Below are 57,671 nucleotides of genomic sequence, written 5' to 3'. Positions count from 1 at the left end.
TTGGCGGCAGCAAAGACTGCGGCGGCACCGGTATTGGTGATCGTGTTCGCGTTCGACGTGACGTTGTAACCGATGACGGTGCCCGTGTTGTTCATCGTGACGCTGTTGGTCACGACCGTATCGCCTTCGATGCGTCCCGCGTTGTTGATCGTGCCGCCGTTGGCATTGACCGTCGTCGTAGCGGAATTCAGATCCGCACCGGTCTGGTTGTCGACGTTGGCCGCGTTCACGGTCAATGCGCCGTTGGCGTCGATGGTGCCTTGGTTCGTCAGCTTTCCGGACGTAGTGAACGCCAAATCACCGTTCGCATGCAGCTTATTCGCCGCCGTCTGCGTGTAGTCGCTCGCGAGCGTGATTGAACCGTTACGGCCCGCGACGATGGAGCCGTCGCCAGTCAGCGAGGTCGCGGTCAATGAGAGGTCTTGATCGCTACCGATCGCGCCGCCCTGATTCGACAACGCACCGGTCTGGATCAATACGCTACCGCCGCTGTATAAGTCGTTGCCAATCTTGCCCGACGCGTTGTCGATGGACATCGTTTGCAGTGACAGCACACCGTTTGCGCGTACCGAGCCGCCCTGATTCGCAAGAGCCGCATTCGCGCCATTCAGCGTCAGATTGTTCGCAGCCGACAGCACGCCGCCGTTGTTGTTCGCGTTGCTACCGACATTCAGCGTGAGGTCATGGCCCGCGACGGTTTGACCGCCTTGGGCGTTCGTGAGGGTCTGCGCCGTGAGCGTAACATCGCCGTTCCCGCCAATCGTCCCCGCGCCGGATTTGCCGGACGCATTGGTGTTCGTGATCGACGCGCCACCGTTGATCGTCGTCGCACCCGTGCCGATATTGGCAATGCGACCGTCACTGTTATCGATGCTTGCGCCGGACAGCGTGAGCTTCGAAGCGGTGCCGTTCGCCTCGATCTGACCGCCGCTATTGCTGACCGCGCCTTGCGCGGCGATTGTCAGATCGCCGTTCGATTGAATCAGACCGGCCGCGTTCGTGAGCGCGCCATTCGATTGCACGGAAAGCGACTGCGCAGCGAGCAGCGACCCGTTCGAATTGTCGATACTGCCGCCAGATACCGAAACTGCACCGTTACCGCCGATCGTGCCGCCTGCGGTGTTGGTCAGGGCGTTCGCGGTCTGTACCGACAGCGCGCCCGCGCCGATCTCCTTCACAGAACCGCCATCGTTCGCCAAGCTGTCGCCCGTGATCGTCAAGCCGTTGCTCGCTTCGATCGTGCCCGAACGGTTGTTGATCGCACCTTGGGCATTCAGCGTAACACTGTCGGCTGCGATCGAACCGCCCGCGCTGTTGTCGAGCGATTGAACACCAAGCTTGGCCTGTCGCTGCGCGGAAATTGCACCGGCTTGATTGGACACCGCAGCAGCGGTCAGCGCGAGCGCGCCGTTGGTCGCAATCGACCCGCCTTGGTTCGAAAACGCACCGGTCCCGATCGTCAGCGTTCCGTTACCAGCGTGCGCAATCTTGCCGTGATCATTGATCAATGTGGCAGGCGTGAGGCTCAGATCGACGGAATTCGTTTGCAGGATGCCCGACGTGTTATCGAGCGTGCCGCTAACAGCGATCGTGGTCGGGTTCGTTCCGGTCTGCGTGATCGTGCCCGACCGGTTCGAAAGATCGGTTGCCGACAACGACACTTGGCTTGCCTGAATCGAGCCCGCGCTGTTGTCCAAATTGGAGGCATGGACGTTTGCCACCGCGCCCGCGGAGATGCTGCCCGACGCGTTAGCCAGGTGCGAGCCTGCGTCGATCGTAACGTTCTGGGCCGCCGACAGCGTGCCGCTTCCATTATCGAGCGATTGCGTAGCGACCTTCAAATCGGTTTGCGCGCTGATCGAGCCGTGATTGGCGACGCTACCAGCTTGAACCGTGACGCCACCATTGCCACCGATCACACCGCCTTGCGCGCCGTTAGCAGTGGTGCCCGATGCATTCGTCAGGGCTCCGGTTGTCGTGATCGATACACCATCGGTGTTGAGCGACGTCACCCGCCCCGCCGAGTTGTCGAGCGAGGCCCCGCCAACAGTGAGGCCTGTTGTACTCTGGATAGTCCCTTGATTGTTGGCAATCGCGCCGCCGTGCAGGTCAATCGTGCTCTGCGACACCAGCGTGCCGCCCTGATTCGACACTGGACCTGCCGACTGCACCGACAGCGGCCCCTGCGACGACACCTTGCCACCTTGGTTCGAAACGCTTCCCGCCGTCAGCGTGGCGCCGCCCTGGCTCGACAGATTGCCGTGATCGTTGATGAGTGCCCCGGCCGCCTGCGCATTGAGCCCGCCCTGCGCGCTCGTCGTCGCATTGGACAGGTTCACATCGCCAGCAGTCGCGGTCAGGGTAAGGCCACCGTTCGCGCCGGTATTGCTGCCAGCCAGATTGACGCCGTAGCCCTGGAGCGTTGCATTGCCGCCCGCGATGTTCTGACCGGTCGCGTTCAATTGACCGGTCGTCGTGATTTGCAGGTCACCGCTTTGCGTGACAGCACCGTTGCTATCCACGCCTGCGCCGATTGCACCGCTCGAATTCAGCGAACCCGCATTCACGCCCACGTTGTGCTGCGCGGCGAGGGTGCCGGTGTTCGTCAGGTCCGCGCCGGTATTCATCGATACCGATTGCTGGCTGTATGTGGTCCCGCTGTTCTCGATACCACCGGCCGCCGTTGCATCAATGTTACCGGTCGCCGTCGTCTTGCCCGACAGGACGAGTCGACCGGCCGTTGTGAGCGTCAGGCCCGCCGCGTCCGCTGCGATGGTGCCGGCGTTGCGCACACCTACGCCCCCCTCAGTCCCAACCAACAGAATTCGATTGCTGTACATTCCGCCCAATTGCGCGACATCAATTGCGACGGCAGGAGCGGCACCTTCGCCTTGAATCGGAGTAGCGGCAAGCGTGTCGTGGTTGACCTGATTCGCGCCAGCGATTACGCTCAGGTTGTTCGCATAAATGGCGGCGTTCGCCTGTACTGCTCTTGCAATCAGATCAACACTATCGACATTCGATGCGTTCAGGCCCGCGCCTTGTACCGTGATGAGGCCGCGCGTCACACTGAAACCTGCCAGCGAACCGTCTGCATTCAGGTTCGGCGTGCCGGTCGTGAGAATTGCACGCGAGGTGTTGATAAAGCCCCCGCCATCGACCACCAACCCAGCAGGATTGGAGATAATCATTTCGGCACGTTGGCCGGCAATCTCGACGTAACCTTTCAGTTGTGAAGGGTTCGAGCTGTTGACCTGATTAATGATGATCTTGGCCGAACCGTTCGGACTGAGGTTCGGGTTACCGTTCACGTACCCCGCTTGCTGTGTGCTCGTTAGCGTGGGTGAGTTGTTGACGATAACGCCTTGTTTCGGTACGTCGAACTGCGAATAGTTATTCAGCGACACGCCCGCGCCGGACGGCTTGGTGATGTTGACCTGTTGGAGCCCGTTTTGCGTCTGGATCACGGAGGGTGCGTTCGCGCCGGCGCCCACGACTTGGGCGGTCGCCCACATCGGTGCAACGCCGGCCGCAATCAGTACCGCGAAGGCGGCATGGCGCAAAGCGAAGCTCGCCAACGCACTCGACACGCGATTGGCAACGGCACGCGGTGCCTCGCCCTTGCTGACTTTCCCCGTTGCGTGAGCGGTCTCCTCGACCGCCACCAGCATGCCGCGCACGCGGCTGAATACCAGACGATATTGGTTCTTATTCATGGATACGGCAAACGCTTCTTAGACGTCAAGCAAATGGATCGGAACGCCTTGCACAAGTACAGAGACGCTCTCTAACGTCGAAAGCAACGCTGCCGAAGATTCTCGGTACTTCAACACTTGTGATTGCGGCGGAATGGCGGCCCCTCACGCCGCAATCTACCGAAAGGTTCGCCCTCACAATGTCAGAAATTGCCAAGACCGAGTCCATCCGGGCCGTTCAGCGCCCACGCCCCGGCTCGAGAACGAGCCCGCTCTCAAATTAAAGTTTTAATCGCCAATCAAATCAATTTGACAATTAAAAACATTCCCATAAAAACTGCCACGCCTAGCCGATATTTCGATAATAAATCGCACGCTGCTACATCGACGAATTTCCAGCATCGAACCACCCTAGTTCTACAAGGGTTTTTCACAATCCGGTGCCGCACGACCCAACCCATCCATATTTTTCTCCCAGGGTCCTCAATTCGCGAAATTAATATATCCAGACGAGCAACCGGGACGCGCTTCATTGACATTTCGATGCATGCTGTTGCACGTGCCGAACCAACTCTCAGCGCAGTGATCGCGCCCATCTTCGATGTGTCAGATATGCAACAGTCTCGCGACGCGAATCGCGCTAGCGACGCTGGGCGGCATCGCACAGAAGCCGAGCGACGCCTGTACGACAAAGTCACGGATGCACTAGCCAGCAAAAAGGCATCGTCAGCTTGCATCTGGTAACGATCCGATCGCTGCATTCGCGCAAGTCAGCGGAAGGCCCAGTTCAGCGCAGCCCGGCAAAGTAACAGCCGCCCACTTCGTATCTGGCGGACCTATTTTGGATGCGAGCGGTCGCTTAATTTTCCACAAGCGCCCAGTATGCGCGGCATAATTCCTGGATTCATGGTCGCCCTCCGGCCAGGGCTCGGTGTTGGTCTCCAGCCTGTCGCCCTACTACCAGCCGCTGACCAATGCTTGAGGCTAGATTGAATCGATTGAGCAGCGGCTCAGGCAGAATCACAACCAACAACGACTACATGAACTACGGGATTCGTCCATTGCATCGTCATCTGGTCTACCTTTTCTGCACGCTATCAGCCGTGCTCTCACTGTCGAACAACGCAAACGCCGTACTGATGCCCGGCGGCATCTCGGCCGATCCATTTGCTGGACACGACAGCGAGGTGCGAAACGCACTGTCGGCAATGTCGGGGGAAGCCGGTTTCGCACAACTTCCCGCTGTCGAGAAAGCGAATATGCTCCTGCGTCTAGGTCTACGACGCCAGCAACAACGCGACTACGAAGGCGCACTACGTCTCTATGACGCGGGTCTGCTATATCTACCCAATTCAGATTCCCTCCTCGTAGCCAGAGGAAACGCCCTGCTGCTCTTGAAGCGCCCCAGTGAAGCGCTCGCCGCTGCGGATCACGCCATCGGATCTAATTCAGGAAACGTCGAGGCATACGAAGTACGCGGCCTGGCTCACGAGAAGATGCTGCAGTTCGCGCCCGCGCGCGACGCCTATAGTCAAGCGCTGTCCATTGCCCCTACACGAGTGCGTACGTTACGAGCTCGAGCACGTGCCAAGCTGGAACTTAAAGCGTATCGAGAAGCGATCGCTGACTGCGACGCAGCGCTAGATCTCGGCGATCATTCCGCATGGGTCTATTTTTATCGTGCCGTCGGTCACTCTCAATTGGATGAAAATGAAGCGACGATTGCCGATCTCACTTCCGCCATCGGTCGCGATTCTGCGTTTGCCCTCGCTTACTATAGCCGCGGAGCAACCTATCTTCGGCTTGGGAACGCGGAGTCCGCTCGCCAGGATTTCTCAACCGTGCTGGGCTTCTGGCCCCACCACGCGCAGACGTACGTGATGCGTGGGCGTAGCGAGGTAAGCAGCGATCAACTGGACCTCGCGCTACACGACTTCTCCGCCGCAATTCGCGAAAATGCACAGTATGCCGACGCTTGGTACTGGCGCGCGAAGGTTCAGTATCGGAAGCAGCAATACGGCAAGGCGATCGAAGACGATAGCGTTGCGATCAACCTCGATCCGAAACTGGCAAGTCCTCTAATCGATCGGGGTAACGCGTATGCAGCGACGGATCGGTACAGCGAAGCCATAGCCGACTATTCGATGGCCAAGCAGCTTGATACGGAGAACTTCGCTGCTTACACCAATCGTGCAATTGCCTATCGAAAGACACGCGAATATATCAACGCATTGGCCGATTACACAGCGGCGCTTCGGTTCCCGTCGACGCCGAAAAGGCAGGCATACGCATACTCGGGACGAGCATCAGTAGACGAGTCTCTGGGCCGAATGGAGAAAGCAGTGGCCGATCTGAGCAAGGCTATCGATCTTCAGCCCGACGATCCCGACCTCTACCGCTCACGCGCGTTGGACTACGAGCAGCTCGATGATTGGCTGAAGGCAATCGCGGACTTGACGAAGGAAATTGACCTCAGTCCCGACAATGCAACCGCCTACCGGATTCGAGGGGACGATCTAGTCTGGATCGACGCAGACACACAAGCCTTCGCCGACTATGCACAAGCGCTCAAGCTGCGCCCGAATCATGTCGGCGCGGTACTAAGCCTTGCTCAATTGCACTTCTTTCGCGCCGAGTTTTCCAAATCCATTGAGGCATTTACGGAATACGAGCAAATCAAGGGCGACAACGAATGGTACCCGTATGCCATCATCTGGCGGCACCTTGCCGCCACACGAATCAATGTAGATGATTCGAAACAACTGGACGAGGTAACCCGAGCGTTGACAAGCCGCGATTGGCCATATCCGATCGTAGAGTACGTTCTCGGCCGTATGGACGAAGCTACGCTTCTTCAGCATGCCCAAACCGGAGATGCACCGACGATACGGAATCAGACATGCGAAGCGAACGTCTATATCGGCGAGCGATTGTTGGGAAACAATGAAACAGGCGCGGCCCAGCCGTGGTTCACCAAAGCCGAGAATGAGTGTCCCAAAAACTTTCTCGAGCGGCAGATGGCGAGAAGAGAATTACGCCGACTACAAGCTCAACCCAAATGAGCTTGGTGGAATGAGAACACGATGCGCGACCCGACTCGAAGTTGACGACACGGCGACGAAGTTGTCACTTCTCCTCTGCATGTCCCGAAGCAGACGCGCGAGCTGCTGCCTGCCCTCGATGTTCAGTTCGCTTTTCCCATCGCACCGGTACGACCGCACGATTTCGATCTCGTGCGCCTTCGCGAATTCGGCGACGAACTGGTCCCGATCTTCAGTCGAGTAACGCCGATGGTCGGTCGACATGCGCGTGTACTGCACAACCGGATTCGTCGCGTCAGTTGTTGCTTGATCACCGGTGATTGAGTTCCGCATGATCGCGCTCCAACGAGCGACATTGACTGCCCATCGTTCGACGAATCAATGACAGTTTGATGTCCGCTCCAGGCGTCTTCGGGCAATCAATCGTTCAGTAAAACGAATAAAATGGAGGGGCGAATCTAGAAATTTTTAAATACATATCACTTCCCTGAGCCTGGCCGGTTGAGGCCGCTTCGCCGCTGCACTCCCGCATCGGCGCACCTCGCTCAGGAAACCTCGTGAACCCTACCCTCTACACTGCCGTGCTGATCGCACTGGCACTTGTTCTTGTCTCGATGTTTGGCTTCGGCTTCTATTGGCTCGCCACCAAGGACAGACGATCCGCCCCCGAAACACCGCCCCCACCCTCGCGCTCCTTCGCAACCGTCGATGGTGAACTTGACGAATGGGAAGCACATGCGCCGTATCCCGACCATGCGCTTGATGCCCTTCATGATTTCGCTCCGGCATCGTCGAGTTCTGTCGGGCCGTCTCGCACATCGTTTACTTCACCAGAGTACGACGAACACTATTTCCGATCTGTACCGCCCTCCCCCGAGACGCCGCGCGCGCCGCCAACGTCATCGACCGCCTCCGACTACTTCTCTTACGCGCCCCAGCAGCAGACGCCGGAACCTTCTTCGTCCGGCGATTCACTCAGATGCCCTCATTGCGGCTCCTCGCACATCGACACGCTCAATGTCGGTCGCAGGGCTGGTAGCGCGATCGGCAGCGTAGCCGGTGCGACCAGCGGTTTTGCCATGGCGTTGTCCGGTGCCGAAGCTGGTGCAGCAGTTGGCGCGATCGGCGGACCGGTTGGCGCTGTGTTCGGCGGACTGGCAGGTGCTGTCGTGGCCGGCCTGCTCGGCAGCGCAGCCGGTTCCGTCGCCGGCTCCGCTGTCGGCGGCGTACTGGACGACAACGTGCTCGACAACTATCGGTGCCAGTCGTGCGGCCACTGCTTCGGCTCCACACTTCGTTGAACGGCATCGTGCCATCTCTTCCGCTCAACGTAGCGCGACCGCCGATTAGCCGGATGTCCAACAAGCGTCGACGCGCAGTCGGCGCAGTAACGTCCCGACGCGTTCGCCCATTCTCAGGAAATCAACCATGCCCTCTCCCCTCGATTACCTCGCCGCCTTTGCACTCGCATTCGTGGGCGGCGCACTCGTGGCCGCGTGCCACTGCAAATACATCCGAAAGATCCGCAAGGAGGTCCCGGCCCATGCATGATCATTCCCCGTTCGACGACGAGGAATTCGGCACTACCCACTCGTCACGATCGGACGCCACTGCATCCGCGCACTACCGCCCGGGCGCAGGGCCAATCTATCCGTGTCCGACATGCCAGTCACCCCGAACGGAGCCTCGCCATGTCGCCCGTCGAATCGGTGGGACTATCGGTGCAGCGGCCGGCGCAACCGGCGCCGTCGCTATCGCCTTGTCTGGCGCGGAAGCCGGTGCAACGGCTGGATTGATCGCAGGTCCGATCGGCTCGGCATGCGGTGGTGTGGCCGGTGCGATCCTCGCCGGCCTGATCGCCGGCGCGGCTGGTTGTGCAACCGGGGCCGCCTTTGGCGAAGCCGTCGACCAAAAGATCCTCGACAACTGGCGATGCCTCGCCTGCGGGCGCACCTTCAGCATCCAGCCCCGCTAATTCTCCGTTCGCGTCATTCCCCTCACTGATTTCGTTCCGCTCGGCCTCGGCCGGGCTTTATGCACTGTGATTTTTGAATAGGAGTTTCTCATGCATCTCGTCCAATCGATGGCCTATGTCGGCGCCGAACCCTGGCACGGCCTTGGCAACAAGCTCGCCCCCAAACAACCGCTCGAAGTCTGGGCGAAAGCCGCCGGCATGGACTGGCGAATCGAAGAAGCCGAAGTGCGTTTCGTCGCTGCGGGCAATCGTAGTCTCGGTTCGATCCACGCATTTCCCGAACAGAAGGTGCTGTACCGATCCGACAACAAGGCACCGTTGTCCGTCGTGTCGGCGCGCTATCAGGTCGTGCAGCCTGAAGAGATTCTGGAGTTCTATCGCGATCTGACGGAGATCGGCGGGTTCCACCTCGAGACGGCTGGTGTGTTGAAAGAAGGTCGCAAGCTCTGGGCGCTCGCACGCACGGGTCAGTCCGCCAGCCTCAAGGGCAAGGATGAGGTCAACGGCTACCTCCTGCTCGCGACGGCCTGCGACGGCACGCTCGCCACCACGGCGCAATTCACGTCAGTTCGTGTGGTGTGCAATAACACCTTGCAAATCGCCCTGGGGAACAGTGCCGGCGCGATCAAGGTGTCGCACCGCTCTCAGTTTGACGCCACCGCCGTGAAGCGCCAGCTCGGCATCGCCGTCTCCACCTGGGATGCTTTCATGGTTCGCACCAAGGCGCTCTCCGAACGCAAGGTGGCAGACGCTGCGGCCGAAGCGTTTCTGCGCCGCGTGCTGACCTACTCGACCGCAAATCTCCCTGATCGCGACACGGTTGCCGTCAACGAGCGCGCGATCAAGGCAGTGGGCCAGCTTTATGCCGGACGAGGAAAAGGCTCGGATCTGGCGTCTGCGTCGGGTACGGCGTGGGGATTGCTCAACGCAGTCACCGAGTACGTGGATCATCATCGCCGCGCACGTAGCGATGATCACCGCCTCGATGCAGCCTGGTTCGGCGCGGGTGCGACGCTCAAGGAACGTGCCTGGGACGAGGCGATGAAGCTTGTCGCATGACCAAGCCGACCTCGCCTCTGGCCGTCGACATGCGCATTCAGATTCCGCGTGGAACCGGGTTACGGTTCGGTGGACGCTACGCCACGATCCTGCAAATCAAGCCCCAAGGTACGACTGTCCACCTCGGAAACGGCAAGCTCGTAACCTTCGCAGGCGACGCGTTGCAAGACGCATTCCGACGTACCCGTTCGACATAGTTTCCGCCCCTCCCATATTTCCCTACCTTTGGCCCGGTCAGATTCGTCTGCCGGGCCTTCTTATTTTGCGAGGTTCCATGAACACCCCTCACCCCGAGCCACCACGTACACCTAGGCCCGCGCTGAAGCTCGTCAAGACGCAGGACCTGAGCCGCGACGATTGGCTTGCCGTTCGTCGTACCGGCATCGGTGGCTCCGACGCCGCCGCCGCTGTCGGGCTCAATCCGTACATGAGCGCGCTGGAATTGTGGCTCGACAAAACCGGGCGCGCAGATGGTCTCCCCCGCCCTGATCCCGCCGATACAACGTCCCCGACGTATTGGGGAACACTGTTGGAGCCGATCGTCGCGGCCGTCTACACCCAGCAGACCGGCAACAAGGTCCGCAAGGTCAACGCGGTGCTGCGTCATCCGTCGATCCCCTGGATGCTCGCCAACATCGATCGCGAGGTCGTCGGTGTGCCGGACATTCAGATTCTGGAATGCAAGACGGCCGGCGAGTTCGGTGCGCGGCTCTGGCGAGAAGGCGTCCCCGAATACGTGCAGATACAGGTTCAACACCAGTTGGCTGTCACCGGCAAGTCTGCCGCACACGTCGCCGTGCTGCTCTGCGGACAGGCTCTGGAAGTCCATCGGATCGATCGTGACGACGCGTTGATCGGTCGGCTCATCGAACTGGAAGCGCGGTTCTGGCGGTTCGTGGAGACCGACACGCCGCCACCCGCCGATGGATCGGAATCAGCCGATCGTGCGCTGCGCCACCTGTATCCCGGCAATGGGGAAACGATCGACTTCAGCGACGACCACCGATTGTCGTCCGTGTTCGCAGATCTGGTCGCGGTACGGGCCGAAATCGAGACGCGTCAGCAGCTCGAGGCGCAGTTCAAACAAACGATCCAGCAAGCCATGGGTGACGCAATCCGGGCCGTATTCGAAACCGGCACCGTGTCGTTCAAGCGCAGCAAGGATTCGTCCGGAGTCGACCTGGCTCGCCTGCTGGCTGATCACCCCGAGTTTGGAACGCAGTACGCGACCTCGAAGCCGGGTTCCCGGCGATTTCTTGTTTCTACCTGACAGGAGTCCGATCGTGGCTCAACGCATGACAAATCTCGAATGCCTAACCGACATCATGGAGTTTTCGCGGTACGGCGCACTTGCGCAAGCGTTCGTGATGGATGTGCTCAGCAAACACGCTGAACACATCGCCAAGCTCCCACTCGACGAGTTGCACGAACAGCTCGGCGATCACCCACTGGTTAGCGCACGGGCCTGGCACGGCGTCGCTCAGGAGATCCACACGAAGCTCGACGCACACTTTTCCCGGTAGTCAGCGCAGCGCTCGCAGTTCGCTCCTCCCCTTTTCTATTCTGAGGACCACCATGCTCAAAGGTCTTGCCATCACGCCGCCCGTTGTCGGGCGCATCTCCATCGGGCGCATCGTCGAGAAGAACGGCAAACGTCTGCCCGAGAAAGACGACCAGTTCACGCTCACCACGCAAGTCCAGCAGCGCGGCGAATGGATGCTGCACCCGCTGAACGAAACGCTGCGCAAGGCAACGGCCGGCAAGCTGCGCGCAATTCCGATCCGTGTGCTGTTCAACGATCCGGATCTCAACCTGCGAGCCGAGTACTCGCTGTTCGATCGCGATACCGGGCGGCCCGTGTGTGTCGGCAACGGAGAACAGTGTCGACGTGTCACCGACGCCGGTATCGAATCGTTACCCTGCCCCTCGCCTGATGGCTGCACGTTCGGCCGTCAGGGCAATTGCAAGCCCTATGGACGCTTGAATGTCATTGTCGGGGACGATGACGAGATGGGTTCGTTCATCTTCCGCACCACGTCCTATAACAGTATCCGGACGCTGGCCGCGCGTCTGCATTACTTCCGGGCCGTCTCAGGAAATCTGCTTGCCTGCCTCCCACTGGAACTGAAGCTGCGCGGCAAGTCGACGACGCAGAGCTACAGATCTGCCATCTACTACGTCGACCTCGGTGTGCGTTCAGGGAGCAAGCTTGAACAGGCGTTGATCGAGGCGAAGGAACTGGACACGCGTCGCCGCGCGGCTGGCTTCGATCAAGCGGCGCTCGATGCGGCAGCGCGGCTCGGTTTCGCCAACGGTGCGTTCGAAGACAGTCCGGACGAACAGGCGGCCGTGGTCGAAGAATTCTATCCAGATACGACCAGCCCCGAAACCGGTGACGGCCACAGCGACGACACGACCGGAACGCCACCATCGACGTTGCGAGACAAACTCGAACGCAAGGCCGCGCTGCTCGGCGGCAAGGCGGCATGAACACGCGCCGCTGGGCGTTCGTTCTGGCGATCGGCGCAACCACCACCGCGCTCTGTCTGTCGGTGCTCGCCGGCTGGCAACGCGGCGGATCGCTCCCCGAGCGGCTCGTCTGGGTCGCGATTGGCCTGGTGCTTGTCGTGAGCGCGCACCTGTTACCCGCACTCCTCCGGGGCACGCCGTTCGTTGTCCGCTGTATAGGTAGCGTGTTATGGGGCACGTGTTTGGCGACGGCTTGCTTCGGTCACGCGCAGTTCTTCGTGACGGCGCAGCAGCATGCCGGGGAGCAACGCGCGGCGGCGGTGACAGTACCGACACCGACGCCGTCGCGTAGCCTGACGGCTGTCATGGCAGAGCGCGCGAGCATCTCGGCGCAACTTGCCACGGCGAACGCTCGTTACTGCGTCGGCAATTGCGCAACGCTGGACGCGCGCCGAACGACGCTCGGTGCGCGACTCGATGCGCTGAACGCCGAAGCCGATGAGTTGCGGCGCCAGCAGGCCGCTGCGGATCGCGTCACGGTACAACGTGACGCGTTACGCGTCGATCCAGTCACGTCGCGACTCGCCGCGTTACTCGGTACGACTGCCACGAGGGTCGATCTGCTGACGGGGCTCGCGTTCGCCGCTGTGCTCGAAGGCGTCGCCTGTCTGTTGTGGACCGTCGCGCTTCGGTTGCCGTTACCGAAGCCGTTACCCAACGTGACTGACATTTCGCCATCGGCAGTCACGGCGACGCCAGCCGTGACGCCGCCTGCCGTCGCGCCAGTCACGAACGCCACTGACATGACTCAGCCGGTAGTCATGCCCGTCACAGTGAGTCACGACGACGAGACCGTTAGTCGCAATTCCGTAACGCCGAGTCACGACCGGACGAGCGGCGGTCATGCGCCACGCGACGCCCCGGTCACGTCGTTACCGGCGACGGCTCCCATTGACGACCACCTGTCGCGACTCCTCCGGGATGTCGCGGCCGGTCTCGTCCGTCCCACGGTCGCGGATATACGCCGCCATTGTGGGTGTTCGCAATCGCGCGCGGCGGAATTGCGCCGCCAACTTGCAGAACTCTCCTCAACGGCATAGAGCCGGGCCTCGCGCCCGGCTTTTTCTTGTCACTCATTCCACTTCATTTCTGTCATGCGCCATGGACTCGACCACACTCGTTCCAAGTATCAGCATCTTGAACCTCGCCAACCAGCGCGTCGCCGTCGTCGAACGCGTGCGCGCCGCCCTCGATCTACTCGGCGAAGCTCAGCAACTCGCCAAGGCTGCGCATCTCGGATTCCCCCGTCTCGTGCTCGATGAAAGCTACGGTTGCCGCGGCCGGCCCACTGTTACCGGAGACTATGCGAAACGCGACGAAGCGGAAGCCGCCATGGTGCGTCTTATCGACGTGCGCGGCTGGGATTACCTGCTGTCGGAATCGGGCCTGCGCACCTTCATGGACGCCAAGGCTCGCGACCAGTGGAGCAACCAGATCGCCGAAGGCGACGTGCCCGAATTGACCGCCGCCAATATCGAAGCGACGTTCGCACAGCTCTACGGTGCACGCGGCGACATGTTCGAGCGCGGCGTGCTTCAGTGCTTCCGGCGACTATCGTGGGACTACAAGACCAATCAGCCGTTCAAGTTCGGCAAACGGATCATCGTGAAGTATCTGCTCTCGCAGGGCAGTACGAATCACCGAACCACCGATGAACTCGACGATCTCATTCGCGTGTTCAGCGTGCTCGACCGTCAACCCGAGCCAGATCACCGGCACGGCGCGTACTGCCTCATCGCGGACGCCAAGCGTGCGCGGCACACCGAGGTCGAGAACGCCTACTTCCACCTGCGCTGGTTCAAGAACGGTAACGGCCATCTCACCTTCAAGCGCGCCGATCTGGTCGACCAAATGAACAAGATCCTCGCGAAGCATTACCCGAACGCGCTCGCATCCGAGGCGCGGTAGTGCCGGGACGCGTCCTGCGTCTCGTCTTTCCCTTTTCCATTCAGCGAACTCGGTATCCGGTTCATCCGGAGGCCCGTGCTCGTCCATTACCTGGAGTCTGTTGTGAATCTGCCCTCCACCCTCCACGCCGGTCCGCGCTTCAAGCTCGGCCGGATCTTCGCGACGCCGGCTGCACTGGAAGTCCTTGGCGACGCGCGTGTCTCGATTATCGATCTGCTGATCCGTCACGTTCGTGGCGACTGGGGCGATCTGTCCGAATCCGATCGCCAGCAAAACGAGTTGTCGATCGACGCAGGGCTACGCCTGCTGTCCAGCTACGTCCTGCCCGGCGGGCAAACCGTCTGGGTCATCACCGAATGGGATCGGTCCTCAACCACGTTCCTGTTGCCGGGCGACTACTGACATGTTGATCCAGAAATTCCATCCGAACGTCCGGCTCGGCCAGCAACCCACCATCGCCGACTCGGGTAATCCGCTCTTCAGCCGACAAGGACATTGGGACGGCGGCAGTAGTCTGCATTGCGTCGCGATGGCGCTCGCATTGCTCGGCAAGCTGACCGATCCCGTGTACCTGCCGTATCACGCGAGCGGCACCGAGCGAGCCGTATGGGACCATGCATGGCGCCAGTATCTGCACGGGCTCACGCTGTCGGAACTGGCGAGCTTCGTGGCCGAACTGAACTTGGGTGTGCAGCCGACGATCCGCTCCGGACGGGATGACGACATTCTGCGCTTCGGCTCACGCGAACTGCACGCTGGTCGACCGGTCGTCGTGGGATGGCGACAACGCCATCCGGTGAAGTGGCACGCTGCGCTTGCGGTCGGCGTTGAGGGACACCAAACCAGAAAAGCTTTCGAACCATGCGCGCTATTGCTGCTCGATCCTGCCGGGGACGCGCCAGGTCTGTCGGGATTCAATGCCCGTCTCGAGCGGCATGCCACCGAACAGGTTCGCTATCGATCTCAGGCCGCCGCACGGGCGGTCACGCTCGAAGGCGCCGTATCGATCCGCCCCCTTGTCGACACAGCCACCGACGTTAGGTGATTGGCTCGGGGCGCAGCCACCCGACGGCAATGGATTCGAACTGCCGCACGTAAGAGAAGGTGCTGCAAAAAACCCCGGCGACAGCAGGACCGTGGCCGGGGTAAGCAACCGTCCGTACTCAGGCACGAGGTGGACGTAGAGGTAGTCTAGGATTCGGCCTCTACCCACCAAATAGTGGAAAACGATCATTTAAAACGACGATTAAGTCGCATTGAGAACGAATCCTATCCCGACAACGGCCATCGCCGTCAACGAAGCCGCTGGCGCTTGATCTCCGGCGGAGTCGCAGCATTCGCGCGGCGCTCGCCAGTGGGCTTCAGCGACACGCCGTCCAATGTGGCGAATAGCTCCGCCAACGTCACGTTCAGCGAATAGCAGATGTTCGCAAGCGTTTCGATCGATGGGTTCGCGATGCCCCGCTCGATGGCTGAAATGTACGTGCGATCGACGAGCGCCTCGAAGGCGAGCGTTTCCTGGGACTTTTCGGCCGCATGCCGGCATTCCTTGATCCGCTTGCCGAGGGCAATCGAGATCGGCGCCGGGCGAGCAGCGGGTGTGGTTGAGCGCTTGGCAGTCATGGCGTGCAGGATGCCCACCCGTCGACTGATTCACGACGCTGTATACACTACGTTATTGGCGGCGTTTACTCTACAATCACACCGCTATTGATCTCCGATGGGTGACGTTGTCCTCTGCCGCTACGCGGCCGAGCGAATCATCACGCCCCGATTTGTAGAGTAAACACGACAAAGCACACGGTAGCTGACAAAAACAACCATGACCAAAACCCTTTCAGCGCCGGCCACGGCGGCGGCCGGCACGCTCGTCTACCGGCCCGACATTGACGGCCTGCGCGCCGCCGCTGTGCTCGCCGTCGTACTGTTTCATGCCTTTCCGGCCGCGCTGCCCGGCGGCTTCGTCGGCGTCGACGTTTTCTTCGTCATTTCCGGCTATCTGATCACCGGCATCCTGCTATCCGACCTAGGGACAGACCGATTCTCCTTCCGCCATTTCTACGCACGCAGAATCCGCCGGATCTTCCCGGCATTGGTCGTCGTACTGCTCGCGACCTACGGGATGGGCTGGTTCAGCCTCTACGGCGACGAATATCGCGAACTGGCAAAGCACATCGTCGCAGGCGCCGGATTCGTCTCGAACTGGGCATCGTGGACCGAAGCCGGGTATTTCGACCAGGCGGCACAAGCTAAGCCGCTGCTGCATCTCTGGTCTCTCGGCGTCGAGGAACAGTTCTACATCCTCTGGCCCGTCGTCATTTGGGCTGCATATCGGGCCAGATGCGCGGGTCGGGTATGTGCCGTCATGGGGCTGGCCTCGTTCGTCGCGAACATCGCCCTCATTCCCCACCATCCGACCGCCGCTTTCTACTGGCCGGTCAGCCGCATGTGGGAACTGCTAGCCGGCGCGACGCTGGCAATCAGCGCCGCGCGTGTCCGACATGGCGGAGGCTGGCCCCATGTGCTGTCGGTGGCGGGCGCGCTGTTGTGCCTCGCGTCAGTCGTGTTCGTGAATCCCCAAGCTGCGTTTCCGGGATCGTGGGCGCTGTTGCCCGTCGCCGGCGCGGTCGGGCTCATCGCCGCCGGTCGAGACGGCTGGATCAACCGGCACGTGCTCGCGCGCCCAGTATCGGTCTGGTTCGGCAAGATCAGTTACGCGCTGTACCTGTGGCACTGGCCGCTGCTGTCGTTCGCGTTCATCGTAGCGGGTCGGACGCCCTCGTCGGCCGTGCGATGCGCGTTGCTGATCATCGCCGTCGTGCTGGCGTGGTTGACGACCGCCATCATCGAACGGCCAATCCGTTTCGGGCCTGCCAAGCGTTGGAAGCTCATCGCGCCGTGCCTGCTGATGATCGGCGTCGTCTATCTCGGCGGCATGACGTATGTGCGCGGGGGTCTCGGCTTTCGCAAGGGCTACAGTCCGGATGCCGACGTGTCCACCGCCAAGCTCGGCGCGGGTCATGAGTTCGTCAACGCCATGTGCGGCGTGTCGCCCGACGAACAGCAATTGTTTCCGTTCTGCGCGACCGACAAGCGCGTGCGCTCCCATTTCGCCGTGTGGGGCGACAGCAAAGCCGACGCGCTGTATTGGGGACTCGTGCGTGAATCGGCGCCCGGCGAAGGCTGGACGCTGATCGCGCGTCCGAGCTGCGCCCCGATGGCGGACGTCTGGCGCATGTCGTCGAACGCCGGCGACGACCCGGCGTTGTGCCGTGACGCCAACTCCGTAGCGCTTCGCATGCTGCTGGACACACCGGAACTCAAGACGGTCGTGCTCGTCATGACGGATCGCGACGTGATCGGCCAGACCTTCACCGATCGCGACCAGAACAGGCCACGCCCAACCGCTGCGCTCGCTGGGCTCGACCGGGCCGTGACGGCACTTGAGCGGGCCGGCCGGCGCGTCGCACTGGTCCTCGACAACCCGCGTCTGCGCGATCCGCGACAGTGCATGGATCGTCGGCTGCTCGCGTGGCCGTTCGTTCGGTATGCGCTCGGCGTGACCGACATGAGCGCGGCGCAACGCTGCGCGATCGGCTACCGCGAACACATCACGCGCATGACCCCGTTCATTGCGCTCGTCGACGAACTGAAGCGTCGACATCCAGCGGTACTCGTCTACGACCCGGCAAATGCGCTGTGCGACGCGAAGCGCGATGTCTGCCCGATGACGCTAGACCGGCAGTACCTCTATAGCTACGGCGATCACCTATCCGACTACGGAAATGGGCTCGTCGCCAAGCAGTTTCTGCCGCTCCTGCGCCGCTGACCGGTTGTCATTCAACTGTCCGCATGCTCGCGCGGCGTTCAGCGCCTGTGGTTCTGGCACACAGCAGCCTCGGATTGCCAGAACCCTTTCGCCGACCGGTTCGCCGGTCGGCATTTTTTATCCCGGTTCTCCAGCAGACGCCGGACGCCACAAAACGCCCACAACTTCACCACTGCTTCAACAGGAAACGAAATCATGAAGAACAGACGCCATCCGGGAATCACACACGTTGCGTTGTGCGCCGCCACGACCGCCATCCTTTCGGCGTGTGGACACAGCACGCCTTCGGAAAACGATGCGAAGCAGGCCGTCACGAACACGCTTGGGGACTGCAAGTACTTCGAGCTCACGGGCTTCCAGAAGGTAAACGGTATTCCGGGCGACACCAGCAACGACTACCGCGTCGACGTGAAGTACACGGTTCGCATGTCGCCCGACAGCGACGTTAAAGACCGGGTGAAGCAATGGAGCGCGCTTTACGATCGCTATCAATCGATAAAAGCCGACGCCGAACGGAAGTCGACGGATTTCTACAGCCGGAAGCAGGCCTATGTCGACGCCAACGCGAGCGATCTGGATGCAGGACGCACGTTCGAACAGCAGCATCAGGACGAGTACAAGCCGATGATCGACGAAGGGATCGAGGTCGGCAATCTGGCTAGCCAGGTGAATCAGATCAACCCCGCCAGCTTCTTCCAGGGTCGCATCCGGCAGACGTGTCCCAACGTCAGTTACCAGTTTTTCAGCAACTTTTTCAAGGGAAAGTGGGCGGATCTCGGCAACGACGTCGACGTGGAGTTCACTCAGACGCTCGACATGGTCAAGACCGACAACGGATGGCAAGCTGCCCGGTAACGACCGGCATTCCATCCTGCGGCGATAGGAGTTCGTTGCCGTTATCCAGGAACAACCATAAAAGACAATCTGAAACGATGGGTTCGCAACGAACCAACCTCGCCCCCACTGAACCGCTGCACGTCGCGGCAGCAGCGCTGCTTCAACTGGCCGGTGAAACGGCTCGGGCAAGCGCGACCCCGCCGTGGGGCCGCAAACATGCGCTCGAGCTGGTCGACACCTGCTCTCGCTTTCTTTGGCACACGGCTTCGCGCAGCAGGATTGGTTGCGCAAAAAGCTGATCACCGGTACCTGTACCAGGCGTACACGGCTGCTGGCTGAAGTTGCTTTCGAAGATGTTCCGGCATCAGCGTTGCTCGATGCCATCCGACGGTCGGGCTTCCATTTCAGCGAATAGCTTCGATTCCAGCTCAGGTATGTATCGAGTGCGTACCATGCGAGCCCGATCGACGAGGGGCATAGACGTGCGTGCCTCATGGCACGCACGTCGGGTCCGCGTCGGAACTGCTTCTTTTTTTGGCTGTTGGAAAAGTTTGTTGCGCAATCGAGCGACCGTCATCCAATTGACGAGCCCCAGAACCACCTCCCGGGCCGACGATCCAGGTGCATCTCTGGGCTTGCGTCGCAGCAAGCCAACCGGTATTACTGAGCGCCCAGAAACCAGCGCACCCAATCAACACTTCGCTCGATTCCGTCGACCGTCCAAACGTACGTGCCGAGTTCTGGATCGAAAAAGACATCGACCACCGATGTTCCAACCGACGCCGTAGCACCACGTATTCGTCTGGTACTACCGTCCAGATTGATGACCGTGATTCCCGTACGAGCTGTGGCCGACAGCGCCTCTACCGTTGGAGCGTTCATCGGGAACCCCTTCGATTTGGAAACGCGTTGAAATGGCGGAAGCTTTCAAGATAGTCGACGAACTGGCATTCGGCAAAGAGCCGATGACCTTCGTCTATCGATCCCGCAGTCCGCAACGCGAAGTCGCTCCACATCGGAAACACGGTGGACACGCGACCCCGGCCTCTTGCCCAGATCCATGCGCTGATAGAATCGCGTTCGCCCTCCGCCAAGCCCCGAACAATCATGGATTACCGCGTCTCGTACAAGCATAGCCTGCGACAGGCACCGGACGATTTCATCGGCCAGGTCGCCGCGCAATTGATCACCGACGTCCCCGCCAACATTCCGCGCGCCCTATTGCCTGAATACATCGCGGACGCAATCCTCGACCGGCTCGTCCATCAGGCGCACAAGCTGCCGTCGAAAGGCGAATCGATGCGAAAGACCAACGCGCAGTCCTCCGCATCCTGATCGTAATCACCTTCGCTATAATCCATTGACCGCGCAACACCACCTTCCACACTGATCACGTTCGCCGGAACGGCTGATCACCATCACCAAAATCCGCAGCATGCCAAGTGAAGGAGCCAATTTTTGACTTTGACGATTTTTGACAACGTCACACTCGGCCTCGGGGTAATGTTGGCTTATCCAGCTTGATATGATCACGTCCCCCAAACTCCTCGCAGGAACGGACGGGACGCCTCAAGGACATCGTGCAGCGATGGAATGATTGACAGTTTCCATTGCTTGCCTATATGAAAGCACAGCGAATATTCATGAACCGCCGATTCAAATCATGGTTGTTGGCTCTGGCAATCGGCGCTGCAGTTGCGGGCATTGTGGCATCACTAAATCTGGTGCTTGCGGCCCCAGAACTGCCCCAGCCAAGTTGGTTAATCGAATGTCACATAGCGTGTGCGTTCTTCGGCGCGCTTGCCGCCACTCGTTTCATTCAGGGGACCCCGTCCGCACTTCAGGGACCAACTTCCTCTACCACTACGGCACAAGGCGTTGTTATGGGGAATAGGACGGGCGTTGTAAATTTTGTCGTACCAGGGAATAGCAAATTCTTCTCACCCATCCGCTGCATCATGATTCTCTGCATCGTGCTGTGCCTCATGGCACAGTTCGTTCAGGCAGGTAAGGTGACCGACGGAGCGAGTGGCACGTCGACTGGCGGGAGCACACAAATTCGACGGTTAAGTACATGACGCCCATCGATGCTCGACGCCATGAGTCACGGGCAACAACAGACGGTCCCAAAGCAACGACCGATGTACGCAGCAGATCGATTTGCCAGACATCTGCGGTCTTCTGCCTCGTCCTGGGCGTCGCCTCGATCTGCGTAGGGCTCTACTGCCTGGTTCAAGCCCTCGACGCCTTCAATCTTCCGATGGCGTTCAAGGTGTGGCTCTCACGTGCGGTCGCCTCTATGGTAATGGGCTGGGTTCTCCTGCACATCGGCAGTAAGCGCATCGAAGCCTTTTAGCTCCGTCGAAAAATAGAAAATAAGACTTCGACCACCGGTTGTTTGGTGACTACTGTTCTCGAGTAGCCTCCTCTCACACAGGTTTCGGCGGCCGTTGTTTATCATCGCCAGATATATCGTCTGCTATGGAAAATCACTACCCTGCTGGCCCAGCAAACGTCCCTGCGGGTTTTACGCGCCCGAGCGCTTCATACAAACGCAAGGCCTGGCTAGCAGTTGCCGGGCTGATCACGTTCATCGTGTTGTACCTCGCGCTGACTGTCTGGTTTGCGTGGACTGGCATCAGTCGGCTGCTGGCGCTCAATGCGCATTCGAGTCCCCTCGACTTCCTGTTCTGCGCGTGCAGCCTGTTCCTGACAGCATTCCTCGTCAAGGCGCTGTTTTTTATCAAGAAAGGCGAGTATGCGGGCGTGCTCGAACTTAAACGCGCGGAGCAGCCGGATCTGTTCGCCTTTCTCGACAAGGTGGCGGACGACGCCGGCGCGCCACGCCCACACAAAGTATTTGCGAGCGGACGAGTCAATGCAGCGGTGTTCTACGATCTTTCGCTCATCAATCTGGTGTTTCCTTCGCGCAAGAATCTAGAGATCGGCCTGGGGCTGGTCAACATGCTCAACTTGAGCGAATTCAAGGCGGTCTGCGCGCACGAGTTTGGGCATTTTGCGCAGCGCTCGATGGCACTCGGGCGCTGGGTGTATACCACGCAGCAGATCGCGGCACATATCGTCGGCAAGCGAGACGCGCTGGACGGCTTTCTGCGACAACTGTCGCACTTTGACATTCGTGTCGCGTGGATCGGGTGGGGGCTGAGCCTCATCGTCTGGGCGCTGCGTTCGATCGTCGACACGGGATTCCGGCTGGTGATGATCGTTCAGCGTGCCCTGTCGCGAGAAATGGAGATGCAGGCCGACCTGGTAGCGGTGTCGCTCACCGGCAGCGATGCATTGATTCACGCACTGCACCAACTGCAGGTCGCCGACGACGCATGGGAGCGCGCCGTGGGCTTCGTACGTGGCGAAGTCGGCGCCGAACGTCCACCGCGCGACGTCTTTGTCGTGCAACGGGCGATTGCAACCCGGCTTGGGCAGATCTACAACGATCCGGCCTATGGCGAGCGACCGCAAGTGCCTGCCATCGACGCAGCGGCATTTCGCGTGTTTAAGGCAGAACTTGCACAGCCGCCTCGCATGTGGGCAACTCACCCCCAAAACCACGAGCGTGAAGAAAACGCCAAGCGCACGTACCTGGCTGCGCTCGAAGACACACGTAGTGCCTGGACCCTTTTTGATAACGCACCAGTCTTGCGCGAGAGCATGACTCAGGAACTGATCGGCGAGACCGAGCATGCCGTGGTCGAGCAGGACATCACATTGCAGCGGCTGGATGATCAATTCGCGATCGAGCAACTCAAGCCGCACTATCGTGGCATCTATCTGGGCTTCCCCACCACACGCCACGCTCGCCGTGCAGACGAGCTGTATGCAGAGGTGCAAGCGGACGGCACGCTCGATCCCGAAACCCTGTATCCGCCATCAATCAGCCAAGATCTGGAGGCCTTGCGTGCACTCGATCACGAGCACGCATTGCTGCGCTCGCTTCGGGACGGCGTGTATACGACCGCCGATGGTGTGATTCGACATCGAGGACGTATCCTTAAACACAGTGAGCTGCAATCAACTATCGATTCGGTTGGTGCCGAACGTGCCGAAATACGGGCTCGTTTGGCCACTCTGCTCAAGCGCATCCGTAGTCTGCACCAGGCCCATGCCGAACAACTGTCGCCGCAATGGCGGATCTATCTCATAGGGCTGTTACACGTATTGCACTATGCAAACCACGCCGAAGCCGAACTACGAGACGCACAAGCCACCCTCGCCCGCTGCTGGCAACGTGTGACTGCAACCGGGTCGATCAATGCACGAGGTGTAAAGGACGTGCTGAACGATGCCGAGGCCGTACAGCGCTCACTGAACAACCTGTTTCGCGCGGCACCCGACGTAAACCCGGGCGAACGAGTTTTGACGGAACTTGGCCAGCAAAGTTGGGCTGCTATGCTCGGCGATCTGGGCCTCGCCGGCCCGGTACGCGAGAACCTCAATGATTGGCTGCGCGTCGTAGACGGTTGGGTCAATCACACTGCGGGATGCCTCTCTCGGCTGGGCCGCGTCACGCTCGGTGAGCTTTTGTACACCGAGGCCAGCATTGCGGCAGCGACACGCGGCGCACCGCTGCCCAACGCACCGGCCACCGTCCCCGCCGCGCCTCCCGCTTACAACACGCTAGTCATCGATACCGAGCGCTCTCAACGGGTCGTGAACCCAGATTTCTGGGAACGCTTCCGTTCCGCGAACGGCCTTATTCCAGGATTCGCACGCGCCGCCGTGGCCGTAGGCATCGTCGGCGCGGTGCTGATATTTGGCTGGTCGATCGATACCGCCACGGTGTTCGTCTACAACCCGCTGGCGCGGTCGATCGTCGTCGACATTGACGGGCACCACCTCACACTTGAAGCTAATGCACATGCGAGCGTTGATGTTCATGCCGGGCGCGATATTGCCGTGTCTGCCCGGACACAGGACGGTGATCCTATTGAGGCGTTCCAAGTACCAGTCGACCGAGCCGAAAAGTCAATCGTGTACACCGTGGCAAGCGCCGCGCCATTGCATCAATGGACAGCGGTCTATGGCGTTGCCAGTGCGGCCCCGCCGCGGTTCTTGCCTCCGCAGCGTTGGCAGCCTGCCGAAACGGATGTGGTCTTCGCCGCACCGCCCGCGAGCATTAAGGGCAACGGCGGCGGTGGAATCCGGACCGTGCTCGAAGGGAGTGATGACGCCTCTCCCAACGATTTCATCGAACAATTGAAGGGAAACCCCGCTGCCGCACCCATGCTGCTTGCACACGTTCGTTTCGATGCGCCCGACAGCACACACTTGAATGACTGGCTAACCTTGGCAAGCAGCGTGCCAGGCTTTGGTGAAGCGCTGGCGGAACGCCGTGCGCGCTTCCCAATCGACGTGACAACCATGCGGTTTGAGCAGGACGCGAGTCAGGGCAAAGCCGCCCATGAAGCCGTCTGCGCACGGCAACGAGCAATGGCTGACAAGGCACCTGACCAGTCGGACCTTGCCTATCTCGTCGCTCGTTGCATACCTGACGGCCCCGATCAGGATGCCGCGTTTGAGGCGGGACGTCGACGTTGGCCTGATTCTGCGTGGTTTGCCAATGCAACTGGCTGGAATGCCAGCGCGCGAGGACACTACCGCGAAGCATTGGCTGACTACGAGGTCGCGTTGTCGGGCCCGCCGATTCTGAGGGACTCCGATGCCGTGGAATTGCTTCGCATGGCACGTCTGGTCAATTTAGAAACTGCAAAAGCTCGACAAACAATTCTTGCGCAACAATCCCCCACGGTTCGTTCCCTGTTGATGTATGAAGTGGACGAAGGAGCAGTCACCGATACGCGTGATCCGCTAGCACTGCTTGCACGTGGGAAATTGGATGAAGCTGAGTCAGCCTCCGTTGGTATGCCTACCCAAGCGCACGTGCTTCGTATGGCGGCGGCTTCATCCGGCGCGTCTTCAGTGCTGCGCTCACGAGCACAAAGCCTGGCTGCGGACGAGGGTATCGACGTGTATACGTCGATACTGGCGTTAGGCATGGGTGTTCCTTCGAACACCCATGCCGTCAAGACTATTCAAACAGCACTAGCTACACAGTACGGAATCCCGGACCTGTCGGCCCGCCTGGACCGTTTCCTCGCGCTCGCACGTCTCGGGGACGTTGCGGCGGCTACGCGCGTACTGGATGGTCTGCCCGTGGTATTGCGAGCGCAGGCGTTGGTCGCCGGTATATACGTAATGGGAGACCGCGCTCCCGACGAGTGGCGCAACTTTGCACGGCGCGCGCTTTTCGCGGTGGAGCGGCCATATTTGGGCTAAGTGACGCCGGTTGGACGGGTGTCACTTCGGTGCTATGAAAACGCGCCCTCTGAACCACTCCCGAGACACATGTATCGTCGGTGACATCCGTCGTGAGCCAGCCCCAAGTTTTACAAAGACAAGATGCCACTCCATAACAGACCAGCATTTCGTCGGCCAGCCGCCAGCCCATATGCGCGGGGGAGCTTTCGAAGTCGATTGACCGGCCTGCCTGAAAAAATTGGCAACGTACTAATCAACGGGGCAGGCTGGATCTTGCTCTTGCTATTCGTCACAGGGGGAGCCGATGGCGATCTTCCAACGTCCAAGAAGGGATGGCTCGCCCTTCTCGGTATCGTTATCGCCATTGCTGCAGTCATCGTGGTTGCCAAACACTTCGGCTGAAGGCGCGATGTCGAATCTGTATCCCAATACAAAGAAGCAATGTTGCCGCAAGCCTTGGCCGGGGACCGTCGACCAGGTGGCCAGCGAATAACGCACGTAGCCCATGACCGTCGTTGACAATGCCGTGCACAATTTCACGTAATCTTGATAGAAAGACAGATCGCCCCCACGCAGGATCGAAATGTGATTCATGAAACAGGCGATCTCAAAATTTGATATAAAATTTTTCAGTTTTCCGTTTCAATGATGGCGCTAACAAAAAATCTGTCATTTCTTCCCATGTCCTTAGCTGTTCTTCTCGTTGGATGCAGCGCCGTCGGCCAACCGATACAGGGACAAGACTTGCTATCGACCATTCCTGCCGACCCACATCAGATAGCCCCCCCCGCATTGGGTCGCTGCCGACATTGCTGAACCCAACCCCTATATTTCCAAGGAACTGGCAGGCAATATTTGGAAAATCGATACCGCCTCAGTCAAATACAAAGGGGGGTGGACATGGGTATGGGAACGATTCATCCCATCACCCAAGATGGGGACAGCCATCAATATTCAGGTTGCCGAAACATACCGGGGGATCAATTGTCAGACACGGGAGACGACCGAATGGCTCCATCGTTATCGGCGCATTGACGGGACATTTATCCGAGAAGGGGAAACGAATACGGATTGGGACTTGCACAAGATGCCGGCAATAGGAGGTCCGGATGCACGGGAAGTCGAGATCGTCTGTTCGCATATCCAAGGCGAGACCGTGCATTATCAAGCATTCAACGTTGGTAGCGGTATCCGGCTACGCGTCCCGAGCACCTGGACAGTCGTATCAGCAGCTCAGAAGGATCAAATGCACGCTGAGTTGAGGAGGTACATCGGGAACGAGGTAGATGCTGAGAACGCGGCCCCGCTTCTGTTTCAGGCGGTCAGTGGTCCTGGATGGGACGTGGAAGCCATAACGATCAACGTGAAAACTCCAGCCTCATTCAAGCCAAGTGACATCCGCCGCGTTGCCGCGCAACTTCCGCGCGCGCTGTCCGGTGAGATCGAGAAAAACATGCGGGAACTGCTGCAGCGCGTGGGCAGTCGACTGACGAGATTCGAAGGGACCAAGATTCAAGAATTCAATGGCCATCCCGCAGCGATCAGTTCATACGAGTACGCCAGGGACTCTAGCCGCAAACGCGGCCGACTGACGATTGTGTTCACGGATACGTCCGAGATTACGATTACGCAAAGTACTCCCGTCGAGCGCGGCGACGAAGCCATGGATCGCATGGATCGGATTCGCGATTCGATCTCGGTTCCATAGTCGGATCTGCTCATTCACCAAGTCGGTTGACTTGGGGACGTGGTCGAAGCTTCGTCCGAATGGGCGCTCGCGAAGAAATCGGGAGACTGCCCAGGGGGCGGGTTGCGGCCGCCTGAGACGCCGAACGCCGAAGCACCATCGTCGGTCGCTTATCGCCAACAAACAGTCTTTCGAAACCGTCACCGGAATCGTCGACTATCGACCGTGCTCTTATGACGGCAACTGCAACCAGCCCCCACTTGAGTCGGTATCAACGCACTGCGAAACCACTACAGACATGAAACGAGCTATCCTCTCCGTGATCCTCTTTATGTGTACCTCAGCTGCACACGCTGGACTCGATGTCACGGCATATAGTGGACTGGCGATTGTCGCATCCCCCGCTATGTCATCGGATGGAATACCACAAGGGAAAGATCAAGTTACATTCGATCCAGGTAATTTTCCTGGTCGCTTTCGTGGTCTCGAAGTTGGGAAGGTGTACCAGTTCACATCGTCCTTCGACTTCAGAGCCGGTTCCTATTCGGGCTACAACGCATGGAGAAACGAACTGGCAAAGCTAGCCGGATATCAGCCGAGCATGTCGGTCCGAAATAAGGCAGCTGAATTGAGATACGACGAAACGGTATGGAAACTCGACCATGGACCGTTCTGGGAGCTGATCGATTTTTCGGACGCAGAAGGTACGATTGGACCGGAAGTCTGCCGAAAGGTCTACCGAGACTTCGTTCAGTATCGCGATCAGGCATCACAAGTTTCCACACCTTACTTCTACGAGTCCTATCTCGACTGGATGAAGGCCTTCGAGATGTGCTCGAACAATGGCGCGATCATCTTTCACTAGAGAGTGGGTGGTAATCGGATACGCTCCGATTTTCCCGGAGCAAGAAACTTGACAAGCATGCTTTTTCGTTTTCTGGTGGGACTATCGATCGGTGCCGCATCCTGCTCTGCGGGCGCGTCCCCGCTCACTGAGGGTACCCCCGTCGTCTACAGCGATAGCTACGTGTGGTATCTGTCGGACCGGCTAGCAAATACAGCGATGAGCCAGCTCTTCATGCAATCTCTACCAGCGGATGCTGCACATCAATTTCAGTTCGAACTGGCTTTGCTGTACCACCACGGCCTCATTGCCTGTGACGGGCCGCTCAACCAAATTGCGGACGCCGTAAAGTTTTCGGCATTGGGAACATCCCAGGATAATGGAGTCGCGAATATGGACGATATCTTAAACGCATTGGGAAAGACGGACAGTCTGGTACAATCGATTCTGGAAGCATGGAATAACTCTGTCTTCCCAGAAATTTCTCGTGTTTTTCGGGCCCGCAGAGCCTCCACTGCACTCCCCAAATGCCTGAATCCGAACTACACTCCCCCTCGCCCTCAATAGTCAAGCCGCTCGAGCGCCCCTTAGCTGCATTTTCGTCGAGCATCGATCATGCTCGCGAAATCGTCGTGGCTGGCCTACGATGGCCAACTCCATATTGGTGTGACCTTGCGATCAGTTGGTTGGAACACGGTCTAGCCGTTGACGACGGGATAGACGACATACTGCGAGTAATTTCCCAGAACCGACGTTTCCCGCAGAGTCTTCGGCACCGCGCGTTTGCGCTACACGTACGATTTCTCGAGGCAAACGGCCTCGCTGAAGCTGGATAAATCGTTCGACGACGGATCAACAGGAGGAGATTGTCTTGATAACGCAGCTCGATCAATTCAGCGAGAAAATTGCTTCACTGCAACGTCAGTTGAACGACAAACGCTTTATAGATCTTCGCCTGTATCGGCGTGACGCGACCATCTATCAGCTGTCCAGCTCTGTCAATCACACAATTGGCTGCTGGTACAGTGAGAATTATCAACCGATCAGTGTCCTTATCGACCGAGGCAGAAGTTTCATGCGCGAGACTCCGGCTGCGAGACTCGAAGCCGCAGAGTATTACTCGCTTGCGGAAGAGTTCTTCAAGGTCATGCTATCCGCACTTGAGGTTATTCCAAATGCGGGGGCTTATGAAGATTGAAAAATATCGACTCAGGCTCATATCGGTGCAGATCGCCGCGATCGGCACAAATCTGGAGTCAATCCTTTTAATGAAAGATCGTCACATAGAGATATTCCCGTGAACATTGAGGAAATGGCCGTTCGATGTAGAGATCGGAAGTTGGATTTGCCAGACGTTGATACTGCATGCCACGTCGCGAATATCACAAGACTCGATTTCTTCGACGAACTCGCCCGTTGGCTTGCCATCGAGTTCCTTGAGGGACGGCGCGATTTCACGTTTTGCGATTGCGTAGCCAATTGCATGATGCCGCTCTCAGAGTGGAGCCTTACAGACTTTGCATGGTCCGTTTTCTACGCGTTCGATAATGGAGAGTTCTATCATAGTGAGGACTCGCGAGATGTCGATCCCGCGGAGAAATACACAAGACCGATGCTGATGCAAGCGTTAGCCGAACTGAAATGATCGTTTACGTGGGATGGGTACGAAGGACCGGAGATCGAAGAAGGCAACGAAATAGTTCAGGAGGAAATGAATGAATTGGCTGAAGCAGCTGCTCCGGCAGCCAGTCCCGTCGCCTGCGCCGTCCATATCGGACAGATTCCCATTGCCTTGGTCAGAGGGGCGGCCTGGCATCTACCGCTTTCTGTCGAGTTTTGCGGTTGTGGATGACCAATGTCTTCCCGACGCGGCTGCGACGTTGCCCGATGAGGAGTTACTGGCGATCCGACGTGGCACACAACTGCGATGGGCACCCGGAGCAATGGACGGCGCATTCGGTCATCACGCGGCGAGCGATGACAGCACACAGGTCGAGCGGGTAGTTGCCACGCTTGTGTCCGCGGCTGACACTCGATCGGCTGAAGCGGTCAAGAATTTCTACGACCTGATTGCCGGGGATGAAGCACTTCGCCTTGTCGATCCTTTGCTGACGTCGTTGCGGCAATCGCGGCCAACGGACCCCGAGCGTTTGCATGCCTTGGGTCGCTGGCTCGCCAGCGAAAGCCCGGATAGAGGTGCTGTCAAGATTGGTATTGCACTGCTCGGAATGTTGCAACCGCCTCGGGACATGGCGTTGCTTACCACTCTTGGTTTGCATGAGGAGTTCACGCTCTATGTCGCCGTGGCCCTCGGAAACACGTTGCCAGCCCCCGACAGGGAGGATGCCTGGTGGTCGCTGGCCAGGCGAGTGAACGGATGGGGGCGCATCCATTTAGTTGAGCGTCTGGCAAAGACTGAACGAAGCGATATCAAGGCTTGGATGCTGCGTGAAGGCTACAAGAATTCGGTGATGATCGAATACCTGGCCTATCCATGTGCGGTTGGAGGCGACCTGCTGCGCGCGCTGCGCGAGAATGGCGCCGACGATGCATTGCTTAATGGCGCCGGTGATATGCTGCAGGCGCTGATCGCAGGCGGCCCAGCGCAGGACATGGGCGACTACACTGCGGGCGCCGAGGCCACTAGCCTGTATTTGGGCCACCTGGCGCGGCGCGTGCCGGCCCGACTGGATGACTATCTGGTGGCCTCGGACATCGCACGATTCGCTACGGACGAGGAAAGACCTTGGGAGGCGTTGGAAACGCGCGGTTGGACCGCAGAGCGCAGGGCGCACATCGCTGCATTGGCCAGCGCCATTGTCGCGGACTCGAGATGGCCAACGCTGGCCGCTGAGGGCTTTAGCGCACCCGATGAGGCAGCTTTCTGGACGGCAGCAACAGTGGCGGAGCGCTTGGGGTTAGATCCATGGGAGGCTCGCTTCGATCGCCAGCGCGACGGGCAAGGGAGCCAGTGGTTTTATCTGATGCGGGATGCTGATTCGCTGCGCGTCGATCGCGTGGTCACCTTGGCGATGGAGCAACTGTGCTTGGATGATCTGGCGACTGGGGCGGCGGATGATTCCGGTCTTGGGCCGGGGTTTGCACAGCAGGCCGTGCTCGGCGCGATCCTCCAGGAACTGGGACGCTTTCCTTCCAAAGGCTGGCCTCTGGTTGAGGCAGGTCTTCGGAGCCCGGTGATCCGGAACCGGAACATGGCGTTGAAGACCTTGAGTACCTGGGGCAAGGAGAGATGGCCGACGGCTGCCGAGGCTGCACTCAATGACGCCCTCCGCGCAGAGCCTAACGATCGGGTGCGAGAGTACATCACTCAGGTGCTTTCTCGTTAAACTCCGGTGTATCTTTACCGGCCATAAGCGGTTTAGGAGCGCTTCTCGCCAATCTCGCTCTGTGGGATAAGTCGAATGGGCAAGGCGAGCCGATGGATGTAGCCGTATTTCCAGAACGACTTGAGTGCGCTCGCCGCGTGCTTCGGGATGAACGAAGCGGCGGATAGCGGCGAGGCGCCGCAGGTTACAAGAACGCTACTTTTGGGTTTTCGTTTCCATACATGAAGGAGAGTACAAATTGGGCTCCTGGGTCCGTTGCAAGTGCAATCAACTCGTACACAAAAACCTGTTTTGCGGGACTGGCATATCTCTGCTCGCGACAGAGGATTTCCTAGATGACGACCACGCAGGAAAATGCGCACAGGATTTGATTTCCGATCTCGTTCGGCAGTCAGACCTTCTGCTTTCATGCGGGAATTGCGGACGAAAAATTGTAGTGAAGGAAACGAAAGATGTGTTCGAGGTTCGTTTCTTCAGGCCAGAAGAAGCAGGATGAAAGTGCTCCGGATGCCAGCACAATGCATCGAATCACCCTTCCGAAATTTGTCGACGCACCACATCGACCAGACAGACCAATTTCCCCATTCAACTAACAATGCTGCTCTCAATCGCTTCCATCGATAAGCTCCGTAGTCTCGGGTTGCAGTTGACGGATGAACCGTTCTTTTCGTCTGACCACTACACATATCCCTCCGGTTACTTGGTTACGAAGCCCATCGACGTCCACGGCAACTCACTTCCAAGTCTCCGTGAAGCCTATGAGGCAGGTCATATGCTTGATGACACGGACGCTCCAACTCCTGTGATCTGGCATGCCTTCGATAGTTGGCGTGTGTCCGTTAGGGATTGGGCGCCAGGCCCTGGACCGGGGGACTTCGTGAAGAGTTTCGTTAGCGAAGCAGACGCGATCCAGTTTGTCACGCATTACTTCTTTTCCGAGACACCTGAATTCTCGGAGCGCCTCGCCCATGAGTATCAGCAACGTTCGATATAGCCTCGTATCTACACTGCTACATCAGCGCCAATACGCTATAGATACGACATTGTATTGTTCGAAAATGGGCGAAGTTGATCAATAGACGAGCAGGTCGAGAAATTGACTTACGGCCGCTCATATCGCGCCTGACAGCGGATCGGCTAGCATCACTGGTCGGCGAAGCAGCCTACCGATCGAGATACGTCTCTACGCAATTTGTCCCGCTGACGGGCGATCGATACGATGTGATCGTTCGCCTTTAGTGCTCCGTGGACGAGCCCATCTGAGAGAGTACCGAAAAAGTAGGCGGTATCGAAAGGGGCATCGTGCCGGCAGCTCGAGAGTCAAATTCAGACCTTGCTTTGGTGACCGACCATCGAATGCGAAAAATTCTCAATCTACTATCTTCTCGACGCAAACGCGATCGGACAGTTGAAAACGCAATGATCGACGTTGTCCCTACAGCGATCCACTCCGTCGCAATACTTGTCGATGATCGTGTAGCGTTCGGCTCGCAAGCTGCCGACGTCGCCGCGCGATTGGGCCCACGTGCGATCGACATGCTGGTATCCCGCCTCCACTCGCCCTCACACCCTGATCCGGATGCGTTCGAACCCAGTGATCGAGGCTTGGGGGGATCGCTCGCCGCCTGGCAATTCGCCATCTTCGAGATTCTCTTCCATTTTCATGATTCTGCACTCGATAGTCTTCGCGAAATCGCTTGGGGCGAATATGATTGGACGCAAGGCAACGCGCTAGAGATTTTGGTTCGCCTGGCAGCCAAGGGCATCGGACGAGAACAAACGATTGCGGATTTTCATCGCAACTTCGAACACGTTGCTGAGGAAGCAAAGCGATATGCCGTAGCCCCACTATTGCATCGCGCGAAGTTCGAGCCCGAAGTCGCCGCAATTGTGAGCGAACTGCAAATCGTCCCTGACTGGCGCGAGGTCACGCACGAGCTGGAATGATGGCAGCATGCATTGCCTTTCTAGCGGTCTTGAATTTTGCACCGATCGAACGTTTGCCCGACGCGAACACCGTTATCCGATCGGTTTGGCAAACATTCATCACCCTGATTGAGTACAAAAACCCAACATCGCTTACCCGGTCAACAGACGACGCTGACGAGGAAGCTATGTCCACGTGCGCAACAGCCCGCCGGTCGGCAGCCGGTACTCCCGAGGCTCGCGGGAAACAAAATGCGTGTGGAAAAGGACTCGGGGCCGGCCCCCTATGGATGCGCGGGTCATCGAAACTCAATCGAATTCCCAACGCAATCTATGCAAAAGTTATCCGGCACTCGTCCATAGTTCTGAGGCTCAAGCGACGAGTATAGGCATCGAGTGCCATTCAACGCACGAACGGCTCAAAGAACAGTACGCACCGCGTCCAGTGCTACCGATTCCGACGTCGGTTCAAAGCTCTATGCCATGCTCGTGCATCCGTACGCGCAATGCCGTTTGCTTCGCACCTGCCAAATCAAACATTCGTAGTCCAACGCCCGGCCGGAACAGAATCTGCCGATGCTGGTCGGTTGGATTCGTCCAAGACGACGTCTGATCATCAATCCATTTCCTCAATGGTTCTCGTACGTCGCCATAGTCCTGATCGCATAACGTCGCCAACTCGATGATGAGCGCAATGCATGCAATGGTGTCCCATTGTTCGCGCGCACATACCATCAACGCTGCGTGATGGTCACCATGCTGAGCAAGTGTCCCGGCTACCACATCGAGGGAAACAAAAGCCCCCTCCGTACACAAACGTACGCCGACTTTTCTAACCTTCCGAGATGGATCGAGAAGTGCAGCAGACGCGATCTCATCCTTGAGCGCCGGCGAAATCCGCGCTCGCAGCATCAACGCATGAGCGCGAACCTCCGTCCGAGCGTCCGTAACATATCTCGCCAGCACCTCAGTAGCGTCGGGTGTACCACGTTCCGCAAGAAGTGATAAACCGGCACGTACCTGCTTGGCATTGATTCCCCCTCCTTCGAGGACCGTTCTGCAGTGTTTAACGACATCCCGGCCGCTATCAGCAAGTAACTTGGCGGCAGCCGACCGCAAGCTGCCTTGAGAATCAAATACGGTCCGCCACAGGAATGGCTCGGTATCGGGAGCAACTCGATCGTTTGCGACAAATTTGAAGGCTGCGAACCGGACTGCACCGAACGGAGACATGGCGGCAATTGCGACACACATGTCTCTATCAAAAACTGGTACGCGGTCAAGCAACTCAGCTGCACACCTTGCAAGCATGATATCGCCGGAAAGTAAGCCACGCTTCACGATCTCCGTGACCGGCAGGAGCTGATGGTCATGTGCCACGAGATACGCGGCGCGCCGGAGCCGAAAGTCTGGCCCAGTCATCGCTTCGACAATCGCGGAAGCTCCCCCGGCTCTCACCAAGCGCCGCTCGAAATCAAGCAACCATGCTCGATGATCTGCGCGCTTGGCGAGCATCAGACCACGAAGTCTCGGAACGATCGAAACGAACGATGTTGCAGGAACTATCGTGAGCAAACTGAGCAACGCATCTTTCGCAGCCTGACGGACCTCGGGTACCCAATCATTCACACGCTCGGCTATCAAATCCAGGAGCGAATCGTCACCAAGCTCGACAGCTCGGGAAATCGCTACTTCTCTAACGTAACCAGAGTAATGCGATATGCACTGCGCAACGACATTGCCGTCAATACTTACGGCGAGCGTTGCAATCAAATCTTGTTGCGAATTCAAATCTGCCGACACCGAACATCGTTGGAAATTCTCGTTTTTCGCCGCCACATTTTCTGACTGAGTCTGGATTAGGTCAGGTGGTTTTTTTCCAAAAATCTTGGCGAAGAAAGTTTTTATTTTTCTAGGTTTCGTCATTGCGTTTCCGACTTTTTGAATTACCCCTGCAGTTGAAGACTTAGCCTTACACTGCGAACGGATGAGGCCGCAGTGCTTCGAAACTTGCAAGGCGATGGTGTATCAACGCGCGTTGGTTGCAGCAGCGGGCCGTCGCCACGCGGCGTAGCCTAAAGGGTTCACGCCAGTTACAAAGCCCCCCGCCTAAGCAGCATCCACTCATTGGTGCCATACGGGCGGAGTGTATCCAGTCGAGAGGCATACATCGTCGAGGCGGCGTTATCGTGTCTCACATATTTTTCATAGGCGGCAGCGTGGAACCATAGTTCCGCTAGCGCGAGTTCAATAGCCGCGGTGCTATCTAGCAAGAGGATCTGCTCATAAACGTCACGTACCGTCGCGCGTCCCTGCCAGTACAGAAGCAGGCTGCGCCGATAGTCGCCTAAAATGGGCATGGAAGCCTGACCGACGTAGTTCTCAAAATAGGCGTTGCGAGATGCATTCACACCACTTTTCGCACGGGTGTACAAATACATTGTCGCCATGTAATCCTGATCGTACGGCAGTGCTCCATGGCCACAATCGGCTAGGGCGCCAATCGCCTGATCCCAGTCTCGTCTCAGGAGGTAAGCATAGCCCGCCCCTTGCATAACCTCTTCATATCTCGAAAGCACTGCAGCCGGCTTGTCGGACGACGCAGCTTCCCGCTGTGCTTGAACACGCAGCGGCTCTGCAAGAGTCAATGCATCACCAAGCTGGTTAAGGCTTACCAATGTGACTACCTTCGACTGCTTGAATTCAGAAGAGGTAGGCTCAATGGCTAATGCCTTGTCAATGGCTGCGAGTGCGTCCGGGCTGCGCTCTACTCCATCGAAATTGACCGAAATGTCGTGGTATGCCTCAGCCTTTTGCCTCGGCGTCGTCGCCGACAGCAAGGCTGTCTGCGCTTTGCGGAGGCGACTGGCATGATAATCCCGCAATGGGTTGTCCTCACCGAACGGCTGAAGTCGCTCAGCGTCTGCATCGATGCCCAACGACTTCAACTTGAGACGAATTGCTGAATCAAGCGGGCGATCATCCGTTGACTCGGGCGCCCAGCGAGCAAACTGCACGTAATCAACTCGCGAGCCAACAATGTCACCGCTCATTTCGCGAGCTCGGGCCCGCCCCAAATATGCGTCGTATCGCGCGGGTTGCCGCTCAATTGCGCTTCCGAATGCTCCGATCGCCTCTTTGAGGCGCCCCATACGGAGAAGCGTCCACCCGCGCTCATCGTAATATGCAGTATAGAGAAGAGGGTTTGCGCCTGTCTCGTTCCCGAGCTTCGCGTCAAGCATATCCAGGATCGCGAGCGCACCAGTAAAGTCGCTGGTTAAACGTAAGCGATGCGCCTGCATGAGGACTTGTAGTTCAGTCCCTTCCGAAGGAAGGCCAACGTCGGCGACCTGTCCGTCGCTACCCGAATGCTCACTAGCACTAGATGTCAATGGCGAATCGGGGTTATGTGCACATGCCACTAACGAGGTAGCAACGAGAATGGCGACTGCAAGGTTCTTGGAATAGGATTTCATTGCCGTTGTCAACTGCTGGATTGTCGTGCCACTCTACCCGGCAATCAGGGCTTTTTGTCACGAGATAACAATCAATGACAGTTCGCCTGTCGACGCGAGTTATCGTTTCCGCAGATGACACTCGGTCGCTGGCGGCGGGTTCCACCACCGGCAGGTGCCGGTGGTTCAAGTCGTTCGACACGATTGCCTCGATCGTCGACAATCCCGGGGACGCCAACCTACGACGCTGAGCGACGCACATGAAAACACTACGTTTGACGGACACGAGCCACCTATGCTGATTTGGGCGCCAACACGGAAATCCCTTGATGGCCGAGGCGAAAGCGAGGGCACGACCGTGAAGGTCGAGATTGAAGAGCTCGAAGACGGAGTTTATTTACTGATGCGGTACGAATCCCTCGACGCGCCATTTCCGACTTCGGATCATTTATATCTCTCAATCGACGAGGCATACGACGAATGTGATCGCGTCTATGGCATCGGTCGCGCGGATTGGCGTCAACGATGATTGCATCCTGCCGTCACGCGCAGTCCTGGGACTCACTACGGGCACAATCGGTCGGTCGGCATCGATGCTTCGATCGTCGACACTCGGCGTTGTTCAATCACGGCGGCGGCTAGCGCATGAAAGGAAAAATACGGGCTTTTGATGATCCCCCAAACGTTGCAGTCCTCGCAACCAAGGCCCACCATTCAGCCATCCGATCGACAGACCGTGGAACCACCTACCGGCGGCGATCTCAGCGCATCGCCAGATTCACGTCCCGACAAGCTGAAAGACGCTACTCGGTCTCCAGAAACCATCGTACCCAATCAACGCTTCGCTCGATCCCGTCGACTGTCCACGCATATGTTCCGCGCTCGGGATCGAAAAATACATCGATTACCGAGGTTCCGACAGACGCTGTGGCACCCTGAATCCGCCGCGTGTTACCGTCCCGCTGGATTACGGTGACTCCCGCACGGGCGGCTGCCGAAAGCGACTCAATCGTTGGAGCGTTCATGGGGAACACCTTTCGATTTGGAAACGCACTGAAATAGCGCAAGCTATCAAGATAGTCGAGGAGCCGCCGTTCGGCAAAGAACCGATGATCTTCGTCTATCGACCCCTCAGTCCGAAACGCGAAGTCGCTCCGTCCCCGAAAAGCGGTGGAGACCGGAGCCCGGCCTCTTTCTCTGGCCCATCCGCTGATAGAATCGCGTTCGCCCGCCGCCACAGCTGGAACAATCATGGATTACCGCGTCTCCTACGAGCATAGCCTGCAACAGGCGCCGGACGATTTCATCGCCCAGGTCGCCTCGCAATTGATCACCGACGTCCCCGCCAACATTCCGCGCGCCCTATTGCCTGAATACATCGCCGACCTAATCCTGACGCGGTCGCCTGAGATCGCGCAGATTCGCCACCTACGCATCCTCTGATCGACGCCGCGCTCGGACCGGATTGCTTAGGTCAGTCGCAACCATCGAAAGGGCAACAAGCATGCGACGTGTAGTGGTCAGACGATCGACAGTTCACGGGCGCAGTGTTTTCGCGGCCCAGCTCCTTCGCACCGGGGAACGCATCTTCCAATACAAGGGTGAGGTCATAACCTGGCAATCAGCGATTCGGCGTTACGAGCGCCGGGGCGATGACGGCCACACTTTCCTCTTCAGCCTGTCGGACGGCATGGTTATTGATGGTGGACGCGGCGGTAACAGCGCACGGCGGCTGAACCATGCGTGCGCACCGAACTGCGAAGCTATCGACATGGATGGCCGCGTATTCGTCAACGCTGTGCGTGACATACAGACTGGCGAGGAACTTCTGATCGACTACGCGCTCGAGATTGACGAGAGCACAACGCATCACGATCGTACCGCTTATCGCTGTTGCTGCGGCGTGTCCGCCTGTCGCGGCACCATGCTCAGCAGCACGTGAGGTTCGCAGTACGCGAATACGCTCGATCCGTAATTTCCTTCGAGAAAACGCAACATGAACAACCCAACGATTCGCGAGTTGCAGAAGCAGCTCGGGCAATTGAACCTGCTTGTTGAAGAAGCCAGGCAACAGGAAAAGCAAGCCATACTTGCCAAGATCGGCGAGCACGTAAAAGAGTACGGCATCACCGAAATCGAGCTCCTGCGCGCCGCTGGCTTCATCCAGGCCAAGCAAAAGAAGGCACCCGCCAAGTATTACGATCCGGACTCTGGACGGTCATGGTCTGGCAAAGGTCCGCGTCCCAAGTGGCTCGTCGACAAGAACCTCGACGACTATCTCATCCGCGAGGCGCCCAAGCCGTGGTGGCCAGAACGAACCTGATCGATCATCCGATCTTGACGATCGACATGTAGCCCTGCAGCGCCAGCGGCGTTTGGCTCTGCGAACCGAGTACCTTGGCAAAGCCCATCCACAGCGGGTTACTGCTTCCCCAGTTCGCCTGCACGCCACTCATGCGCAGCGAGCCGAGCACGCCAGAGATCGAGGCACTACCCACCGGTGCGTCTGGATATTGCTGGATGGCGTCCTGGTAGACACCCGGATAAGCGTAACCCTGACCGGCCGCGAAATACATCTGCGCCGGCAACTGGTACGTGTCAGTCGAAGTTGCGAGAATCTTCGCGCTACCTGACACCAGATAGACGCCGGCGGGAATAGTGATCGTTCCGTCGGCATTCGCGATGTACTCGAAGCCATTGGACGCCGAGACGCCGATACGGAAATCGATCTGATACCAGCTTCCCATGTCGATACCGCGACCGCCGTTGGCCTGAGCGCCGTGGCCAAGTTCAATCGTCATTACGGGCAGGATGCCATGCGGTGACGGCAGATTGGTGAGCTGACTGCCATCGACTGCCGGCAATCTGCCGTTTGCGTCGAGCACGACAACATCGCCGGGTGCGGTGCCCTCCTGCGACTTAGGGATCGCGGCCTCTGCCGTCGCCTCGGCACTTGCGGCTGTTGCGGCGATCGCTTGAAGGCCCGGACCGAGACGGGTGATGGCATTCTCGAGTGCGGTTAGCGCCGAGGAAAAAGGTTGCTGAGAGCTTGTTGTCACGATGTACTCTGGATAGGAAGTCAGACCATAGGATTCGGCTTGCCCATCCCCCTCGCGTCACGGCTGCTGTATCGTCGGCACGGAATTGCCCAAGGGAAATTGCGCGCCGATAAGGCGATTGGCGGAGAGTTCGGCCGTATACTTCGGGCCCCACACTCAATGCAGCTCCTATGCGACAAATCTTCGCGTGCGTGCTAATGGCCCTTGCCACGCACGCCTTTGCTTCCAACTCCTGCCCGCAGTTCAGCCCGAAAGGAAAATCTCCGGTCGTCACCAATCCTCGGATAGCCGCGAAGACGCGCCTCCTCTGCTATTCAGATTTTGAGGTGTTGCACTCGAGCATCACGCACGGACCGCTTTGGTCAGCCGAACACCTGACCCGGTCGCACCTAGTGGCGGCGAAGAACGAGATCCGCACGAACCGATTCTTCGAGGAGCCGCGGTTACCTAACGGCGAAGGCGCACAACTCACCGACTATCGCAAAAGCGGCTACGATCGCGGACACATGAGCCCGGCCGGAGATCGTTGGAATGATCATGCGATGGCCGAGTCATTCACGCTTGCGAACATGGTGCCGCAGAACCCGACGAACAACCGTCACCTGTGGGCGCACATCGAGGAGGCAGTCCGCCGAATCGGCATGCGAGCGCCGGACACGTATGTCGTCACAGGGCCACTGTTCAAGGGTGCAGAGCTGACGACGATCGGCAAATCCGGCGTCATCGTCCCAACTCAGATTTTCAAGGTAGTCTATGTCCCTCAGAAGCGGCTCGCGTTCGCGGTCGTTGCGAATAACACCGCAACCAAGCGCTACACGATCGCGACAGTGCGCGAGCTTGAGGCACAAAGCGGCTTGCGATTCCCAGGCATTCCGGAGTCGCTGAAAGACACTCGCATCGGAGGTTTGAATGGAGTTTAAGGCGTTTGCAGACGACTCAACCGTCGTGAACATTCTCGGCGACGCGTTCACCGTGACCAACGACCTCGACCGCATCGTACTGTCAGGCACGTTGGAGTTGACACGCGACAAGGCGGGTCTCGCCGCTGCACTTTCACTACAGAAGGCCATCGCCAGTATCGTAGACGTGCTTCAGCACGAACCGGCACTGCCCGAACATGTCCGTGACGAGCCTGCTGCGCCGAAGGGTAAGATCAAGAATCCGTTCGAAGGATAGACAGCGGAGCGCTTGATCTCGAGGACGTTGCCGCTCGCAAGCACATAGTGCGTGTCCGTTCACCGCCGCGCCCAGCGCGGCTATCACACGCTTTTCGAGGGGCTGCAGTCGATTCGGCGACGTCTGTCGCCAATCAGGCAGGAGAATACCGTGACTCAAACCAACAATACCGCCTCACTTATACAGGCGTTCCGAAACGCTTACGACGCGCAACAGAAAGATCAAATATGGCAACAACTCAGCGAGAGAGTTCGTCAATTTTGGACTACTCGTATCCTGTCAAAGCCTGCAGGCGTCCTTTCCGACGCGGAATGTGACGAAATCATCCGGATTCTCGATCGCAATGGAAAGGGAAACACGCGGGACGACGAGGCGGTTGCGAAGGTCATGGTGCCGCAAGGCGCGTGGAGACGGATGCTCAACGAATTCCACAGCAATCGGGCACTCGGTGACCTCATGTACGCTGTTCTCACCGAGACAGACGGATTGCGGAAAGCACAGCTAATCGATGAGCTGTATGCAATGAACGCGGGGCAAAAGAACCATCTCACCGGGCCGAGCGGGAACGCTATCGGTGCCTACCTTGCTTCTTTTGATCCGGTTCGCAACTTGACAATAGTCTCGCTCAAGGATCGGCGCTCCGTCATCGACTATTTCAATTTACCCTGCAACATCGACTGGGATACGACATCGATCGGCACGCAAATCGTCAGTTCCAACAAGGTCATTCTGGACGGTATGCACAACCTCGGCCTTGAAGGAAGTGCCCGCACCATCGCGTGCTTCTTCTATCATCCGCTCGTCAAAGAGTTCTGGAAAGGCGACGAAACGGTTCGGCGTGTTGATAACAAGCATATCAGCGTGACCGTTCCCATCGTCCCGGACGAAGGGGATGAGGAATTTGCCGATGGCGAATCGATACGGGAATCCATGCAAATGCAAGGTCTCATCGCGCGTGTAGGCGCAGCGATGGGATTCAGCATTTGGCTCCCGCGTGCGGATCGCAGTCGTGTCCTCAAGATCTGGCAGCCCGAACCCGGTGTACTTCTTGACGAATTGCCGATCAGCTACGATTCGGCCACGATGAAAACTGTCGAGCAAATCGACGTACTGTGGCTGCGCAAAAGATTCATCGTGCGGGCCTTCGAAGTCGAGCACACGACCTCCGTATACTCCGGCCTGCTACGAATGGCCGACCTTGTTGCGCTGCAGCCGAACATTAACATTAAACTACATATCGTCGCGCCGGGAGAAAAGCGGGAAAAGGTCCTGCAGGAAATCCGACGCCCCGTCTTTTCATTGCTGGAAGGCCGGGCGCTAAGCGAAATGTGCACATACATCTCGTACGACAACGCGAAGGAAATCGGCAGCCTGAAGCATCTGGCCCATATGTCCGATGAAGTCATCGAAGCCTACACGGAAGCAGCAGAATAGAAGAGAGACCATGAACATCTACCATTACTGCGACCCACAGGCATTTGTTTCCGTAATGCAAACCGGGAAGTTTTGGGTTTCCGACGCCCGAAAAACAAACGACCGGCGTGAACTCGCGGTGTTCAAAGAACTGGCCTTCGAGCACATCAAAGAACTGGCAGAGACCGACGTTACCGTTCGTGCTTTTTCCTCACAGCTCGGCTTTCACTTCGACGAAGTCGAGGGCATTAGTGACTATTACGTGTGCTGCTTCTCTGAAGCTGGAGATTCAGTGCCTCAATGGGTTGCGTACGGTGAACGAGGCACTGGCTTTGCAATTGGATTGGACGTTAACGAAGTACGGAACACAATTGGGGCTCCAATGCTGGATTCCAGTTATCGAGACCTAAATTTCGAAGAGCCGCAAAGCAGGTGGTTGTTCGGCCCAACCGTTTACGCCGAATCTGGGAAAAAGACAGACTCACTACTTAGGGCTCTCGCGAAATTGATCCGGAGCGGCCAAAATCTCGGCACGCAACCGGCAAGAGATTTTATCGATCGCTTATGCGCATTCTACAAGGATGAGTCTTTTTCTTCAGAACAAGAATGGCGCATCATCTACAATTCAAGCGAGAACGTACTTGAGAGGTTAGGCGGCCAGCCTGAACTCGCAAATGAAAAACCGACCACGCTATGGAGACAAGGGCGCTATGGTCTGACACCGTACATTTGCACGCCGGACCTGAGGAAGTGCATCCGTGAAATTGTCATCGGTCCAAGCAATACTGACCGCGCCACGCAAACGTATATTGCCCAGTTCCTGAAATCGCTAAACATAACGTGCGACGTTCGACAGTCGAAGTCACCGTACCGATAACGGCAGAGATGTTTCAGAAGTTGCGTGCCATGCCCAAGGTTCGTGACAAGCTCGCTCTTGATTTGAAATCGTCTTCTGGAGCATCCTTCGCCGACGAAACGATGGCCGACGAGCACAGTGTTGCACTGTCGATACTCTGGGACGCCACATACCCCGAGCAGGCAAGAGTGTCACTTCATTCCCACTCACTGGACAGTCTCGAAGCCAGAGGCCCGCTCAACTATCCATTCAAAGAGAACATGACCTTCGGCGGCTTTGTCGAGATTCGCATCGCGTGAAAGTTCATCGTTTAGTCTAACGATGCCCGAGCGTCCCAAGCTACAGAGGCAACGTGATCAATGATGTTACCTTACCAGTGCATCGAGCGTTGTGGCACGGGTCTTCAGAGCCGCTGACAGCGGCTCCGTGGTCACGACGAGCCAGACCCATGCCAACCTCTACCTAGTGCACCTCACACCGTTGCAGCTCGATTCAGTCGGTCTGATTCGCATCCGGCGTGGTTGCGCTCACACCAGACTCGTCAGGCAGATCACTCCGTCAAATCACCCCTCGTCTTAACCGTACTCGTATCAATGCGAGGCCGTCCCGTCTTCGCCTTCGTCGGCACCTGCCCCATGCCGAACGTGCGAATACGTTCGGCGCCCTTGATCATCAAGTATTGCTCCGACTTGGCGAGATACACGAGGTTCTTGCACAACGCTTCTCGTTTCGTCCTGTCGTTCCAGTTGATCTGACCAACACCAACCCCATGACCACGCTTCTCGTAGCTTTTCTTCAATCGAGCCGTGTTGCTGTTCCAGTAGTCACCCTTACCTTCCGTGACCACGTTGGCCCAGTACTCACCGATCTGCTTCGCGATGTGCTCGTCGTGATTATGCTCACCCGAATAGAACAGGATGACGTGCAGGTGCAATCCCGTGTCCTCCCCTTGCTCGATCGCCCACACATAGTTTCCAACGCCTGACATCAGTTCATTGAACCGACGAGCAGCAAAGAAGCGATCACGATGATGCTGGATCACCTCCGGCGTAATCCAGCGACGAAACTGCGGCTTGTAGCGCAGCGTCAACGAGAGCACGAGCCAACGTGATCTACCCGTCTCCTTCGAGAACATCGCCTCTTCCAACGCCAGTACGTTTGTCCTGTTCTTCTCAGCGTTAGCTTCTCTCAGTCGTTCACGTTCCTTGAATGCACGTGACTGACAACGCTCACGGATCTTCTCAATGAGCATATCGAACAGGTCCATGTATCGCGCGCCATCAGCTCGCACAACGTCACCCGGCATATCGAAAGCAAAAGGATGCTGATCGCCGATCAAGCCTAACTCCTTACACACGTCATAGAACAGCCCCACACGTGCCGTGTAGTGATAGATGTCCGCGTAGCGCTCGAGCCATTCGTTGACCAAGCGATAGTAGCGTTTGCCGAAGTACAGCTCACGGATGCGCTTGATACCGCTGTAGCGAGCAGTCTCTTCAATGAACGATCCTTTACGTCCCTTCTCGATGTCTTGAACGAACTTCTCGATGGTAAAGAGGTAGCGTGAAGCGTAGCCTTTGTGGATGACCACTTGCCTACGTCCGCACACATCAGTTTCTTCGAGGTTCATGCGCTCATCAAGGCGAGCGATTACCTCCAGTGCTTCCGGGTCTTCATTGATCTCGTACATAGTTGCTTAATGATGTGTCGTCGCAGCATGGCGACGGTAGTTGATGTTCGGTCTCTTGTTCTTCGTGTCGCTGAACTGCCTGCAAGCGACGCTCAGCTAGCCGATGAACCTGAGACCTTCTTTTTTGTCGATGACTGATCGATGTGGATCTCATCGACGATAGGTTTCACCACCTGCGCGATACAGCAGACGAGGAGAAAGATGTCGCCTATCCATCCTTGCTTCGTATCAATGCGTAGAAGATGAAGTTATCTTATCCTTTCGCATTCCATATGAAGCAGAAGTTGCATGTTCTCGATTCACACGAGAACCACTGCGATTCAATCAACAACGCCCAAGAGAAGCGCGCATTTCTATGACGCTCCTCATATACATACATACGCACGCAGTAAAAGGCACATGAACCACCAGCAAGCACATGGAACAGGGGTGTAGCGTGGTGCACATGCCTATCGTCGAGAACAAAGCCGCTCGCCAGGACTGCGCCCACGCGGCCTGATTGGGATTGCTTTTCCGTGCCGAGCGTGGTAGGAAGTCGCCGACGCTCGGGGTGTTTCGCTGCCGCCCAAATTGGGAACGGCGGAAATTGACCGCGACTCCTGCGACTGTCGCGGAAGTCGCAACGGATTTGACGAGCCAGCAAAAACACGCCACCCGAAGGTGGCGTGCAATCAGTAGTAGTTCAACGAGCCGAAGCGATATGCAATAAATCCGATCATGACCTTATTAGTACCCTGATCCTTGAACACATTGATCGATCCTTGAGCTATCAACGCTGCAATTACTGGCTCGAGGGCAGCCTTAGATCGAAGATGGTTCGGACCATTCCGCAGCACGTGATTCTTGGGTACGCATTGCAATCCCGCTTTCCAGTAGTTGAGGAACAGAAACCGCTCCAACTCAGTCATGCTCTGCTGCATCGAGAAGGCACTGAACTGTGGCGAGAACAATCGCTTATACTCGTGCAAGTGCCAGTTCACGATAGCCACCGCAGAGTTGAGTGTCGCTTTCGTTACCTTTCCTTGCTGCTTCGTGAAGCAATGAAGGATAGCAGCGACACGAGCCAGCATCTCATTTGCCTTCGATGCAAAGTCATGGACGTCACTCAGGTACTGCCAAGGTTGGATTTGCCCCTCCAGGTGATTGAACAATCGCACCCATTCCGCTGCTGCCTCGGGATCGAACTCGAGTATCTCGCGTTTCACTACACCTGACTTCCTTTGTGTAGCGTAGCTGTCCAGCAACTCCCTCACACGAGCATGGAATGCTGGGAGACTGCGCCACTCCTCGTCGATGTAGTTGATGAACCGGAATCCTTGAGTAGATTGGGGCGCACCTACCAAGTATCGCGCCCAAAAGCCTGAACCACGCGCAACCGCACCACGATCTTGCTGATATACATCGAGCACGGCATCTTGCACCATGAGATTAACCGTGATGCGAGGCTGCCTGGCAACGATACTCCCGGTGCTAAGCCGATCGAATACCAGCAGCTTTGCACCATCCCAACCCTTGTTACGCAATCCAGGTCGGCTCATCAGACCGCCCTTGAACACCACCTCCCCTTCATCGGTGGTGATGGCAATGGATCTGCCTTCACCCTCCAGACTCTTCATCAATGCTGGTTCAGTTGCGACCTGGTGAATGAATCGGTATGGTTGAGGCGGAGCCGGCTCGCTCTTGATATGCTCGTCCAGCCTGAGACGTAGGTCTTCGGCATCCTCCCCTTGCCGGATTGCCTTGGCGATCATGCTCCTGATTGTCGATTCGACCGTCTTCCAGTAGCGATGATCTGCCTTGTGCTGGATCAGGTCTTGCTGATGTTGACCGATGCTTGCCTCGTCGTGAGCATAAATCGGCTCACCAACGATTTTGTCAGTGGCGGTTTTTCGCTCCCCTGACTCAGCCTTGATCAGTATGTTCAGCGATACTGGAACAACGGCGCCGAATGGAAGCTTGACATCAACTACCCCTTGGCATGCAATCGACATCGTTGCAAGAAAGGATGTAGCGATTAGAGCATCCGGTGCTTTTATCTTCTCCTTCACTTCGAATATCGCCCGTGCAATCTCCGGCGGAAATGAATAGATGGGATACGAAGGTGGAGTATAGTTTACAATGTCATTCATTATAAAACCCCAAAACAATGGGGCGCCGAAGCGCCCCTTAATTAGTCAACCGTGTTCTGCGTGTGCTCTCACTAGCTCGTCCCATTTCTTCCTGAACGTAACCGGCGAGTATTTCGCTCCTAGCTTTTCGTAATGCTGGCGTATCTTGGACAAGCTCACGCCTGCATTGAATCGCTCCAAGGCTTTCGGGAAATGCTCTTTTAGAATCATCTCCTTTTGAACCTTATTGCCCGAGCCGAGTTCGTCCCAGCCTCCGTCATCCTCGACGGGTTGGCTTTCCGAATCATCCATCCCCGAAGTTGTATTCAATTGCCGGCCAAGCCTCTCTCGTCCAGTGAATGTATCAGCCATTGGCTTTCTTTCTTCGCTCATCCCTTACTCCTGCTCTGTATTCGATTTTTTCTTGAGATAATTGGCCGTCGCTTCACCCAAGATACGGGTTGCGCTACCAATTTTGAACGGCTTTGGAAGGTCGCTCCCCTCGCGCTTCCATTCTTCATAGATCCACGACTTGGACTTGGCGATGATCGAGCAAAATTGCTTGACACTCAGAACCGGTGGAATTTCATCCAACGTCATAAAACACCTTTCGTTTACATGGACGACAGCAGATCGCGCTAGAGCGCATCAGTAGTGCTGCATCCGTTGTTAAAGAGCGAAGGTGTGGCCCAGCTACCATCCGTGAACCCCACCTGACCTGCCTGTATCGACCTGTGCTGTCCTGCACTGCACTGAACGATGAGGCCATGGTAGGGAGGTCGCGACAGTGCTCCCAGACGTCTGCTAAAAATAAAATTTCGGGGCGCAAAAAACCCCTCGCACTGAGGGGTTATTAGGGACGAAGCGCTGGACGATCTACTCTTTGGGCTTGATCAAGTGCGGGAACTTGTCGGGGGCTTTCTTCAGCCAACCCTTGATCGTTCGCGAAAGGTTTCCGGTTTGTAGGCCGCGCTCTTCCACGAATGCCGGATGCTCTCTTGTCAATTTATCCGCGACGACATCGACAGCTTGAGTACTGGTGTCCCACCCCTCTGGTCGCAACTCTCGTAGAAGCTCCGCTACCTTCTCTTTCACCTCTTTGTAGCGGGCTGCTTTGCCGCCGCCGCCCGTACGGGCACGCCCGACGAACCGGTTCCTCGGATCGGAAATGAGCATCTCATCACGCGACCAGTACATACCTCGCTCAACACTACGCGATGCCTGCTCCAGGTCATTTCTCGTCAATGCTTCGGTGCCCTCGATGACATAGGCCATCGCCATGACCGGGGCAAAAAAATGCGCGTCATATCCGTGACCGGCGATTGCCTGCACAGGAATTTGACTTCGATACTCCAGATCGTCGGTTGACCGGCCTGAGCTCATCACCTCATTGAGCGCACTCGACCAGTCTCGCCACTCCTCATCAAGCGAGTGCCTCGAAATATAGTCTCGGACGGATGCTTCAATAGCCTTCAACTTTTCCTGCAACTCGCTACCCGACTCGATAGGGCCGGTACGCTTGTTCAACGGTGCCTGAACATTCCACTTACCCTTCTCGGCCCGCGTGCCTTCCATCGTGATCACGATCGGCTCGCGTCTGTCCTCGCGATACAACTTCACGGTGAGCCTGAATCTGACGGCATCTGTCTTTTTGAGAAGGTCCCAAATCACCTTGAGCTTCTTCTCTGCCTCCAAGATAAAATCCGGTCTCTTGATTTTCACATCAATCCCATCTCGTTAAGTCAGTGTCCGTCCCAAATACAGGCGTACGGCAAGATTGCAACACTGCCGCCGCACAGTCGCCTCCATTTCGATTTCTGGCGGAAATCCTGCCCGGACCAGCTAGTCGGCAACCGACGCGACAGTCCCACGCATCAGTAGACAAATCGAGCCTGTGCAGCCCCATCACGCTTGCAGCTTGTATACTGTACGAGCCGACGCGATTGTGTCAGGTCTCAGATGCGCACCTGTCGACCGAGGCGTAGCAAGTAGCATTTCGCCCTTGCAGACTAGATGCTCATTTGGAAGTATATTTCTCCTCAACTTATTGGGGTCGCAGCGATTTTCCATCGCCCGCCACTTCAGGCTTCAGCAGTTCACCGCCATATCCTCCGTGCGATCAAGCATCGTCCCAACATCACTTCAATCGCTTCGAGGTGGTGAAGCCTTAGGCAGAGGTCGAGGATAGTCATCACCGGAGCGACACGATGGGCCCAATGATGGGCCGATGAAGCCCAATCCTCACGCAAGCCGCTGATTTTGTTATTTTTTCACCACAAACTCAGGAGAACACGATGGAATTCGAAGTCCAGGACATGACCTGCGGCGGCTGCGCCAATGCAATCACGCGTGCGGTGACGGCCGCCGATCCCGCCGCGAAGCTCGAAATCGACGTCGCGACGAAGATCGTCAAGGTCGAATCGGCGCAAGGCGCCGAGCGCGTGCAGTCGATCATCGAGGCCGCCGGCTTCCACCCCGCGCTGCGCGCCGCATAACGCGGGCTGCGGGCTGCGGGCTGCGGGCTGCGGGCTGCGGGCTGCGGGCTGCGGGCTGCGGGCTGCGGGCTGCGGGCTGCGGGCGCACCGCCAAGCGGCGATGCGCCCGCGGCATCGCGTCAGCGCAGCCGGATCAGCGTCGACTTCAGCTCGGTGTACTTCTCGAGCGCATGCAGCGACTTGTCGCGGCCGTTGCCCGACTGCTTGTAGCCGCCGAACGGGAAGTTCATGTCGCCGCCCTCGTCGTAGCAGTTCACCCACACCGTGCCCGCGCGCAGCCGGCGCGACACGTCGTGCGCGGTCGTCAGGTTCGACGTCCATACGGCCGCAGCCAGCCCGTATTCGGTGTCGTTCGCGATCCGCACGGCCTCGTCGACGTCGTCGAACACGATCACCGACAACACGGGCCCGAAGATTTCCTCGCGCGCGATCTTCGCATCGGGCTTCACCTCGAACACCGTCGGCTCGACGTAGAAGCCCCCCGTCTCCTCCTTCACGCGTGCACCGCCCGTGACGAGCCTGCCTTCATTGCGCCCCGTCTCGATGTAGCCGAGCACGCGCTCGAGCTGGATGCCGTCGACGATCGCGCCCATCGACACCGACGGATCGAGCGGGTTGCCGGGCACGTAAGCCCGCGCGGCCGCCACGAGCTTCTCGATGAACGCATCCTTGATGTCGCGATGCACGAGCAGCCGCGAGCCGGCCGTGCACATCTCGCCCATGTTGTAGAAGATCGCACCGGCCGCGGCCTGCGCGGCGCGATCGAGATCGGGACAATCGGGCAGCACGATGTTCGGCGACTTGCCGCCGAGTTCGAGCCATGCGCGCTTCAGGTTCGATTGCGCGGCGTACTGCATGATCAGCTTGCCGACCGCCGTCGAGCCGGTGAACGCGATGCAGTCGACGTCGCGATGCAGCGCGAGCAGCTTGCCGGGTTCGCCCGCGCCCGGCACGACGTTGAACACGCCTGCCGGGATGCCGGCTTCGTACGCGAGCTGCGCGACGCGGATCGCGGTCAGTGGCGACTTCTCCGACGGCTTCAGCACGACGCTGTTGCCGGCCGCGAGCGCGGGGCCGAACTTCCACGCGGCCATCAGGATCGGGAAGTTCCACGGCACGACGGCCGCCACCACGCCGACCGGCTCGCGCGTGACGAGGCCGACGAGATGATGATCGGCCGGCGCGACTTCGCCGCCGACCTTGTCGATCGCTTCCGCAAACCATTCGACGCAATACGCGGCGCCCGGCACGTCGACCGTCGTCGTGTCGCCGATCGGCTTGCCCGCGTCGAGCGTCTCGAGCAGCGACAGCTCGTCGAGATGCTCGTGCATCAACGCGGCCCAGCGCAGCAGCACGGCCTTGCGCGCACGCGGATTCAGGCCGACCCACACGCCCGCGTCGAACGCGCGGCGCGCGGCCGCAACGGCCGCGTTCACGTCGGCTTCGCCGCATTCGGCGACCTTCGCCAGCACGCGGCCGTCGATCGGGCTCACGCAATCGAACGTCTTGCCGCCGTGCGCGTCGCGCAACGCGCCGTCGATGAATGCGCGCCCTTCGATCTCGAGCGACGCCGCCTTGTCCTGCCAGTCAGCCAAAGTCAACTTGTTCATCAGGATGCCTTATGTTGTGGCATTCGCGGTGCGACGCGCCGCGCGCATCATGCGCGGCCGGCCGCGAATGCGGTGACGCGCGGTCAGAAGGTCGCCGGCGAATTGGCCGAGACGACCTCGCAGATCTGTTCCGCGCTGGGATTGCGAAAACGGTGCGGCAAACGGCTTTCGAAGTAGTAGCCGTCTCCGGGGTCGAGCAGCCACGTCGCGCCGTCGACGGTCAGCTCGAGCCGGCCCGATACGACGACGCCGCCCTCGTGCCCCGCGTGCACGAGCATCTCGGGCCCCGTATCGGCGTGCGGCTGGTAGATCTCGCGGAGGATGCACATGTTGCGATCCTTCACGCTCGCGCCGACCAGATGAAACGCGAGCGTGTCGTTGCCGAGGTTCGGCATCTCGTCGCGACGCGACACGACCGTGCGCGATTCGACGAGCTCGAACGTGAAGAACTCCGCGAGACTCATCGGGATGCATTCGAGCAGCTTCTTCAGCGAGCCGACCGACGGGCTCACGCGACCCTGCTCGATCAGCGAGATCGTGCCGTTGGTCACGCCGGCGCGCTTCGCGAGTTCGCGCTGCGACAGGCCATGCTTGTTGCGCACGAAACGCAGGCGCTCGGCGACTTCGGTGGACATCGATTCGGTTTCGGACACGATAAGTGCGATGACAAAGTGAAACGACGCGGTGGACAGCCGTTGAATATTCTAATCACTTTATGCCGCACATCAGCGGGGAAAACCCTGAAAGGCGTTCGAAATAATGAACACCTTGCCGATTATTCCTTTTGTGAATCTTTTGTTCGCACTGCTCGGGAAAGCCCTGATGCAGGACCGTTAAAAAACATTTGACGCCGTTTTTGGCTCGTATATGCTGGCTCTCAGGTCAGCGTCATTTGGCTTTCACGGGCAGCGAAACGCGTTATTGCAACGCAATAATTGATGCCCATCAATGTAAATGACGCAGGACCGGCGCCTTGATTATTTTAAACGCCCAGCGCGTCGAAACGGTCAGGTGTTCAATACTTTCAACAACCCAGTCGAGTGTAATCGTGAGAGTCCGTGGCCCTCTGGTGAGGTGGGATCGAAGCGTGGCGCGAAGTTCGCGCAGCGCGGCGTCCCCTTCCGATGGCAGTTGCGGCTGGCATAGTCCTCGCCTGCAGCATCTGTCGATCTACACAATCCTGTCCCGTCGTTCTGTTCGGCGCCACAACGCCGTTTCCGCACGCGCATTCGTCGCCGTCGATACCGACGAAGTGGCGTCGCTGCTGCCGTAGCGCCTCTCCTTTCTTTACGTCGTTCGTTTCGTCTGCCGATTCGCCAACCGCATCGTCCATGCGGTGACGGAACGCGTTCGCGCATTCGTTGCCGCGTCGCCCGCGTCACGTCACGTATCGCAGCAAAACGAACGACGGCCTGATCGTCGCGCGCAGCGCGGATCGCCACGCCATCCCGCTGCGCCCATTCACCAGCGGCCTTGCGCTCTGCGCCAGGCTGCGGGGCCGTGTCGCGCCTGCGTTTTGCAATATCCGAAACGACGCACGCCACAGCCCTATGGATTACTGATTGACGTCATGGAAAGGAAACCCCTCGTCGGCATCACCGCCGACCACACGCAAATCGGCGCACACGCGTCGCATACGGTCGGCGACAAATACGTCGCCGCGATCGTCGACGGCGCGCAGGCGCTCGCGATGGTGTTGCCCGCGCTCGGCGAGCGCCAGTCGGCCGACGACATCCTCGACACGGTCGACGGCCTGCTGTTTACCGGCAGCTACTCGAACGTCGAGCCGCACCAGTATGGCGGCGAGCCGAGCACACCCGGCACGAAGCACGACCCGGCACGCGATGCGACGACGCTGCCGCTGCTGCGCGCGGCGATCGCCGCAGGCGTGCCGGTACTCGCCGTCTGCCGCGGCTTCCAGGAGCTGAACGTCGTCTGCGGCGGCACGCTGCACCAGCGCGTGCAGCAAGTGCCGGGCCTCGCCGATCACCGCGAGGACAACGCCGCGCCGATGGACACGCAATACGGCCCCGCACATGTCGTGCACCTGACGCCCGGCGGCAAGCTGCACGCGCTCGCCGGCGGCCGCGATGAAGTGCACGTGAACTCGCTGCACCAGCAGGGCATCGCGCAGCTCGGCTCCGGCCTCGCCGTCGAGGCGGTCGCGCCGGACGGCCTGATCGAGGCCGTGAGCGTCGTCGATGCACCGGCTTTCGCACTCGCCGTGCAATGGCACCCGGAATGGCGGCATGCGCATGACCCGCTGTCGAGCGCGATCTTCCGCGCCTTCGGCGACGCCTGCCGCGCCCGCCGCAATGCCCGCACGCGCGCCATGGCCGCCGCCGCGCTCGCCTGAGCGCGCCGACCCACTTACGAGAACAGACATGCAAGACATCGAAGATTTTCTGAAGCAACACCGGATCACCGAAGTCGAGGCGATCATTCCCGACATGGCCGGCATCGCGCGCGGCAAGATCACGCCGCGCAACAAGTTCACGTCCGGCGAATCGATGCGGCTGCCGCAGGCCGTGATGGTGCAGACCGTCACCGGCGAATATCCGGAGGACGGCTCGCTGACCGGCGTGACCGATCCCGACATGGTGTGCGTGCCCGACGAGTCGACGATCCGCCTGATCCCGTGGGCCGTCGACCCGACCGCGCAGGTGATCCACGACTGCGTGCACTTCGACGGCTCGCCGGTCGAGATCTCGCCGCGCTACGTGCTGCGCCGCGTGCTCGAGCTGTACAAGGCGAAGGGCTGGAAGCCCGTGGTCGCACCGGAGCTCGAGTTCTACCTGGTCGACATGAACAAGGACCCGGACCTGCCGCTGCGCCCGCCGGTCGGCCGCACGGGCCGCCCCGAAACGGGCCGCCAGTCGTATTCGATCGAAGCCGTCAACGAGTTCGATCCGCTGTTCGAGGACATCTACGAGTACTGCGAAGCACAGAACCTCGACATCGACACGCTGATCCACGAAGTCGGCGCCGCGCAGATGGAGATCAACTTCATGCACGGCGACGCGCTGTCGCTGGCCGACCAGGTGTTCCTGTTCAAGCGCACGGTGCGCGAGGCCGCGCTGCGTCACAACATGTACGCGACGTTCATGGCCAAGCCGATGGAAAACGAGCCGGGTTCGGCGATGCACGTGCACCAGAGCATCGTCGACGAGGAAACGGGCCTGAACCTGTTCACGTCGCAGGAAACCGGCGGCGCGACGTCGATGTTCTACAACTACCTCGCGGGGCTGCAGAAATACACGCCGGCGCTGATGCCGATCTTCGCGCCGTACATCAACTCGTATCGCCGGCTGTCGCGCTTCATGGCTGCGCCGATCAACGTGCAGTGGGGCTACGACAACCGCACGGTCGGCTTCCGCATCCCGCACTCGGGCCCGTCGGCACGCCGCATCGAGAACCGCATTCCGGGCGTCGACTGCAACCCGTACCTCGCGCTCGCCGCGACGCTCGCGGCCGGCTACCTCGGCATGACGCAGCGCCTGGAGCCGACCGAGCCGCTGGTCAGCGACGGCTACGACCTGCCGTACCAGCTGCCGCGCAACCTCGAGGAAGGGCTGACGCTGATGGCCGCGTGCGAGCCGCTCGGCGAGATCCTCGGCCACAAGTTCCTGAAGGCGTATTTCGCGCTGAAGGAAACCGAATACGAAGCGTTCTTCCGCGTGATCAGCTCGTGGGAACGCCGCCATCTGCTGCTGCACGTCTAAGCGCGCGTACAACGCCATACGGAATCACGGAGGAAACATGACTTACCGCAACGAATCTGCCTGGATCCAGCCGGCCGCGCCGCGCGCGACGCAGGCACGCTCGACCGCCGAATACCGCGCGCTCGACGCCGCGCACCACATCCACCCGTTCTCGGACATGGGTGCGCTGAACCGCGCGGGCAGCCGCGTGATCGTGAAGGCCGACGGCGTCTACCTGTGGGACTCGGACGGCAACAAGGTCATCGACGGGATGGCCGGCCTCTGGTGCGTGAACGTCGGCTACGGCCGCAAGGAACTCGCCGACGCCGCGTATCGCCAGATGCAGGAACTGCCGTTCTACAACACGTTCTTCAAGACGACACACCCGCCGGTGATCGAGCTTTCCGCGATGCTCGCGGAAGTGACGCCCGCCGGCTTCAACCACTTCTTCTATTGCAACAGCGGCTCGGAAGGCAACGACACCGTGCTGCGCCTCGTGCACCAGTACTGGCGCGTGCAGGGCAAGCCGCAGAAGAAGTACGTGATCTCGCGAAAGAACGGCTATCACGGCTCGACGATCGCGGGCGCCACGCTCGGCGGGATGGGCTACATGCACGAGCAGATGCCGTCGAAGGTCGAGCACATCGTGCATATCGATCAACCGTATTTCTTCGGCGAAGCGCAGCCGGGCGAGACGCCCGAGGCGTTCGGCCTCGCGCGTGCGCAGCAGCTCGAAGCGAAGATTCTCGAGCTCGGCGCGGAGAACGTCGCGGCGTTCATCGGCGAGCCGTTCCAGGGCGCGGGCGGCGTGATCTTCCCGCCGTCGACGTACTGGCCGGAAATCCAGCGGATCTGCCGCAAGTACGACATCCTGCTGGCCGCCGACGAGGTGATCGGCGGCTTCGGCCGCACCGGCGAATGGTTCGCGCACCAGCACTTCGGCTTCGAGCCGGACCTGATCACGATGGCGAAGGGCCTCACGTCGGGTTATGTGCCGATGGGCGCGGTCGGGATCCACGAGCGAGTGGCGCGGCCGATCATCGACAACGGCGAATTCAACCACGGCCTCACGTACTCGGGTCACCCGGTGGCCGCGGCCGTCGCGGTCGCGAACCTGAAGCTGCTGCGCGACGAAGGGATCGTCGAGCGCGTGAAGAACGATACTGGCCCGTACTTCCAGGCGCTGATGTGCGAAACCTTCGCGCGTCACCCGATCGTCGGCGAAGTGCACGGCCACGGCCTCGTCGCGAGCCTGCAGCTCGCCGAAGCGCCGGCCGAACGCCGCCGCTTCGCGAACGGCGGCGACGTCGGCACGATCTGCCGCGACTTCTGCTTCAACGGGAACCTGATCATGCGCGCGACCGGCGACCGGATGCTGCTGTCGCCGCCGCTCGTGATCTCGCGTCCGGAAATCGATGAACTCGTGTCGAAGGCGAAGAAGGCCGTCGATGCAACCGCCCAGCAACTGGGTATTTCGTAACGGCCTTGCCTACAAGCGTGCGGCGGGCGCCGCACGCCGCCATAACCAGGGGAACTCCACCATGCGTGCCTGCTTTCTTCGCCAAGCCTGTTCCGTTGCGGCCCTCGCCGCCGCGGCAGCGTTCACGTCGGTCGCCAGCCCGTCGGCGCATGCCGACGAGCTGAATGTCTACAACTGGTCCGACTACATCGCACCGGACACGATCCCGAACTTCCAGAAGCAGACGGGCATCCACGTCAAGTACGACAACTACGACAGCGACGACACGCTCCAGGCGAAGCTGCTTGCCGGCAGCTCGGGCTACGACATCGTCGTGCCGACGTCGAACTACATGGCCAAGCAAATCCAGGCCGGCGTGTACCAGAAGCTCGACAAGTCGAAGCTTCCGAACCTCGCGAACCTCGACCCGCTGCTGATGAAGATGATCTCCGATGCGGATCCGGGCAACCAGTACGGCGTGCCCTGGGCCTACGGCACGGACGGCATCGGCTACAACGCGCAGGCCGTGAAGAAGGCGCTCGGCGACAACGCGCCCGTCGACAGCTGGGCACTGGTGTTCGATCCGGCCAACATGGCGAAGCTGAAGGGCTGCGGCGTGTCGTTCCTCGACCAGGCCGTCGACGTGTTCGCCGCCACGCTGCAGTACATGGGCAAGGATCCGAACAGCAAGAACCCCGGCGATTACCAGGCCGCATTCGAAGTCCTGAAGAAAGTCCGCCCGTACATCACCCAGTTCAACTCGTCCGGCTACATCAACGACCTCGCGAACAACGACGTGTGCGTCGCGCTCGGCTGGTCGGGCGACGTCGGCATCGCACACCGCCGCTCGTCGGAAGCGAAGCGCTCGTACGACATCAAGTTCTCGAACCCGAAGGAAGGCGGCCTGCTGTGGTTCGACGTGATGGTGATCCCGAAGGATGCGCCGCACCCCGAGGCTGCACTGAAGTGGATCAACTACGTCTCCGACGCGAAGGTCAACGCGGCGATCACCAACACGGTGTTCTACCCGACCGCGAACAAGGCCGCGCACCAGTTCGTCACGCCGGCCGTCGCGCAGGACCCGACCGTCTATCCGCCTGAAGACGTGCTGAAGAAGATGGTGCTGATGAAGCCGATGCCGGCCGACATCCTGCGCCTCGAGAACCGTCTGTGGGCGCAGCTGAAAACCGGCCACTGATCGCGATGAATGACGGCGGTGCAGGCATCGCTCCACGCCTGCCCGCCTGAGATCCGCGGACCTCCGTCCGCCCGCGCGCGTCGCGCGCACTGTTCCATCCGGCACGAGCCGTTGTCCGCGAGTCGCGTTGCGCGCCTCGTGCGGGGACGCTCACGCCTGCAATCCGTGAAGAACGAATGGTGACTCCCATGCAATCGATACCCTCTTCCGCTGCTGCACGACAGATTCAACCGGCCGCCGCGGCCCGTACGCAAAACGACGCCTTCGTGCGCATCGAAAACGTCGTGAAGAAATTCGGCGACAGCACGGCCGTCGACAACGTGAACCTGACGATCGCGAAGAACGAATTGTTCGCACTGCTCGGCAGCTCCGGCTGCGGCAAGTCGACGCTGCTGCGCATGCTCGCCGGGCTGGAAACGGCGACCTCCGGCAAGATCTTCGTCGACGGCGAGGATCTCGCGTCGCTGCCGCCGTACCGCCGCCCGGTGAACATGATGT

The 57,671-nt window shown here is 58.9% G+C and carries 54 protein-coding genes and 1 pseudogene (1 of these 55 running past the window's edge); 40 read left to right on the top strand and 15 right to left on the bottom strand.

Annotated features, from left to right (window positions below; all coding sequences use genetic code 11):
- On the bottom strand, positions 1-3,716 hold the beginning of the coding sequence (locus tag GD429_RS17845) for a hemagglutinin repeat-containing protein (protein ID WP_227791675.1). The gene continues 5,707 nt to the left of window position 1, outside the view; 3,716 of the gene's 9,423 nt are visible here — the first part of the coding sequence; it begins with the start codon at positions 3,714-3,716; the stop codon falls past the left edge of the window.
- Between the two features lie 1,019 nt (positions 3,717-4,735).
- Between GD429_RS17845 and GD429_RS17840 the strand changes: the two genes are divergently transcribed.
- On the top strand, positions 4,736-6,757 hold the full coding sequence (locus tag GD429_RS17840) for a tetratricopeptide repeat protein (protein WP_193727129.1): 2,022 nt from the start codon (positions 4,736-4,738) through the stop codon (positions 6,755-6,757).
- Here GD429_RS17840 and GD429_RS17835 read toward each other — a convergent pair.
- The gene (locus GD429_RS17835) at positions 6,737-7,069 is read right to left on the bottom strand and encodes a recombinase family protein (RefSeq protein WP_152858460.1); all 333 of its coding nucleotides are present in this window, start codon (positions 7,067-7,069) and stop codon (positions 6,737-6,739) included. The genes GD429_RS17840 and GD429_RS17835 overlap by 21 nt on opposite strands.
- Before the next feature lie 224 nt (positions 7,070-7,293).
- On the opposite strand from GD429_RS17835, the gene GD429_RS40500 reads away from it, so the two are divergent.
- The 11 genes from GD429_RS40500 to GD429_RS17780 all read left to right on the top strand — a co-directional run bounded on the left by GD429_RS40500 (position 7,294) and on the right by GD429_RS17780 (position 15,252).
- Complete coding sequence (locus GD429_RS40500; RefSeq protein WP_321574680.1) at positions 7,294-8,037, top strand: hypothetical protein; 744 nt, start codon at positions 7,294-7,296, stop codon at positions 8,035-8,037.
- A 127-nt stretch (positions 8,038-8,164) separates the two neighbouring features.
- Positions 8,165-8,287, top strand: coding sequence for a hypothetical protein (locus GD429_RS41630; RefSeq protein WP_265334679.1), 123 nt, complete (start codon positions 8,165-8,167; stop codon positions 8,285-8,287).
- Positions 8,280-8,711: a hypothetical protein gene (locus GD429_RS17825; protein ID WP_152858458.1), complete on the top strand. Its 432-nt coding sequence runs from the start codon at positions 8,280-8,282 to the stop codon at positions 8,709-8,711. The genes GD429_RS41630 and GD429_RS17825 overlap by 8 nt, the downstream gene beginning before the upstream one ends.
- Positions 8,712-8,801: 90 nt before the next feature.
- Entirely contained in the window at positions 8,802-9,770 is a 969-nt protein-coding gene (locus GD429_RS17820) for a DUF932 domain-containing protein (protein WP_152858455.1), read from the top strand.
- Positions 9,771-10,044: 274 nt separating this feature from the next.
- Positions 10,045-11,040, top strand: a complete 996-nt coding sequence (locus tag GD429_RS17810; RefSeq protein ID WP_152858449.1) for a YqaJ viral recombinase family protein — start codon at positions 10,045-10,047, stop codon at positions 11,038-11,040.
- 25 nt (positions 11,041-11,065) lie between these two features.
- Positions 11,066-11,293: a hypothetical protein gene (locus tag GD429_RS17805; RefSeq protein ID WP_152858648.1), complete on the top strand. Its 228-nt coding sequence runs from the start codon at positions 11,066-11,068 to the stop codon at positions 11,291-11,293.
- Positions 11,294-11,345: 52 nt separating this feature from the next.
- A complete protein-coding gene (locus GD429_RS17800) occupies positions 11,346-12,260 on the top strand; it encodes a phage capsid protein (protein ID WP_152858446.1) in 915 nt (304 codons plus the stop codon).
- Positions 12,257-13,339, top strand: coding sequence for a hypothetical protein (locus GD429_RS17795; RefSeq protein WP_152858443.1), 1,083 nt, complete (start codon positions 12,257-12,259; stop codon positions 13,337-13,339). The genes GD429_RS17800 and GD429_RS17795 overlap by 4 nt, the downstream gene beginning before the upstream one ends.
- 61 nt (positions 13,340-13,400) lie before the next feature.
- Positions 13,401-14,207 carry a DUF4942 domain-containing protein gene (locus tag GD429_RS17790; protein ID WP_152858440.1) on the top strand — a complete coding sequence of 269 codons (807 nt, stop codon included), beginning with the start codon at positions 13,401-13,403 and terminating at the stop codon, positions 14,205-14,207.
- 102 nt (positions 14,208-14,309) lie between these two features.
- Positions 14,310-14,609 (top strand): hypothetical protein, encoded by a 300-nt coding sequence (locus GD429_RS17785; RefSeq protein ID WP_113046683.1) that lies wholly within the window; start codon positions 14,310-14,312, stop codon positions 14,607-14,609.
- A 1-nt stretch (position 14,610) separates the two neighbouring features.
- Complete coding sequence (locus tag GD429_RS17780; RefSeq protein WP_152858437.1) at positions 14,611-15,252, top strand: hypothetical protein; 642 nt, start codon at positions 14,611-14,613, stop codon at positions 15,250-15,252.
- Between the two features lie 248 nt (positions 15,253-15,500).
- On the opposite strand, the gene GD429_RS17775 is transcribed toward GD429_RS17780, so the two are convergent.
- Positions 15,501-15,830, bottom strand: coding sequence for a helix-turn-helix domain-containing protein (locus GD429_RS17775; protein WP_152858642.1), 330 nt, complete (start codon positions 15,828-15,830; stop codon positions 15,501-15,503).
- A gap of 199 nt (positions 15,831-16,029) precedes the next feature.
- Between GD429_RS17775 and GD429_RS17770 the strand changes: the two genes are divergently transcribed.
- A complete protein-coding gene (locus tag GD429_RS17770) occupies positions 16,030-18,036 on the top strand; it encodes an acyltransferase family protein (RefSeq protein ID WP_152858435.1) in 2,007 nt (668 codons plus the stop codon).
- A 195-nt stretch (positions 18,037-18,231) separates the two neighbouring features.
- Entirely contained in the window at positions 18,232-18,891 is a 660-nt protein-coding gene (locus tag GD429_RS17765) for a hypothetical protein (protein WP_152858432.1), read from the top strand.
- A gap of 642 nt (positions 18,892-19,533) precedes the next feature.
- On the opposite strand, the gene GD429_RS17760 is transcribed toward GD429_RS17765, so the two are convergent.
- Positions 19,534-19,755, bottom strand: a complete 222-nt coding sequence (locus tag GD429_RS17760) for a hypothetical protein (protein ID WP_152858429.1) — start codon at positions 19,753-19,755, stop codon at positions 19,534-19,536.
- Between the two features lie 351 nt (positions 19,756-20,106).
- On the opposite strand from GD429_RS17760, the pseudogene GD429_RS40495 reads away from it, so the two are divergent.
- From GD429_RS40495 to GD429_RS17740, 3 genes and pseudogenes are all read left to right on the top strand, one after another.
- Positions 20,107-20,208: pseudogene (locus GD429_RS40495) on the top strand (ATP-binding protein); the annotation flags it as partial.
- Between the two features lie 739 nt (positions 20,209-20,947).
- Positions 20,948-21,229, top strand: coding sequence for a hypothetical protein (locus GD429_RS17745; protein WP_152858422.1), 282 nt, complete (start codon positions 20,948-20,950; stop codon positions 21,227-21,229).
- A gap of 125 nt (positions 21,230-21,354) precedes the next feature.
- Entirely contained in the window at positions 21,355-25,167 is a 3,813-nt protein-coding gene (locus GD429_RS17740; RefSeq protein WP_152858419.1) for a M48 family metallopeptidase, read from the top strand.
- A gap of 264 nt (positions 25,168-25,431) precedes the next feature.
- Here the strand turns inward: GD429_RS17740 and GD429_RS17735 are convergent, their stop codons facing one another.
- Positions 25,432-25,743 carry a hypothetical protein gene (locus GD429_RS17735; RefSeq protein WP_152858416.1) on the bottom strand — a complete coding sequence of 104 codons (312 nt, stop codon included), beginning with the start codon at positions 25,741-25,743 and terminating at the stop codon, positions 25,432-25,434.
- A 340-nt stretch (positions 25,744-26,083) separates the two neighbouring features.
- Here GD429_RS17735 and GD429_RS17730 point away from each other — a divergent pair, with 340 nt between their 5' ends.
- From GD429_RS17730 to GD429_RS17700, 7 genes are all read left to right on the top strand, one after another.
- Positions 26,084-26,857: a hypothetical protein gene (locus tag GD429_RS17730; RefSeq protein WP_152858413.1), complete on the top strand. Its 774-nt coding sequence runs from the start codon at positions 26,084-26,086 to the stop codon at positions 26,855-26,857.
- A 277-nt stretch (positions 26,858-27,134) separates the two neighbouring features.
- On the top strand, positions 27,135-27,701 hold the full coding sequence (locus tag GD429_RS17725) for a hypothetical protein (protein WP_152858410.1): 567 nt from the start codon (positions 27,135-27,137) through the stop codon (positions 27,699-27,701).
- Positions 27,702-27,899: 198 nt separating this feature from the next.
- Entirely contained in the window at positions 27,900-28,247 is a 348-nt protein-coding gene (locus GD429_RS17720; protein ID WP_152858407.1) for a hypothetical protein, read from the top strand.
- 304 nt (positions 28,248-28,551) lie between these two features.
- Positions 28,552-28,878 carry a hypothetical protein gene (locus GD429_RS40490; protein ID WP_193727128.1) on the top strand — a complete coding sequence of 109 codons (327 nt, stop codon included), beginning with the start codon at positions 28,552-28,554 and terminating at the stop codon, positions 28,876-28,878.
- Positions 28,879-28,977: 99 nt separating this feature from the next.
- Positions 28,978-29,325 carry a hypothetical protein gene (locus GD429_RS17710; RefSeq protein WP_152858404.1) on the top strand — a complete coding sequence of 116 codons (348 nt, stop codon included), beginning with the start codon at positions 28,978-28,980 and terminating at the stop codon, positions 29,323-29,325.
- Positions 29,326-29,395: 70 nt separating this feature from the next.
- Positions 29,396-31,027, top strand: a complete 1,632-nt coding sequence (locus tag GD429_RS17705; protein ID WP_152858401.1) for a hypothetical protein — start codon at positions 29,396-29,398, stop codon at positions 31,025-31,027.
- A 1,419-nt stretch (positions 31,028-32,446) separates the two neighbouring features.
- Positions 32,447-32,974: a hypothetical protein gene (locus tag GD429_RS17700; RefSeq protein ID WP_152858398.1), complete on the top strand. Its 528-nt coding sequence runs from the start codon at positions 32,447-32,449 to the stop codon at positions 32,972-32,974.
- Positions 32,975-33,421: 447 nt separating this feature from the next.
- Here the strand turns inward: GD429_RS17700 and GD429_RS17695 are convergent, their stop codons facing one another.
- Together GD429_RS17695 and GD429_RS17690 are read right to left on the bottom strand one after the other, a co-directional pair.
- Complete coding sequence (locus tag GD429_RS17695; RefSeq protein ID WP_152858396.1) at positions 33,422-34,879, bottom strand: hypothetical protein; 1,458 nt, start codon at positions 34,877-34,879, stop codon at positions 33,422-33,424.
- 167 nt (positions 34,880-35,046) lie between these two features.
- Complete coding sequence (locus GD429_RS17690; protein WP_152858393.1) at positions 35,047-36,429, bottom strand: hypothetical protein; 1,383 nt, start codon at positions 36,427-36,429, stop codon at positions 35,047-35,049.
- Between the two features lie 274 nt (positions 36,430-36,703).
- On the opposite strand from GD429_RS17690, the gene GD429_RS17685 reads away from it, so the two are divergent.
- From GD429_RS17685 to GD429_RS17670, 4 genes are all read left to right on the top strand, one after another.
- Positions 36,704-36,937: a hypothetical protein gene (locus GD429_RS17685; protein WP_152858390.1), complete on the top strand. Its 234-nt coding sequence runs from the start codon at positions 36,704-36,706 to the stop codon at positions 36,935-36,937.
- Positions 36,938-37,659: 722 nt separating this feature from the next.
- Positions 37,660-37,851 carry a hypothetical protein gene (locus tag GD429_RS17680; RefSeq protein ID WP_152858387.1) on the top strand — a complete coding sequence of 64 codons (192 nt, stop codon included), beginning with the start codon at positions 37,660-37,662 and terminating at the stop codon, positions 37,849-37,851.
- A 61-nt stretch (positions 37,852-37,912) separates the two neighbouring features.
- On the top strand, positions 37,913-38,350 hold the full coding sequence (locus GD429_RS17675; protein ID WP_152858384.1) for an SET domain-containing protein: 438 nt from the start codon (positions 37,913-37,915) through the stop codon (positions 38,348-38,350).
- Between the two features lie 54 nt (positions 38,351-38,404).
- Complete coding sequence (locus GD429_RS17670) at positions 38,405-38,731, top strand: H-NS family nucleoid-associated regulatory protein (protein WP_152858381.1); 327 nt, start codon at positions 38,405-38,407, stop codon at positions 38,729-38,731.
- A 4-nt stretch (positions 38,732-38,735) separates the two neighbouring features.
- Here GD429_RS17670 and GD429_RS17665 read toward each other — a convergent pair whose 3' ends face one another.
- A complete protein-coding gene (locus GD429_RS17665) occupies positions 38,736-39,467 on the bottom strand; it encodes a hypothetical protein (protein WP_152858378.1) in 732 nt (243 codons plus the stop codon).
- A gap of 170 nt (positions 39,468-39,637) precedes the next feature.
- Between GD429_RS17665 and GD429_RS17660 the strand changes: the two genes are divergently transcribed.
- The 5 genes from GD429_RS17660 to GD429_RS17640 all read left to right on the top strand — a co-directional run bounded on the left by GD429_RS17660 (position 39,638) and on the right by GD429_RS17640 (position 43,211).
- Positions 39,638-40,387 carry a DNA/RNA non-specific endonuclease gene (locus GD429_RS17660; protein ID WP_152858375.1) on the top strand — a complete coding sequence of 250 codons (750 nt, stop codon included), beginning with the start codon at positions 39,638-39,640 and terminating at the stop codon, positions 40,385-40,387.
- A complete protein-coding gene (locus GD429_RS17655) occupies positions 40,377-40,643 on the top strand; it encodes a hypothetical protein (RefSeq protein WP_152858372.1) in 267 nt (88 codons plus the stop codon). The genes GD429_RS17660 and GD429_RS17655 overlap by 11 nt, the downstream gene beginning before the upstream one ends.
- A gap of 150 nt (positions 40,644-40,793) precedes the next feature.
- On the top strand, positions 40,794-42,077 hold the full coding sequence (locus GD429_RS17650; RefSeq protein ID WP_152858370.1) for a hypothetical protein: 1,284 nt from the start codon (positions 40,794-40,796) through the stop codon (positions 42,075-42,077).
- Between the two features lie 10 nt (positions 42,078-42,087).
- A complete protein-coding gene (locus GD429_RS17645) occupies positions 42,088-42,933 on the top strand; it encodes a DUF2971 domain-containing protein (protein ID WP_193727127.1) in 846 nt (281 codons plus the stop codon).
- A 29-nt stretch (positions 42,934-42,962) separates the two neighbouring features.
- Entirely contained in the window at positions 42,963-43,211 is a 249-nt protein-coding gene (locus GD429_RS17640; RefSeq protein ID WP_193727126.1) for a hypothetical protein, read from the top strand.
- A 251-nt stretch (positions 43,212-43,462) separates the two neighbouring features.
- Here the strand turns inward: GD429_RS17640 and GD429_RS17635 are convergent, their stop codons facing one another.
- The 5 genes from GD429_RS17635 to GD429_RS17615 form a co-directional block, all read right to left on the bottom strand.
- The gene (locus tag GD429_RS17635) at positions 43,463-44,602 is read right to left on the bottom strand and encodes an inovirus-type Gp2 protein (RefSeq protein ID WP_152858364.1); all 1,140 of its coding nucleotides are present in this window, start codon (positions 44,600-44,602) and stop codon (positions 43,463-43,465) included.
- 671 nt (positions 44,603-45,273) lie between these two features.
- Positions 45,274-46,731: a YfjI family protein gene (locus tag GD429_RS17630; RefSeq protein WP_152858362.1), complete on the bottom strand. Its 1,458-nt coding sequence runs from the start codon at positions 46,729-46,731 to the stop codon at positions 45,274-45,276.
- 45 nt (positions 46,732-46,776) lie between these two features.
- The gene (locus GD429_RS17625; RefSeq protein ID WP_152858359.1) at positions 46,777-47,103 is read right to left on the bottom strand and encodes a hypothetical protein; all 327 of its coding nucleotides are present in this window, start codon (positions 47,101-47,103) and stop codon (positions 46,777-46,779) included.
- Positions 47,104-47,106: 3 nt separating this feature from the next.
- A complete protein-coding gene (locus GD429_RS17620; RefSeq protein WP_152858357.1) occupies positions 47,107-47,310 on the bottom strand; it encodes a helix-turn-helix transcriptional regulator in 204 nt (67 codons plus the stop codon).
- A gap of 276 nt (positions 47,311-47,586) precedes the next feature.
- On the bottom strand, positions 47,587-48,432 hold the full coding sequence (locus GD429_RS17615; protein WP_321574675.1) for a hypothetical protein: 846 nt from the start codon (positions 48,430-48,432) through the stop codon (positions 47,587-47,589).
- A 572-nt stretch (positions 48,433-49,004) separates the two neighbouring features.
- On the opposite strand from GD429_RS17615, the gene GD429_RS17610 reads away from it, so the two are divergent.
- Positions 49,005-49,205 (top strand): heavy-metal-associated domain-containing protein, encoded by a 201-nt coding sequence (locus GD429_RS17610; RefSeq protein ID WP_152858354.1) that lies wholly within the window; start codon positions 49,005-49,007, stop codon positions 49,203-49,205.
- A gap of 119 nt (positions 49,206-49,324) precedes the next feature.
- On the opposite strand, the gene GD429_RS17605 is transcribed toward GD429_RS17610, so the two are convergent.
- Together GD429_RS17605 and GD429_RS17600 are read right to left on the bottom strand one after the other, a co-directional pair.
- Positions 49,325-50,815, bottom strand: coding sequence for an aldehyde dehydrogenase (locus GD429_RS17605; protein WP_152858352.1), 1,491 nt, complete (start codon positions 50,813-50,815; stop codon positions 49,325-49,327).
- 83 nt (positions 50,816-50,898) lie between these two features.
- Positions 50,899-51,450 (bottom strand): cupin domain-containing protein, encoded by a 552-nt coding sequence (locus GD429_RS17600; protein ID WP_034179449.1) that lies wholly within the window; start codon positions 51,448-51,450, stop codon positions 50,899-50,901.
- Positions 51,451-51,863: 413 nt separating this feature from the next.
- Between GD429_RS17600 and GD429_RS41110 the strand changes: the two genes are divergently transcribed.
- The 6 genes from GD429_RS41110 to GD429_RS17570 all read left to right on the top strand — a co-directional run.
- The gene (locus tag GD429_RS41110; RefSeq protein ID WP_072437498.1) at positions 51,864-52,088 is read left to right on the top strand and encodes a hypothetical protein; all 225 of its coding nucleotides are present in this window, start codon (positions 51,864-51,866) and stop codon (positions 52,086-52,088) included.
- 297 nt (positions 52,089-52,385) lie between these two features.
- Positions 52,386-53,171 (top strand): gamma-glutamyl-gamma-aminobutyrate hydrolase family protein, encoded by a 786-nt coding sequence (locus GD429_RS17590; RefSeq protein WP_152858349.1) that lies wholly within the window; start codon positions 52,386-52,388, stop codon positions 53,169-53,171.
- Positions 53,172-53,199: 28 nt separating this feature from the next.
- Positions 53,200-54,537, top strand: a complete 1,338-nt coding sequence (locus tag GD429_RS17585; RefSeq protein WP_152858346.1) for a glutamine synthetase family protein — start codon at positions 53,200-53,202, stop codon at positions 54,535-54,537.
- A 37-nt stretch (positions 54,538-54,574) separates the two neighbouring features.
- Entirely contained in the window at positions 54,575-55,996 is a 1,422-nt protein-coding gene (locus GD429_RS17580; protein WP_152858343.1) for an aspartate aminotransferase family protein, read from the top strand.
- A gap of 61 nt (positions 55,997-56,057) precedes the next feature.
- Positions 56,058-57,173 carry a polyamine ABC transporter substrate-binding protein gene (locus GD429_RS17575; RefSeq protein ID WP_152858630.1) on the top strand — a complete coding sequence of 372 codons (1,116 nt, stop codon included), beginning with the start codon at positions 56,058-56,060 and terminating at the stop codon, positions 57,171-57,173.
- Positions 57,174-57,361: 188 nt separating this feature from the next.
- On the top strand, positions 57,362-57,671 hold a 310-nt coding region (locus tag GD429_RS17570; RefSeq protein WP_152858340.1), incomplete at its 3' end, for an ATP-binding cassette domain-containing protein.

Source organism: Burkholderia sp. BE17, assembly GCF_009362305.1.
Classification (GTDB): domain Bacteria; phylum Pseudomonadota; class Gammaproteobacteria; order Burkholderiales; family Burkholderiaceae; genus Burkholderia; species Burkholderia pyrrocinia_C.
Note: the sequence above shows the minus strand (reverse complement) of the source record. Positions and strands in the feature narration are given on the sequence as shown.

Excerpts from the sequence above, each read along its gene's own strand:
- GD429_RS17635 (WP_152858364.1), bottom strand. The coding sequence starts at position 44,602 with ATGTACGAGATCAATGAAGACCCGGAAGCACTGGAGGTAATCGCTCGC.
- GD429_RS17790 (WP_152858440.1), top strand. The coding sequence starts at position 13,401 with ATGGACTCGACCACACTCGTTCCAAGTATCAGCATCTTGAACCTCGCC.
- GD429_RS17630 (WP_152858362.1), bottom strand. The coding sequence starts at position 46,731 with ATGAATGACATTGTAAACTATACTCCACCTTCGTATCCCATCTATTCA.
- GD429_RS41630 (WP_265334679.1), top strand. The coding sequence starts at position 8,165 with ATGCCCTCTCCCCTCGATTACCTCGCCGCCTTTGCACTCGCATTCGTG.
- GD429_RS17620 (WP_152858357.1), bottom strand. The coding sequence starts at position 47,310 with ATGACGTTGGATGAAATTCCACCGGTTCTGAGTGTCAAGCAATTTTGC.
- GD429_RS17640 (WP_193727126.1), top strand. The coding sequence starts at position 42,963 with ATGCCCAAGGTTCGTGACAAGCTCGCTCTTGATTTGAAATCGTCTTCT.
- GD429_RS17590 (WP_152858349.1), top strand. The coding sequence starts at position 52,386 with ATGGAAAGGAAACCCCTCGTCGGCATCACCGCCGACCACACGCAAATC.
- GD429_RS17820 (WP_152858455.1), top strand. The coding sequence starts at position 8,802 with ATGCATCTCGTCCAATCGATGGCCTATGTCGGCGCCGAACCCTGGCAC.
- GD429_RS17645 (WP_193727127.1), top strand. The coding sequence starts at position 42,088 with ATGAACATCTACCATTACTGCGACCCACAGGCATTTGTTTCCGTAATG.
- GD429_RS17810 (WP_152858449.1), top strand. The coding sequence starts at position 10,045 with ATGAACACCCCTCACCCCGAGCCACCACGTACACCTAGGCCCGCGCTG.
- GD429_RS17690 (WP_152858393.1), bottom strand. The coding sequence starts at position 36,429 with ATGAAATCCTATTCCAAGAACCTTGCAGTCGCCATTCTCGTTGCTACC.
- GD429_RS17725 (WP_152858410.1), top strand. The coding sequence starts at position 27,135 with ATGAAACGAGCTATCCTCTCCGTGATCCTCTTTATGTGTACCTCAGCT.
- GD429_RS17610 (WP_152858354.1), top strand. The coding sequence starts at position 49,005 with ATGGAATTCGAAGTCCAGGACATGACCTGCGGCGGCTGCGCCAATGCA.
- GD429_RS17735 (WP_152858416.1), bottom strand. The coding sequence starts at position 25,743 with ATGAATCACATTTCGATCCTGCGTGGGGGCGATCTGTCTTTCTATCAA.
- GD429_RS17675 (WP_152858384.1), top strand. The coding sequence starts at position 37,913 with ATGCGACGTGTAGTGGTCAGACGATCGACAGTTCACGGGCGCAGTGTT.
- GD429_RS17770 (WP_152858435.1), top strand. The coding sequence starts at position 16,030 with ATGACCAAAACCCTTTCAGCGCCGGCCACGGCGGCGGCCGGCACGCTC.
- GD429_RS17805 (WP_152858648.1), top strand. The coding sequence starts at position 11,066 with ATGACAAATCTCGAATGCCTAACCGACATCATGGAGTTTTCGCGGTAC.
- GD429_RS17580 (WP_152858343.1), top strand. The coding sequence starts at position 54,575 with ATGACTTACCGCAACGAATCTGCCTGGATCCAGCCGGCCGCGCCGCGC.
- GD429_RS17840 (WP_193727129.1), top strand. The coding sequence starts at position 4,736 with ATGAACTACGGGATTCGTCCATTGCATCGTCATCTGGTCTACCTTTTC.
- GD429_RS17600 (WP_034179449.1), bottom strand. The coding sequence starts at position 51,450 with ATGTCCACCGAAGTCGCCGAGCGCCTGCGTTTCGTGCGCAACAAGCAT.
- GD429_RS17825 (WP_152858458.1), top strand. The coding sequence starts at position 8,280 with ATGCATGATCATTCCCCGTTCGACGACGAGGAATTCGGCACTACCCAC.
- GD429_RS17585 (WP_152858346.1), top strand. The coding sequence starts at position 53,200 with ATGCAAGACATCGAAGATTTTCTGAAGCAACACCGGATCACCGAAGTC.
- GD429_RS17775 (WP_152858642.1), bottom strand. The coding sequence starts at position 15,830 with ATGACTGCCAAGCGCTCAACCACACCCGCTGCTCGCCCGGCGCCGATC.
- GD429_RS17795 (WP_152858443.1), top strand. The coding sequence starts at position 12,257 with ATGAACACGCGCCGCTGGGCGTTCGTTCTGGCGATCGGCGCAACCACC.
- GD429_RS17660 (WP_152858375.1), top strand. The coding sequence starts at position 39,638 with ATGCGACAAATCTTCGCGTGCGTGCTAATGGCCCTTGCCACGCACGCC.
- GD429_RS17745 (WP_152858422.1), top strand. The coding sequence starts at position 20,948 with ATGACGCCCATCGATGCTCGACGCCATGAGTCACGGGCAACAACAGAC.
- GD429_RS17685 (WP_152858390.1), top strand. The coding sequence starts at position 36,704 with ATGCTGATTTGGGCGCCAACACGGAAATCCCTTGATGGCCGAGGCGAA.
- GD429_RS17705 (WP_152858401.1), top strand. The coding sequence starts at position 29,396 with ATGAATTGGCTGAAGCAGCTGCTCCGGCAGCCAGTCCCGTCGCCTGCG.
- GD429_RS17835 (WP_152858460.1), bottom strand. The coding sequence starts at position 7,069 with ATGCGGAACTCAATCACCGGTGATCAAGCAACAACTGACGCGACGAAT.
- GD429_RS17655 (WP_152858372.1), top strand. The coding sequence starts at position 40,377 with ATGGAGTTTAAGGCGTTTGCAGACGACTCAACCGTCGTGAACATTCTC.
- GD429_RS17740 (WP_152858419.1), top strand. The coding sequence starts at position 21,355 with ATGGAAAATCACTACCCTGCTGGCCCAGCAAACGTCCCTGCGGGTTTT.
- GD429_RS17625 (WP_152858359.1), bottom strand. The coding sequence starts at position 47,103 with ATGAGCGAAGAAAGAAAGCCAATGGCTGATACATTCACTGGACGAGAG.
- GD429_RS17780 (WP_152858437.1), top strand. The coding sequence starts at position 14,611 with ATGTTGATCCAGAAATTCCATCCGAACGTCCGGCTCGGCCAGCAACCC.
- GD429_RS17720 (WP_152858407.1), top strand. The coding sequence starts at position 27,900 with ATGAGCCAGCTCTTCATGCAATCTCTACCAGCGGATGCTGCACATCAA.
- GD429_RS17605 (WP_152858352.1), bottom strand. The coding sequence starts at position 50,815 with ATGAACAAGTTGACTTTGGCTGACTGGCAGGACAAGGCGGCGTCGCTC.
- GD429_RS17575 (WP_152858630.1), top strand. The coding sequence starts at position 56,058 with ATGCGTGCCTGCTTTCTTCGCCAAGCCTGTTCCGTTGCGGCCCTCGCC.
- GD429_RS17700 (WP_152858398.1), top strand. The coding sequence starts at position 32,447 with ATGATCGACGTTGTCCCTACAGCGATCCACTCCGTCGCAATACTTGTC.
- GD429_RS17670 (WP_152858381.1), top strand. The coding sequence starts at position 38,405 with ATGAACAACCCAACGATTCGCGAGTTGCAGAAGCAGCTCGGGCAATTG.
- GD429_RS17765 (WP_152858432.1), top strand. The coding sequence starts at position 18,232 with ATGAAGAACAGACGCCATCCGGGAATCACACACGTTGCGTTGTGCGCC.
- GD429_RS17680 (WP_152858387.1), top strand. The coding sequence starts at position 37,660 with ATGGATTACCGCGTCTCCTACGAGCATAGCCTGCAACAGGCGCCGGAC.
- GD429_RS17695 (WP_152858396.1), bottom strand. The coding sequence starts at position 34,879 with ATGACGAAACCTAGAAAAATAAAAACTTTCTTCGCCAAGATTTTTGGA.
- GD429_RS17760 (WP_152858429.1), bottom strand. The coding sequence starts at position 19,755 with ATGAACGCTCCAACGGTAGAGGCGCTGTCGGCCACAGCTCGTACGGGA.
- GD429_RS17800 (WP_152858446.1), top strand. The coding sequence starts at position 11,346 with ATGCTCAAAGGTCTTGCCATCACGCCGCCCGTTGTCGGGCGCATCTCC.
- GD429_RS17730 (WP_152858413.1), top strand. The coding sequence starts at position 26,084 with ATGGGGACAGCCATCAATATTCAGGTTGCCGAAACATACCGGGGGATC.